This is a genomic window from Paenibacillus nasutitermitis (genome assembly GCF_014641075.1).
GTDB classification, from domain to species: Bacteria; Bacillota; Bacilli; order Paenibacillales; family Paenibacillaceae; genus Paenibacillus_Z; species Paenibacillus_Z nasutitermitis.
Genome location: NZ_BMHP01000003.1, coordinates 461,372 through 519,042, shown reverse-complemented (window position 1 = coordinate 519,042; position 57,671 = coordinate 461,372). Strand labels below are relative to the sequence as shown.

The 57,671-nt window shown below is 46.5% G+C and carries 42 protein-coding genes (1 of these 42 cut by a window edge); 37 read left to right on the top strand and 5 right to left on the bottom strand.

Annotated features, from left to right (window positions below):
• Positions 1-181: 181 nt before the first annotated feature.
• Positions 182-1,183, top strand: coding sequence for an ABC transporter substrate-binding protein (locus IEY46_RS21305; RefSeq protein WP_188994806.1), 1,002 nt, complete (start codon positions 182-184; stop codon positions 1,181-1,183).
• A 127-nt stretch (positions 1,184-1,310) separates the two neighbouring features.
• Positions 1,311-2,912: a helix-turn-helix domain-containing protein gene (locus IEY46_RS21300; protein ID WP_188994804.1), complete on the top strand. Its 1,602-nt coding sequence runs from the start codon at positions 1,311-1,313 to the stop codon at positions 2,910-2,912.
• 41 nt (positions 2,913-2,953) lie between these two features.
• Here the strand turns inward: IEY46_RS21300 and IEY46_RS21295 are convergent, their stop codons facing one another.
• Positions 2,954-3,814, bottom strand: a complete 861-nt coding sequence (locus IEY46_RS21295; RefSeq protein ID WP_229750444.1) for a helix-turn-helix domain-containing protein — start codon at positions 3,812-3,814, stop codon at positions 2,954-2,956.
• Between the two features lie 186 nt (positions 3,815-4,000).
• On the opposite strand from IEY46_RS21295, the gene IEY46_RS21290 reads away from it, so the two are divergent.
• Positions 4,001-4,738: a phytanoyl-CoA dioxygenase family protein gene (locus tag IEY46_RS21290; protein ID WP_188994800.1), complete on the top strand. Its 738-nt coding sequence runs from the start codon at positions 4,001-4,003 to the stop codon at positions 4,736-4,738.
• A gap of 119 nt (positions 4,739-4,857) precedes the next feature.
• Here IEY46_RS21290 and IEY46_RS21285 read toward each other — a convergent pair whose 3' ends face one another.
• Positions 4,858-5,598: a hypothetical protein gene (locus IEY46_RS21285; protein ID WP_188994798.1), complete on the bottom strand. Its 741-nt coding sequence runs from the start codon at positions 5,596-5,598 to the stop codon at positions 4,858-4,860.
• Positions 5,599-5,959: 361 nt separating this feature from the next.
• On the opposite strand from IEY46_RS21285, the gene coxB reads away from it, so the two are divergent.
• The 14 genes from coxB to IEY46_RS21215 all read left to right on the top strand — a co-directional run bounded on the left by coxB (position 5,960) and on the right by IEY46_RS21215 (position 21,708).
• Positions 5,960-7,000 (top strand): cytochrome c oxidase subunit II, encoded by a 1,041-nt coding sequence (gene coxB / locus IEY46_RS21280; RefSeq protein WP_188994796.1) that lies wholly within the window; start codon positions 5,960-5,962, stop codon positions 6,998-7,000.
• A 69-nt stretch (positions 7,001-7,069) separates the two neighbouring features.
• Positions 7,070-8,878, top strand: a complete 1,809-nt coding sequence (ctaD, locus tag IEY46_RS21275) for a cytochrome c oxidase subunit I (protein ID WP_373288876.1) — start codon at positions 7,070-7,072, stop codon at positions 8,876-8,878.
• Entirely contained in the window at positions 8,875-9,495 is a 621-nt protein-coding gene (locus IEY46_RS21270) for a cytochrome (ubi)quinol oxidase subunit III (RefSeq protein ID WP_188994792.1), read from the top strand. The genes ctaD and IEY46_RS21270 overlap by 4 nt, the downstream gene beginning before the upstream one ends.
• Positions 9,496-9,498: 3 nt before the next feature.
• Positions 9,499-9,816 carry a cytochrome C oxidase subunit IV family protein gene (locus tag IEY46_RS21265; RefSeq protein WP_188994790.1) on the top strand — a complete coding sequence of 106 codons (318 nt, stop codon included), beginning with the start codon at positions 9,499-9,501 and terminating at the stop codon, positions 9,814-9,816.
• Between the two features lie 88 nt (positions 9,817-9,904).
• Positions 9,905-10,822 (top strand): cytochrome c oxidase assembly factor CtaG, encoded by a 918-nt coding sequence (gene ctaG, locus IEY46_RS21260; RefSeq protein WP_188994788.1) that lies wholly within the window; start codon positions 9,905-9,907, stop codon positions 10,820-10,822.
• A gap of 56 nt (positions 10,823-10,878) precedes the next feature.
• Positions 10,879-11,334: a DUF420 domain-containing protein gene (locus IEY46_RS21255; RefSeq protein ID WP_373288851.1), complete on the top strand. Its 456-nt coding sequence runs from the start codon at positions 10,879-10,881 to the stop codon at positions 11,332-11,334.
• A gap of 180 nt (positions 11,335-11,514) precedes the next feature.
• Entirely contained in the window at positions 11,515-14,613 is a 3,099-nt protein-coding gene (locus tag IEY46_RS21250; RefSeq protein ID WP_188994784.1) for a PAS domain-containing hybrid sensor histidine kinase/response regulator, read from the top strand.
• Positions 14,614-14,898: 285 nt separating this feature from the next.
• Positions 14,899-15,624 (top strand): hypothetical protein, encoded by a 726-nt coding sequence (locus IEY46_RS21245; protein WP_188994782.1) that lies wholly within the window; start codon positions 14,899-14,901, stop codon positions 15,622-15,624.
• A gap of 44 nt (positions 15,625-15,668) precedes the next feature.
• On the top strand, positions 15,669-16,088 hold the full coding sequence (locus IEY46_RS21240; RefSeq protein ID WP_188996073.1) for a GntR family transcriptional regulator: 420 nt from the start codon (positions 15,669-15,671) through the stop codon (positions 16,086-16,088).
• Positions 16,088-17,002, top strand: coding sequence for an ABC transporter ATP-binding protein (locus IEY46_RS21235; protein WP_188994780.1), 915 nt, complete (start codon positions 16,088-16,090; stop codon positions 17,000-17,002). The genes IEY46_RS21240 and IEY46_RS21235 overlap by 1 nt, the downstream gene beginning before the upstream one ends.
• A 41-nt stretch (positions 17,003-17,043) precedes the next feature.
• Positions 17,044-17,946, top strand: a complete 903-nt coding sequence (locus IEY46_RS21230; protein ID WP_188994778.1) for an ABC transporter ATP-binding protein — start codon at positions 17,044-17,046, stop codon at positions 17,944-17,946.
• Complete coding sequence (locus IEY46_RS21225) at positions 17,939-19,273, top strand: ABC transporter permease (RefSeq protein WP_188994776.1); 1,335 nt, start codon at positions 17,939-17,941, stop codon at positions 19,271-19,273. The genes IEY46_RS21230 and IEY46_RS21225 overlap by 8 nt, the downstream gene beginning before the upstream one ends.
• A gap of 553 nt (positions 19,274-19,826) precedes the next feature.
• Positions 19,827-20,717, top strand: coding sequence for an AraC family transcriptional regulator (locus IEY46_RS21220; protein ID WP_188994774.1), 891 nt, complete (start codon positions 19,827-19,829; stop codon positions 20,715-20,717).
• A gap of 139 nt (positions 20,718-20,856) precedes the next feature.
• Entirely contained in the window at positions 20,857-21,708 is an 852-nt protein-coding gene (locus tag IEY46_RS21215) for a phytanoyl-CoA dioxygenase family protein (protein ID WP_188994772.1), read from the top strand.
• A 464-nt stretch (positions 21,709-22,172) separates the two neighbouring features.
• On the opposite strand, the gene IEY46_RS21210 is transcribed toward IEY46_RS21215, so the two are convergent.
• Positions 22,173-24,491 carry an AraC family transcriptional regulator gene (locus tag IEY46_RS21210; RefSeq protein ID WP_188994770.1) on the bottom strand — a complete coding sequence of 773 codons (2,319 nt, stop codon included), beginning with the start codon at positions 24,489-24,491 and terminating at the stop codon, positions 22,173-22,175.
• A 289-nt stretch (positions 24,492-24,780) separates the two neighbouring features.
• On the opposite strand from IEY46_RS21210, the gene IEY46_RS21205 reads away from it, so the two are divergent.
• The 6 genes from IEY46_RS21205 (at position 24,781) to IEY46_RS21180 (ending at position 33,280) form a co-directional block, all read left to right on the top strand.
• The gene (locus IEY46_RS21205; RefSeq protein ID WP_229750443.1) at positions 24,781-25,683 is read left to right on the top strand and encodes an ABC transporter permease; all 903 of its coding nucleotides are present in this window, start codon (positions 24,781-24,783) and stop codon (positions 25,681-25,683) included.
• Between the two features lie 11 nt (positions 25,684-25,694).
• Complete coding sequence (locus tag IEY46_RS21200) at positions 25,695-26,573, top strand: carbohydrate ABC transporter permease (RefSeq protein WP_188994768.1); 879 nt, start codon at positions 25,695-25,697, stop codon at positions 26,571-26,573.
• 103 nt (positions 26,574-26,676) lie between these two features.
• The gene (locus IEY46_RS21195; protein ID WP_188994767.1) at positions 26,677-28,245 is read left to right on the top strand and encodes a type 2 periplasmic-binding domain-containing protein; all 1,569 of its coding nucleotides are present in this window, start codon (positions 26,677-26,679) and stop codon (positions 28,243-28,245) included.
• Between the two features lie 202 nt (positions 28,246-28,447).
• Positions 28,448-30,232: a hypothetical protein gene (locus tag IEY46_RS21190; RefSeq protein WP_188994765.1), complete on the top strand. Its 1,785-nt coding sequence runs from the start codon at positions 28,448-28,450 to the stop codon at positions 30,230-30,232.
• Positions 30,232-31,305 carry a beta-galactosidase BglB gene (gene bglB, locus IEY46_RS21185; protein WP_188994763.1) on the top strand — a complete coding sequence of 358 codons (1,074 nt, stop codon included), beginning with the start codon at positions 30,232-30,234 and terminating at the stop codon, positions 31,303-31,305. The genes IEY46_RS21190 and bglB overlap by 1 nt, the downstream gene beginning before the upstream one ends.
• Before the next feature lie 97 nt (positions 31,306-31,402).
• Positions 31,403-33,280, top strand: a complete 1,878-nt coding sequence (locus IEY46_RS21180) for a DUF8769 domain-containing protein (protein WP_188994761.1) — start codon at positions 31,403-31,405, stop codon at positions 33,278-33,280.
• A 158-nt stretch (positions 33,281-33,438) separates the two neighbouring features.
• Here IEY46_RS21180 and IEY46_RS21170 read toward each other — a convergent pair whose 3' ends face one another.
• Positions 33,439-34,257: a helix-turn-helix domain-containing protein gene (locus IEY46_RS21170; protein WP_188994759.1), complete on the bottom strand. Its 819-nt coding sequence runs from the start codon at positions 34,255-34,257 to the stop codon at positions 33,439-33,441.
• 154 nt (positions 34,258-34,411) lie between these two features.
• Here IEY46_RS21170 and IEY46_RS21165 point away from each other — a divergent pair, with 154 nt between their 5' ends.
• Positions 34,412-35,155, top strand: a complete 744-nt coding sequence (locus IEY46_RS21165; RefSeq protein ID WP_188994757.1) for a phytanoyl-CoA dioxygenase family protein — start codon at positions 34,412-34,414, stop codon at positions 35,153-35,155.
• 13 nt (positions 35,156-35,168) lie between these two features.
• Positions 35,169-35,306: a hypothetical protein gene (locus IEY46_RS21160; protein WP_188994755.1), complete on the top strand. Its 138-nt coding sequence runs from the start codon at positions 35,169-35,171 to the stop codon at positions 35,304-35,306.
• Positions 35,307-35,572: 266 nt separating this feature from the next.
• Here IEY46_RS21160 and IEY46_RS21155 read toward each other — a convergent pair whose 3' ends face one another.
• Positions 35,573-36,616 carry a LacI family DNA-binding transcriptional regulator gene (locus IEY46_RS21155; protein ID WP_188994753.1) on the bottom strand — a complete coding sequence of 348 codons (1,044 nt, stop codon included), beginning with the start codon at positions 36,614-36,616 and terminating at the stop codon, positions 35,573-35,575.
• Positions 36,617-36,748: 132 nt separating this feature from the next.
• Here IEY46_RS21155 and IEY46_RS21150 point away from each other — a divergent pair, with 132 nt between their 5' ends.
• The 12 genes from IEY46_RS21150 to IEY46_RS21095 all read left to right on the top strand — a co-directional run.
• Positions 36,749-38,308 (top strand): FAD-dependent oxidoreductase, encoded by a 1,560-nt coding sequence (locus IEY46_RS21150; protein WP_188994751.1) that lies wholly within the window; start codon positions 36,749-36,751, stop codon positions 38,306-38,308.
• 379 nt (positions 38,309-38,687) lie between these two features.
• On the top strand, positions 38,688-40,985 hold the full coding sequence (locus tag IEY46_RS21145; RefSeq protein WP_188994749.1) for a helix-turn-helix domain-containing protein: 2,298 nt from the start codon (positions 38,688-38,690) through the stop codon (positions 40,983-40,985).
• 189 nt (positions 40,986-41,174) lie between these two features.
• Complete coding sequence (locus IEY46_RS21140) at positions 41,175-45,953, top strand: stalk domain-containing protein (protein ID WP_188994748.1); 4,779 nt, start codon at positions 41,175-41,177, stop codon at positions 45,951-45,953.
• A 2-nt stretch (positions 45,954-45,955) separates the two neighbouring features.
• Positions 45,956-48,373 (top strand): X2-like carbohydrate binding domain-containing protein, encoded by a 2,418-nt coding sequence (locus tag IEY46_RS21135; protein ID WP_188994745.1) that lies wholly within the window; start codon positions 45,956-45,958, stop codon positions 48,371-48,373.
• 251 nt (positions 48,374-48,624) lie between these two features.
• Complete coding sequence (locus IEY46_RS21130; RefSeq protein ID WP_188994743.1) at positions 48,625-50,244, top strand: type 2 periplasmic-binding domain-containing protein; 1,620 nt, start codon at positions 48,625-48,627, stop codon at positions 50,242-50,244.
• 72 nt (positions 50,245-50,316) lie between these two features.
• On the top strand, positions 50,317-51,282 hold the full coding sequence (locus tag IEY46_RS21125) for an ABC transporter permease (RefSeq protein ID WP_188994742.1): 966 nt from the start codon (positions 50,317-50,319) through the stop codon (positions 51,280-51,282).
• A 15-nt stretch (positions 51,283-51,297) separates the two neighbouring features.
• A complete protein-coding gene (locus IEY46_RS21120; protein WP_188994740.1) occupies positions 51,298-52,188 on the top strand; it encodes a carbohydrate ABC transporter permease in 891 nt (296 codons plus the stop codon).
• 38 nt (positions 52,189-52,226) lie between these two features.
• Positions 52,227-53,216 (top strand): Gfo/Idh/MocA family protein, encoded by a 990-nt coding sequence (locus IEY46_RS21115; protein WP_188994737.1) that lies wholly within the window; start codon positions 52,227-52,229, stop codon positions 53,214-53,216.
• Entirely contained in the window at positions 53,216-54,226 is a 1,011-nt protein-coding gene (locus tag IEY46_RS21110) for a Gfo/Idh/MocA family protein (RefSeq protein ID WP_188994735.1), read from the top strand. Before IEY46_RS21115 ends, IEY46_RS21110 begins: the two co-directional genes overlap by 1 nt.
• Before the next feature lie 57 nt (positions 54,227-54,283).
• Entirely contained in the window at positions 54,284-55,147 is an 864-nt protein-coding gene (locus tag IEY46_RS21105; RefSeq protein WP_188994733.1) for a sugar phosphate isomerase/epimerase family protein, read from the top strand.
• A gap of 214 nt (positions 55,148-55,361) precedes the next feature.
• Entirely contained in the window at positions 55,362-56,468 is a 1,107-nt protein-coding gene (locus tag IEY46_RS21100) for an alanine racemase (RefSeq protein WP_188994731.1), read from the top strand.
• 108 nt (positions 56,469-56,576) lie between these two features.
• A protein-coding gene (locus tag IEY46_RS21095; RefSeq protein ID WP_188994729.1) for a M20 family metallopeptidase crosses the window boundary here: on the top strand, positions 56,577-57,671 show its 5' portion. The gene runs 231 nt beyond the window's last position; the window shows 1,095 of its 1,326 coding nt (coding positions 1-1,095); its start codon is at positions 56,577-56,579; its stop codon lies off the right edge, out of view.

Here is a 57,671-nt window from a genome sequence, read left to right as displayed (position 1 = left end):
TTAGAATGGATGCGTGATCTGCGTTAGATTTTTGATTCTAAAAAATAAAGAACACATCTTTTTGTATAAGAAAACGGGAGAAAATGTGCATTGAACCGGGAATCGGGAATGCGATATTATAGTTATGTTAAAGTTAATTGAGAATGATAATCAATCACAACGAGCATGGGAGTGGAGAAAGATGTTTAGATGGGGCCGATTGACGGTTTGGACGGCTATATTAATGATTGCAATGTTGGGACTCGCGGCATGCGGTACCAATAATAACGTATCCCGGGAGGGAGCGGGACAAAACAACACAGAAACGGTTCAGCCAGACAAAGCTCCGGAAAGCACGCGGGAGGATAAAGCAACCCGTACCGTAACCGATGAGTTTGGAGAGGTTGAAATTCCGGCGCATCCGCAGCGCGTGGCAGGAATATATCTCGAGGATTATCTAAAAGCCCTGGGAGTAATGCCCGTCGTACAATGGTATCATCCCAGCTGGGGCAAGCAAGACTATCTGAATCTGGATGCTCCGCAATTTGACATAAGCGGAAGTCTGGAAGCTTTGCTGGATCACAATCCGGATCTGATCATCGTGGACGGTGCGGCGGATGCCGCCAAGTATGAGCTGTATTCCAAAATCGCTCCAACCTACCGCTTGAAAGAGAGCATCCTGCAGGATTCGAGTGAAATTTTGAAAGCCATTGCCGATGTAATGGGCATTCCCGAGAAAGGGGAAGCCGTGCTGGCCGAATATGAGCAGAAGATAGCGGATGGCAAAGCGATGTTACAGAAGGCAGTTGGCAAGGAAAAGGTAGCGGTCATTCGACTGAATACAGCGGAAAAAACCATTGCCCTGTTTGGGATCAAAAACAGATTTATCGGCCTTCTTTACAATAAGTTCGGTCTTGAACCTGTCCCCATGGTGGCTGAAATGGAGGACTTCCAAGCTATAATATCCCAAGAGGTGGTCCCCGAGCTTGCAGCAGACCATATTATTGTGATTCCTGCGAATGGAACTTGGGATGACCCGGGGAATCAGGAAGCATTCAAAGCGCTTGAAGGACCTCTATGGAAAAATATACCTGCTATCAAAAATGGCAATGTGTATAAAATGGAACGCTCACACTGGCAATCGGGAGCGATTATGGCTAATTCCATGAAGCTTGATGATCTTTTGAAATACATGGTAAATTAAGCGGCAATGATCGCCTTATGCAGGCTTGAAAATGAAGTAAAGGAAGAAGGCTCTTCAACTCCAGTTGATTGGCTTTCTTCTTTGTTTTACAATAATGAAAATCATTCTCAATTAGGAGGGGAGTCAAATGGAGGAAGGTACCGGGGCGGGCAAACGCGAAACGCTATATTATTCCTTAAAACAAATTGAGCTGGTAAACCAGCCTTTTCCCGGCCGGTCAGGCAGGACGGGTTGCCGGGACTATACCTTAATTATCGTAAAGGACGGACAGGGCCGTGTCATGCAGGCGGGAGCTGACGTTCAACTGGAACAAGGGACGGGACTGCTGCTGGAGCCGGACATGCTTAAAGGGATCGAGAGCGGAGAGCGAGGAATCAGCTTCTACCAATTAAGCTTCGAAATCGCCAGCGCAGCAGGGGAACGCTTCAGTCCTGTAAAGGCAGGGTCCAATGGAGGGTTAATCCGCTGCGGATCTTTAATCTGCCAACCCTTTCCCCAATATCTGCTGCTGCTGGACGCTTTATTCAACAACCGCAATGCGAGGGAAGAAATCCAGCGGTTCACCAACCACATCCGGTTTCAAGAGCTGCTGCTGCTTGTTTTTTTGGCCAATCCTGCAGACCCGCAGGAACAGAATCCGAAGAGTATCGTACAGCGGTCTATCGATTATGTGAAAGAGAACTATAATGAAGCGCTGACCGTTGACCAATTGGCAGCTATGGCGGGGACAAGCCGGTCCCGCTATACGCAGCTGTTCAAAGAAATTACAGGACAGAATCCGCTGAGTTATGTGAACGGCATCCGGATCGAGCGGGCCCGGCAACTGCTGGCGGCAACAAATGAGCGCCTGCATGATATCGCCCAAGCCGTAGGCTACAGCAATGAGTATTATTTTAACCGGCGCTTTAAAGGGACGCTTGGCATTACACCCGGGCAATACCGACGTTCGCATCAGGATAATATCCGCGTGTTTGCTCCGTTTCTGGAGGATTACCTGCTAGCGCTGGGGGTTATGCCTGTCGTGCAGTTTTCGCATGCCCTTTGGGGAAAGCAGGATTATTTGGGCCTTCACCATGTTCCCGAGTTCGATATTTCTTCCGGTGATTGGGAGGAACTGTCGGATCACAAGCCGGAACTGATTATGCTGAATCAGGGGTATAAACGGTGGAGTCTGGAGGAATGTCGCGGGATTGCCCCGCTGTTCAGGCTGCCCTTCGGATGCGAGGATTGGCGATCGACGCTCCAGTCTGTTGCATCGGTCTTCGGAAGATCGGACAGAGTCCGGGAAATTATTAGTGATTATGAGCATAAAAGCAGGGAGGCTGCTGGTATCCTGAGCCGCTCCGTCCGCTCGCAAACGGTGGCTGTGCTTCGTATTTCCGCCTGCGCTGTGGTGTTGTATGGCTGCGGAGGGCTTGGCTACACAGGAAATGTATTATACGGAGAATTAGGCTTGCGGCCTCATCCGCTGGCCCAGCAATTAACCCGGGGAGAGCGCCGGGTGCGCCTCACCAGCGAGACATTGGCCCAACTGGACGCGGATCACCTGTTCATCACCTTCGATAAGCTGGAAGGCGAGGGCCGCGAGCTGCTGGATACTCCGCTCTGGAGAAGTCTGCCGGCAGCCCGCAACCGCTGCGTCTACGAAGTGGATTTCATGGCCTGGATGAATTATGGCGTGCTTTCGCACAGACGCAAGATCGACGATGTTCTGCGGGTATTGGCATGAGGGGCCCTGGCCTGACAAAAAGAGGATATCCGGAACCGGTTTTACCCGTTTTCCGTTTTGGAACGAAAGCTTCTGGGCGCATCCCCGAACATTCGTTTGAACATTTTCTCGAAATTCGTTAGTGTATTGAAGCCGGAAATATAGCTGATTTCCGAGATCGGAAGGGTGGAGGACTGGATCAGCGATTTGGCGAAGTTCAGCCGCAAGCTTTGGAGGTACTGCTGAAAAGCCGTTCCGGTTGTTTTGCGGAAGCAGTCGCTGAAATAATTAGGCGAAAGCCTGGCCTGCCGGGCTGCGATCTCCAGGGAAAGCGGTTCGCGGAAATGATGATGGATATACACCAGCGCATCCTGGATGGCGGCCGCATGGGAAAACGCCGTCACAGGCTGCGTTTTGCTTTTCTCCGGCTGCTTTGCCTCGCATGCGCGGTACAATTCAATAAGGATTCGGTCGAGGGCGCTCCTTACCATCATGCTTTTGCCGGGATAATCGTGTTTGGATTCCTTCAATATAAGAGAGAAGCATTGGACAAGCTCCGTGGCAATCTCTTCTTCCATCATAACGGACAGCTCCAAGGGATTATGGAACAGCAGCTCCCGCATCCGGGGCTCCATCCATTCATCGGAGAAGATCAGATTATAAATCTCGAGCGTATGGTCCGGAGCCGGGCCGATGGTGTGAAAATCCGCGGGTGTCAGCAGAAACAGATCGCCTTTAGCGATGGGCTTGGAGACACCGTTGACCATATTAAAGCCTTCGCCGGACACAATGAATGAGATTTCATAAAACTCATGCCAGTGCAAAGTGACCAGTCCGTCAATCTGCTGATGAAAGATACGAAAGCTGGAGGATGAGAAATATTCGTTGTTGGTCAATCTCCTCGGCAGCGGAGGATGGGCCATTAATGTTCAGCTCCTTTACGTTAAAAAAGGTTATAAAAGTCGCAGTTATAAAGTGATTATACCGCATTGTTAATTGAATCTGAAGATATGCGTATTTTGTCTGAATATAAAAGGAGAATCTGCCCCCTGAATCGTCGTAGAATAAGGACATCACTTTAAGTACAAACCATAGGGAGGCCATAAATAATGACTTTGTCCACGCTTACACCCGAACAGGTGAAGGATTATCAGAAGAACGGTTACTTGCTCCATAAGAAGCAGCTTTTCAGTCCGGAAAAAATGCGTACTCTGACTGAAATTTTCGATGACCAGCTCGCCCAAAAGGGAAGCAAGCTCTCCGACGAGCTGGATACGCCTCATTTCCGCGATGAACGTCTGCTTGATTATCTGCTTAGCGATGAAGTGCTGGATTTGGTGGAGCCGATTATCGGACCTAATATCGGTTTGTGGTCCAGCCATTTTATATGTAAGGATCCCGTTGTTGGACGCCCGACGCCATGGCATGAAGACTCTTCCTATTGGCAGGGACGGCTAAGCTCCTTCGATAAAATCATTACCGTATGGCTGGCGATTGACCGCAGCTGGAAAGAGAACGGATGCATGCGTGTAATACCCGGCACTCATGAGAATGGATTCTCCGAATACGAGGATGTGGACGCGGCGAATAACCTGTTTGCCACTCAAATCAAAAACGTCGATGATTCCAAAGCCGTCTACTTTGAGCTGGAGCGCGGCGAATGCTCGCTGCATGATTCCCGGATCATTCATGGTGCGGAGGCAAACAAAAGCCCTTACCGCCGCTGCGGATATACGATGAGATATTTCTCCACGGAAGCCAAGGTGGATCCGGAGAAGAATGCCGGATTTAAGGTGTGGCTGGCACGAGGCAAGAATATTGCAGGAAGCAAATTTGTCAATGAATGATCTTGCATGACCACGGCCAGCATCCGGATTGGATTGGATCAGGCCGGCGCTGTACAAAGTAATAAGAGTAGAGTAGAAATCAGGCTCAAGACAGGAAGAGGCGCACAATGGCGCCTCTTTTAGTCTTGAGTTATTTTATTTTGGGCGCGGCGCATCTGGACATCCAGCGGTTCCGGGACATCATTGCCGCCGTCGAACTGATGCTTGACCAACTTATTGAAGGATTCCGTCCATGGGGAAAGAGTGTGTCCCGACCAGGCTTCCTGGGCATACTGGACAAGGTGGTTCACAAACTGCTGGTTGGCGGATATATGAACCTCCTGGACCGTCGGCGCGAGTTTGCGGATATGAACGGCGATGGTCTGCTTAAGCTCACCGGATATTTCATTGTGGTCATTAATTGAGAGCTGGGAATTATAAGGGCCGACGATTCGCTGGTTGTTCCAATAAGGACTTCCCGTTTCCGTATTGAAAACACCGGAATTGGAGCCGGTATTGTCCTGCTCCCTGGCTCGCATGCCCCCGGTTTTGCGGGTTCCGGTTGCCGTCCAGTCCAGTGTCATGCCCACATAAGCATTCTTGTCCGTCAGAAATACAAGCGCTGCGGCGACGCCGTTAATATTGGACACCTCTGTGGAGAGGATGTTGCTGTACTCAAGCCATTGATTGTCATGCTGTCCCGCAATGCCGCTCATTGTTCCGTACATGCGGCTGCCGATCATTTTAGGATCGTTTTTTTGCTGGGTCCCGTAATCATAGGTGCTGTTCTCTGTATGACGCCTGTAGTTGCACCCGCTTGGGACGGTTAGAATTATCGTAATTACTGCGAATGAAGCAAGAAGCTTGCGAAGCTTTTCCATAATGGATCGCCCCTTCCTTAGGTCTGTTATTAGCATGGGCGACGAAACTTGAAATATGCATCGAAATTACATACATAAAGAACCATGGTTTAAGCAAACAATGAAGGATAGACATGGAGGCTGAAGGGAGTCCGACGGGATCCAAAAGGCAAGCGAAAAAGCGATAAAATCGGGTTATTTTAACCTTTGAGAACAATTTGTGAACTCTCTTGGGAACATTGACAAATAGGACCACCAACTTTATATTTAATAAAGTGATTAGATTGCGGAAGTTTGTCTACACATCAGGAAAAATAACGCAGCAGAGCCGAATTTCCGCCATCCACGGCTGCTGCGAAAAAGTCAAAAGTGGGGTTGATTGATGATGAATCGGTGGCACGTTCTAAAACGGCTTATACCTCTTCTAGCGGGGATGGTACTGCTCCTGTCAGCATGCGGACGAGCTGACCTGTCGGCGCTGAGACCGCAAGGACCGGTAGCCGACGAACAATTCGGACTAATGAAGCTGACTACTATTCTCATGGTAATTGTAGTGGTCGTCGTCTTCGCACTGGCGTTCTATGTTATTATTCGCTATCGCCGCCGTCCAGGCGACAAAATTCCGGTTCAGGTTGAAGGTAACCATAAACTGGAAATTATTTGGACAGTTATTCCGATTATTCTTTTGATTATCATGGGCGTCCCGACTATTCAATCGGTATTTGGACTTGCCAAGGATTATTCCAAAGATCCGGATGCCATTCAGGTTAAAGTTACCGCGCATCAATACTGGTGGGAATTTGAATATCCGACATATGGTTTGAAAACAGCTCAGGAGCTGCTCATTCCAAACGATGCCGTTATTTCTATCGAGGCCAAAACGGCCGATGTGCTTCACTCCTTCTGGGTTCCTTCGCTTGCGGGCAAGATCGATACAAACCCGGGCGGAAACGTAAACAGAATGTTTTTTGAAGCGCCAAAAACAGGCGTGTACTTAGGGAAATGCGCAGAGCTTTGCGGACCTTCCCACTCACTGATGGATTTTAAGGTTAAGGTCGTGGATCGTGCGTCGTTTGAGCGTTGGATCGCCCAGATGAAGGAGCCGGTCGCCCTTCCTGCAGATAAAGAAGTTGCCGATCTGCTTACAAGCCAATGCTTGTCCTGTCATGCAATCGGCGCCAACGGCGGACAGACTTATCCCAATCTGACCGGAGTAGGCAGCCGGGACTCTGTTGCCGGTATTATGATCAACAGAGACAATCCCGAATATAAGAATGAAGCGCCAGTTGAGGATAACCTGAAGAACTGGATTAAGGATCCTCAAGCCGTTAAGCCCGGAACGCTTATGCCTAAAGTAGAGCTCAATGATCAACAGCTTGATGCCATCGCCAAGTACTTGGCTGACTTGAAGCTTAATTATTAATTTACTCGCGGATTGAAGGAGGTACCAACTTTGGCACATGCACATGCGGTCAAGCGGTATAGCGGCCTAATGGATTGGCTCACTACTGTTGACCATAAGAAAATCGGCATTCTGTATTTGATTGCGGGGGGCTTCTTCTTCCTTGTTGGAGGTCTGGAAGCTATTCTCATCCGGATTCAGCTATGGCAGCCGCAGAATGATTTTGTCAGCGCTGAAACCTTTAATCAGCTGTTGACCATGCACGGTACAACAATGATTTTCCTCGCGGCGATGCCGATGCTTTTTGCGCTGATGAATGCTGTGGTTCCACTGCAGATCGGCGCGCGCGACGTTGCTTTTCCCTTTGTTAACGCTCTTGGCTTCTGGACATTCTTCGCAGGCGGCGTGCTGCTGAACGTCAGCTGGTTCGCAGGCGGAGCTCCTGACGCGGGCTGGACGTCGTATGTGCCTCTGGCTACCACGACCTACAGTTCAGGGCATGGAGTCGATTATTATGTCATCGGCTTGCAGATTGCCGGTATCGGAACCTTGATCGGTGGCATTAACTTCTTGGTGACGATTATTAATATGCGTGCGCCAGGCATGAGCTTCATGCGTATGCCGATGTTCACATGGACCGCCTTTATCACTTCGGCGCTGATCCTTTTCGCTTTCCCGGCATTGACAGTCGGATTGGTCGCTTTGATGTTTGACCGGCTGTTCAGCGGTAACTTCTTTGAGGTCAATAATGGCGGTAATGCTGTACTATGGGAGCATATATTCTGGATATTCGGACATCCTGAGGTATATATCCTGATCCTGCCGGCATTCGGGGTTATCTCCGAGGTTATCAGCACTTTCTCGCGTAAACGACTTTTCGGATACAGCTCGATGGTTTTCGCGACCGTGCTGATCGGTTTCCTCGGATTCATGGTTTGGGCGCATCACATGTTCACGACCGGGCTTGGACCGGTAGCGAACGCCTTGTTCTCCATTGCCACGATGCTGATCGCCGTGCCGACCGGTATCAAAATTTTCAACTGGCTGTTTACCATGTGGGGCGGTTCGATCCGCTTTACTGCCGCCAACTTGTTCGCGATCGGCTTCGTACCGACATTCGTAATGGGCGGTGTAACGGGCGTTATGCTTGCTGCAGCTCCTGCGGATTATCAATATCACGATACCTATTTCGTTGTCGCCCACTTTCACTACGTTATCGTTGGCGGCTTGATCTTCGGTATATTCTCAGGTCTTCATTATTGGTGGCCTAAGATGTTCGGGCGCATGCTCAATGAGCCTCTTGGTAAATTAACATTCTGGACCTTCTTTACCGGATTCCACCTGACATTCTTCCTGCAGCATTTCCTCGGTCTGATGGGGATGCCTCGCCGGGTCTGGACGTATCTGGATGGAATGGGCTTCAACAATCTGAATATGATCAGTACAGTCGGAGCCATGCTGATGGGCTTCGGTACCATATTCTTCCTGATTAATGTAGTGGTCACGGCAATGAAACCTCGCAACGCCCTTGGCGACGCTTGGGAAGACGGACGTACGCTGGAGTGGTCGATTCCTTCACCGCCACCTGAGTACAACTTTGCACAGACACCTCTTGTGCGCAGCTATGACCCTTTCTGGAAAGAAAAGATGGAAGGGAAAAAGGGAATGACGCCGGCCGAGCCGCTTGGTTCGATTCATATGCCGTCACCATCCATTCTGCCATTGGTCATGTCAGTTGGATTGTTTATAGCAGGTCTTGGATTTATGTATCATATAACGATTGTAGGTATTGCAGGCCTTGCGATTACGTTTGGCTGCATGTTCCTCCGCTCGGTATTCGATGATCATGGATTCCATATTGAACCGGAAGAACTGCAAGACAAGGGGGTAAAAGCATGAGCGCACACTCGCATGTAGATGGACAGCTGCCGCACGAGCCGGAGAAAGCAACTCTCGAAGGCCGCAATAAAGTGCTTGGTTTCTGGCTCTTTCTGGGCGGGGAAACGGTCTTGTTCGGAACCTTGTTCTCCTCTTATCTGGCGCTTCGCCATCAAGTGGGAGAAGGAAATCCAACATCACAGGAGCTGTTCCAGCTCCCCACGGTTGCTATAGCCACCCTGATCCTGCTGGTGTCCAGCTTGACAAGCGTATTCGCCATTCAAGCGATGCACAGCCAAAAAGTGAAGGCGATGATCAACTGGCTGATTATTACGGTAGTTCTGGGACTTGGTTTTCTTGGACTTGAAATTTATGAGTTTACCGAATATATTCATGAAGGGCATAAGTTCTCGACAAGCGCATTCAGTACATCATTTTATACGTTGGTCGGTTTCCACGGCGCCCACGTCGCATTCGGGGTGCTGTGGATCGGATTGCTTATTGCTCAAGTCTACAAAAAAGGCTTAACGGTTGTAACCGCGCCAAAGATCTATGTCGCCGGGATGTATTGGCATTTCATCGACGTCGTTTGGGTTTTCATCTTCACTGTCGTTTATTTGATGGGAAAGGTGGGCTAATCAATGTCAACTCATGATACAACGGTGAATGAAGCTGGCAAACGCCACAAGCATGAAGGCCCCAAAAAGCATATTATCGCGTTTATTTTCTCGATACTGCTTACCGTTATTGCGTTCTCAATGGTGGCTGCAGGCGAAATGAACAGCACTTTCGTTTATATCATGCTCGTTTTTATGGCGATCCTGCAGGTCATTATTCAAATGTCGTTCTGGATGCATATGAAGGATCGCGGACATATCTTCCCAATTATCGGAATTTTGATGGGCGTGTTCGTTGTCATTACCATTGTTGTTATGGCGGAGTACTGGGCCTGGTGGTAGTCAGCTATTAAATTGAAAAGAGGGCGGTCCCTAGTTGGCCCCCTCTTTTTTTGTAAATATGGGCAATGCTGGAAAGGGGTAAAGACGCATGCTTGGATTGCAGTATTTCACTTTTGAAGAGCTGTGGAGCCCGATGGTATTCTTTTTTATGACTGCTGTTGTCATTCTATATTTCTATCTCATTGGGCCCTGGAAGCAGAAGCACGCGCCTCAGGAGGCTGCCGCGACATGGATTCAGAAGCTGATGTTTGTTGCGGGTGCGTTCTTGTATTATATGGCGCAGGGTGGCCCGATGGAGATGCTTGGGCATATGATGTTTACTTTTCATATGATGAACATGTCCATCTCCTATCTGATCGTACCGCCGCTTATTCTGCTGGCCGTACCTGCTTTTGTCTGGAGAATGATGTTCAGCAAGCCATTTTGGAAAAAGTTGAATTTCCTGATGCATCCTATTCTGTCATTGCTCCTGTTTAATATGCTATTCTCTGTTTATCACATTCCCGATATCCATGACTTTGTCATGACCCATTTTAACGTCCACCGGCTCTATTATGGGGTTATGCTGATCGCATCATTCATGATGTGGTGGCAGATCGCCTGTCCTGTTCCCGAGTGGAACCGTTTGACGGATTTGCGCAAAATGGCCTACGTGTTCGCGAACGGGATGTTATTGACACCCGCTTGTGCGTTGATTATTTTTGCCACAACCCCGGTGTTTGCGACCTATAATGATCCGCAGGTATGGGCAAAAGCTATGGGTTATTGTGTAACCGGCGATCCTATGCGCTTGCTTACGCTGTTTGACGGACCTTCCTTCTTTAATCTGATGAAGCCCGTAGAGGATCAGCAGCTTGGCGGAATCGTGATGAAGCTGGTTCAGGAAATCATGTATGGCAGCATTCTCGCCTATGTCTTCTTTCATTGGTATCAGAGGGAAAAAGGCGATACGGAGGATGAATTGCCAGGACCAGGTGGAATTGGTCCTGCGGGCGCTGGAGTCTAACAAGCAGGCTGTGTAATAAGGTATGAATAGAAGAATTGGTGGGATGACCCTTGTCAATGTATAATGTATTGCCTGCGATCAGTACGTCTTTCATCCTGATAAGTGGAATATTGGTGGCGATTGGTTGGCGTCTGGCAGTTAAGAGAAACCTGGACGCCCATAAAAAAGTGATGATTGCAGGCGCTGTAGCGGCACTGATATTCTTTATCGTATACGTTTCCCGTACGATATTTGTCGGCAACACAGAGTGGGGCGGACCGGAAGATCTGAAGACCTATTATATGATTTTTCTGTTTTTTCATATTACTTTGGCTACAGTCGCGGCGGTCTTCGGAATCACCACGCTGACGCTTGCTTTCCGCAATAGTTTTGAGAAACACCGTAAAATCGGTAGAATCACAGCGGTAATTTGGCTGTGTACCGCATTTACAGGCGCTTTGGTTTATACGCTGCTTTATATTATGTATCCTGGCGGACATACTAAACCGGTACTTGATATATTATTCGGCTGAAGGCCGATCCGCGATTTGGAATCATAATCATAGAATCATGTGGGAAATTGGAGAACCGGAGTATGACCTTCGGTTCTTTTTTTATAATCTTCTGTGCCATGCTGGAAGCGTTCTCTATTGTTTATAAATGCATGAATAATAGTATAATGAATATATACATGAAACGTGGGAGGGACGATAATGACTGAACCTCCGTTAAACCAGGACACTACGTTGGGACAAGCCTATCATCATGCTATGAATGGTATTGCCATTCTGGTTGCTGAGGATTTAACGGTGCTTTATGCGAATCCTGCCTACAGAGATCTGACAGGGTTTACCGAACAGGAATTGATCGGCAAAACATTTCCCGAATTGACTAAACAAATTGATGGAGAATCATCCATTCCGTCTTATGAGCTTGAACGATTGCTTGCATCCGCGGAAGCTGTATATGATACGGATCATGTGATTAAACATAAGCTGGACTACGACATTCGTACGCATCAACGATGGGCGCAGTATCCGGCAACTATCCCAAACGGAGATTCTGCTTTATTGATAGTTGAGCTATCTGCCAAAGGGCCGGATATGGCCTTTGAAGCGATGGTTTCCTCCATGCCTGATTATCAGGATTTATATTCCCTGATGACGAGGAACGCGCAGGATCTCATATCGGTCAGTACGCCAGATGGCGTGCTGATCTATGTCTCGCCTTCCTCGTGGAGCTTGCTGGGCATCAAGCAGGAAGAATTTATCGGCAGGAAACGCAAGGATTTTTACCATCCTGAGGATGCCGCCCAGATGGATCAGCCAGGGAAGCTTTATTCGGAAAAAGACCGGTTTGTACGGAGAATCCGCCATAAGGACGGCCGCTTCTTGTGGTTTGAGATATGGTCTCATGTTGTGCGGGATAAAGAGGGGAAGCCGGAGAAAATATTGTCCGTCGGACGGAATGTAACGGATCGGAAGAAATATGAGGACCGTCTGAAGAAAGCCAAGCGTATTGCTCATATGGGCAGCTGGGAATGGGATTTGGTCAGAGGCGACCTGTCGATTTCGGAGGAAACAGGCCGTATTATTGGTGAAACTTCCACAGAGAAAATCACCTCGTTCGAGGACTTATTGGAGAGAATCCACCCTGATGATCGCGAGCCGGTTAAAGCGGTCGTCGAGCAGTCGCTTCAAGATGGGCTGCCGGCATCGTTGAAGTGCCGGGTGGTGCATCCGGATGGGAAGATCAGAACGATACGCAACCAATGGGAAACCGTCTCGATTAAAGACGGCAGACCTCTTCAAATGATTGGCATGGTCCAGGATATTACGGAGCAGACTCATATGGAAGAGCGACTGCGGGCAAGTGAACGGAATTACCGTATTATTTCGGAGCATTCGCTGGACTTCATATCCCGCCACGCTGTAGATGAGCATCTGACGATTCTATATGCATCTCCGATTTGCTTTCAGATGCTCGGTTATGAGCAGGAGGAGATGATCGGTACAAGCGGATTGAGTTATGTCCATCCGGAAGACAGAGAGCTTTTCAAGAACGCATTGAAGCATAACGAACGAGGCCGTTATTTGGATACGTATGTATACCGGTTCCGCAAGAAGGATCAGACCTACGTTTGGTTTGAGACAAGCAGCCGGTACACGTTTGATAACAAGGATCAAGTCAAGGAGCTAGTCTCTATATCCCGAAATGTGACGGAACGCAAACAATACATGCAGCAGATCGAGAAACTGAGCTACGAGCATGCGCTTATCTTGAATGCGGTATCTGAGGGCATTTTTGGCCTTGATATCGAAGGGAAGACCACGTTTATCAACCCGGCGGGAGCTCAAATGCTGGGCTTCTGTCCGAATGATACGCCGGAAACGCTCGACTTGAGGGTTATTGAGCAGTATGGTCCGGGAGGCTTGTCATCCGTAGGGACGCCGATCCTTCAGGCGATTCACAGCGGTCGTTCGCATCAGCAGAAAGAGGCTGTGCTGTGGAAAAAAGACGGGACCAGCTTTCTGGCGGAATACCAGGTAACTCCGCTATTCGATAACGGGGTACGTAAAGGGGCAGTCGTGGTATTCCGCGATATTACCGGCGAGAAAGAGATCATTAAAGCCAAGGAATCGGCTGAACGCGCAGACCGGGCGAAGTCGGAGTTTCTTTCCGTCATGAGCCATGAGCTTCGTACACCTATGAACGGTATTATCGGCATGACGGATTTGCTGATGCAGACCGCTATGGATGATGAACAGCGCAACTATGCGGGAATCATCAGCCAGAGCAGCGAGGCGCTGCTCATGATCCTGAATGATATTCTTGATTTCAGTAAAATTGAAGCCGGTAAAATGGTACTGAACCGCGAGCCGGTGCCCGTTCGCGAGGCGATGGATAATCTGCTCGATTTGTTTGTCCACAGGGCGGCGGAGAAGAATATCGAGCTGAAATATGAAATTGCCGATAATGTTCCGGAGTTGATTATCGGGGATCCCGTCCGCTTGAGGCAGGTGCTGGTGAATCTGGTGGGCAACGCCATCAAGTTTACCGATACAGGAAGCATCGTGATTACAGTTGGCATGAAGAGCGCTGTGCCTTTTCAATCCGCACTTCTGGAATTCAAAGTGGTGGATACCGGAATTGGCATCCCCCAGAGCAAACAGCATCAGCTCTTTCAGTCCTTCTCTCAGCTCCATCCTGCAATAAACCGGAAATACGGAGGGACGGGACTGGGACTTGCCATTTGCAAAAATCTCGTAGAGCTAATGGGCGGCATCATCGGTGTCGAGAGCGAAGAGTCGCAAGGAGCCACCTTTTATTTTACGGTCGCGGTTGGACTGCCGGATGATGAAGGCGAGTTTGTGGATTCGGATGATTCAGCCTCTGAGAATGACGGCGAAGAAGAATTATCGGACTTTGCATATGAAAAGCTAAGGATTCTGGTAGCGGAGGATAATCCGGTGAATCAGCGCCTCCTGGCTGCGATCCTTCAACATATCGGATGTCAGATGGATCTGGCGTCCAATGGCGAAGAAGCGGTTGAGGCTGTGGCAAAGAAACGCTATGATCTGATATTTATGGATATCCAAATGCCTGTAATGGACGGACTTACGGCATCCCGAAGGATTAGGGAACAGTTCCCCGGTCATTCTCCGGTCATTCTGGCACTGACGGCATTCGCCAGACAGGAAGACAAGGACGCATGCCTGAGCAGTGGCATGCAAGGTTTCCTGAGCAAACCGATCCGTTCCAATGAAGTGAAGAAGATCCTTCAGAAATGGGCAGGTCTGCTGGACAAATAGGCGGATTAGCGCCCTGTCCCCGGGGCCGATTATACGGACTTTTCTTCTACCGCAAACAGACGCCAATAGAATACTGGCGTCTGTTTGTCATTCAAAAACACTGCGCACACCTCCTCCCGCAAGATATGACGCCATCCGTTACAGGTTTTGGTTATGCAAGCCGCTGATTATGCGCGTTTAAAGTTTCCCGAAACAATTTTATAAATTACGGTTGACAACTTCTGCTTCTTGTCATTATACTGTGTATAAAGATATATACAGTATGATGACCGAAGGGAGAAGAGCATGACCAGTTGGCAGGGCACACTTGTTTTAATTCAATATGATATGCGCCGATCCTGGATCGGACTGATTCTATCCTTTGTTTTTTTCTCCTATGTAAGCTTGATAATATTGCCCGTTATGCCAAACTTCCTGGAGGCGGATCCGGCAACAGCCTTGGATAACTGGCTTGTTGACTTTTTTTATCTGAGCCTGATCCCCTGTATGGGTTTTCTGATCACTCAGAATAACATCAAGTTCTGGAAGACAGATCCTGTAAAGGACAGGATCGCTTATCTGCGCACGCTCCCTGTCCCCATGAATACCATCGTTATCTCCAGGATGATTCAGATGTTGATTTTTTTCTTAATCATTGCGATATGCTTTTTCACCTCGCAGTATCTGATCTCCAGCGATCTGCAAGCGATGCTTAGTCCTTATGAATTTATAGCCTTCGCATTGACTTGGATCGGATATGGGCTTGCGGTGAGCTCGACCTATGTTTATTTTGAAATGGGGGTGGGCGGGAAAGCCTATCCGATTGCCTGCATCCTGTATCTGCTGGTCTATGTGCTGGTCACCCTGCTGCTCTGGTTGAACAATATAAGTGTTATGAAATATACGCTGGATGCCGCCAGAGATCATCATTTACTGCTGCCTGTGTGTATGCTCATATTCGGTTTCCTGACGATCCCAGCCATCGGATGGCTGGTCAAGAAGCGGCTTGATGCAAGCAATCTGGTCCAATAATTGGACGGGTGAAGGTTGAAGTCCCAAAAAAGAAGGTGTGCACGGTGTGGATTCCGATTCAAATTAATGAACAAAGCGCTGAGCCGTTGTACTACCAGATCGAGGTGCAGCTGCGGGCGCTGATCGTAAGCGGACAGTTGGCGGAAAATACACTGCTGCCTTCGATCCGTGAGCTTGCCCAGCAGCTCAAATGCAGCGTGATTACGATTCGCCGCGTCTATCAGGATTTGGAGAATGAGGGAATTCTGCGAACCCGGCAAGGCACAGGCACATTCGTAGCCAAAGTTGGCGAGGAGCAGCGCGGCCAGCAGCGGCTCAGCGCCGTGCTTGAGGCGATGGAGACGGCAGTGGAAGCCGGCAAACTTGTCCAATGCTCAGACGAGGAAATGCTGGACATACTGCGGGAAATATTGATACGCAAGCGGCGCGCTGGGCCGCTGGCCATTAAGGGAGATGGGTCGTAATGGAGCAGTCAGTGATACGTCTGCAGGAGATTGTTCAGAAGAGGAAGCATTTTGAGCTGGGACCGGTCAATCTGAATATACCCCAAGGGTATGTTACAGCGATTGTTGGACCCAACGGATCGGGGAAAAGCTCGTTGTTCCGACTGATGCTGGATCTGAGCAAGCCTGATTCAGGCCAAATCGAGATGCTTGGGGAGAGGATCGGAAACGGGCGCGACCATTTGCTCAAGCAGAAAATTGGCTATGTGCCGGAGCAAAGCATCGAGATGGATGACCACCTGACCGCAGACAAAAAAGCGGATTTCATCCGCAAGTGGTACCCGAATTGGGATCTTAACTTGTACCGCGAGCTGCTTCGCCGTTTCGACGTGGAGACGTCGTTGAAGCTTGGCAAGATGTCCAAAGGAATGCGGCGCAAATTCGATCTGGCTGTAGCGATGGCTCACCAGCCGCAGCTGCTCATGCTGGATGAGCCGTCATCGGGGCTCGACCCCATCGCCTGGAAAACGATGATCGATGTTCTCCACCGTTATATGGAAAGGGGAGACAGAACCATACTCATGGCTTCTCATATCGTCGATGAAGTGAGGCGCCTCGCCGATTACATTGTGTTCATGGTTCACGGCCGCATGCTGGGAATGTATGAGAAGGATACGCTTCTGGAATCCTGGTATGTGCTGTATCTGGACACGGGCGGCAGCGATCGGGAAGGAATCGAGCTGAGGTCCCTGCCCGGTTTATGCGGCATGGAGCCTGCTGGAGGAAAGGTCGTGAAGGTGACGACATGCGAAGCCCGTCAGGCCGAGGAATGGTGTGCGTCGCAGCAGTTGCCCATAACCGGAAGGCAAAAGCTTGAACTGGACGATATTCTGGTGCTGCTGACAGAAAGAGAGCGGCTTCGCATGCAAGCCTGAACATTATCTTATTTGTACCACGTGAGAGGAGCTGGACTTGAATGAAGGCATTAAAGGTAAGTCAATTGGTCAAGCAGTATGGGGACAAAACAGCAGTAAACGGAATCAATTTTGAAGTGGAGCAAGGGGAAATTTACGGACTGCTCGGGGCCAACGGCGCCGGCAAAACAACAACAATGCGTATGGTGCTGGGATTAATCTATCCCGATGGGGGGAGCATCACATACAACGATAAATCGTATAGCCTGGAACAGCTGCGCAGCCTGGGATATTTGCCGGAGGAGCGGGGGCTGTATCCCAAGGTGAAGGTCAGTGATCAAATCATGTATCTGGCCCAGCTTCGCGGCATGTCGCGCAAGGATGCCGACCGTAATCTCAAGCGCTGGCTTGACCGCTTCAGCGTGCCGGAGTATTACGGCAAGAAGGTGGAGGAATTGTCCAAGGGGAACCAGCAGAAGATCCAGTTCATTGCTTCCGTCATTCATGAGCCGAAGATCGTTATTATGGATGAGGCCTTCAGCGGTCTTGACCCCGTTAATGTGGAGCTGCTCAAATCTACGGTGAAGGAGCTGCGCGATGCCGGAACGAGCATCCTGTTCTCCACCCACCGGATGGAGCATGTCGAGGAGCTGTGCCGGAATATCTCGATTTTGCATAAAGGCAATCAGGTACTGAAAGGTAATTTGAAGGAGATCAAAAACCAGTTTCCACGCGAACGTATTATCCTGTCCACCGCCGGCGATGTGACCGGGCTCGAGAAGCTGAATGGCGTACTGAAGGTGAACCGTCATGAATACGGGTATGAATTGATGATAGCCGGCGAAGCCGCAGGCCGGCCTGTTCTGGAGCTGGCAATGGGACAAACGGACGTCAAGCGCTTTGAAGTGATGGAGCCAACGCTCAACGAAATCTTTATTAAGACGGTAGGTGATAGCCATGAATAACGGTTTTTGGACAGTTGTCGGATTTACGGTCAAAAATAAATTCAGAGGCAAAGCTTTTCTGATTACGACCATTATTATTGCCATTATCTTGAGTGTAGTGATTAATTTGCCTTATCTGTTCTCCAAATTCAGCGGCGAAGACAAGCCGACGGCGGTTGGATATCTCGACAGCGCGCAGGAACAGCTAAGCTCCCAGATGTTTACGTCAACCGGGATCGCGGCGCTGCTGGACGAGTATTATCAGAAGCAGGAGAAACCTGAAATCAAAATGGTCGCCATTCCCGACGCGGGTTCGGAAGAAGCTAACGAGAAGGCGCTTAAGCAGGCGGTCTCCGATGAGAAGGTTGACGGCTATCTGGAATTCAAGGCGGCAACGGACGGCGGATTCCCAAGCGTCGTGTACAAATCGGAGGCGCTGCTGGATACCGGTTCTACCCGATCACTCCAGGCTGCGCTGTTATCGATCAAAAATGAAGCCGTATTAACCGGCGTAGGCTTAAGCGATGAGCTGAAGCAGGTGCTGCAGGCTCCGGTTGTGATCGATTCCGTCCAGATCTCCACTTCCGATGGAGCGGGTTCGGTAGGGCAAGGCAAAACAGCCTCGCAGCAGGCTATGGATATCGGACTGGTGTACGTGATTCTGTTCATGCTGTTCATGGCCATTATGATTACGGGCCAGATGATTGCCAGTGAAATAACGGCCGAGAAAAGCTCGCGTGTCATGGAAATTCTCATTACAAGCGTGTCGCCCCTTAAAGGCATGTTCGGTAAAATATTCGGCATGTTCCTCGTCGGGCTGACACAGATATCGGTATATATTATCGTGATTATCGTTAATATGACGCTGCCGCACAATCTGGATACGTTGAAGGACATGAATATCTCGCTTAGCGAGGTGGATCCGGTATTGCTGGTATATGCGATTATTTTCTATCTGCTGGGTTACTTCCTGTTCGCCACGATGTTTGCGGCTGTCGGCTCCATTGTCAGCCGTACCGAAGATCTGGGTCAAGCGGTGCTCCCGATCACGATGCTGTCGCTTGCAGGCTTCTACATCTGTATGTTCGGGGGACTAAACAATCCCAATACGATGCTGATCAAAGTAGCGTCATTCATTCCGTTTTTCTCGCCCTATGCCATGGTTACCCGCCTTGGGCTGTCCAACCCGCCGTACTGGCAGGTCTGGCTCTCCATCGCGGCACTGGCTGTCTCGATTGTTATCGTCGGCTGGCTGGCCGCGAAGATCTACCGCGCAGGCGTACTGATGTACGGCAAGCGTCCGAGCATCAGGGAGCTGCGCAAGGCCATGCGTGCTTATAAGGGGTAAGGCAGGCCAAATATAAGATGTTGTGAGTAACGGTTATAGTTGAGACTGATTACGTTAATAAATGAGATAAATAACGCCATATGTTTGAGACACTTTAAAAGCCTTGATAACCATATTCCTTGGTCTATCAAGGTTTTTTATCACCCGAGGGTATAAGTCAGTATAAGATAATATTAAACAAGAGATTGAACGTTATTCATTGGATTATTTAAACAGTTGATCTATTGCGGACCGTATGCTTTTTTTCTAGGGGGGAATCCTATAAAAAGCCCTTAGAAGAGGAGTAAATAGGTATGTTTATAGTTCATAAAAAACCGATGGATGATGAATCCCTTAAAGGACGGATGAAGCTTTTGAAAAGCTGCTTACTCGCGTAAAAGGGCCTGTCTCCCAAGTGAAATTAGTTCGACTGTCCTCACTGCTGTTGAATGGCTAAATAAGATATTTGATTTAGTAGCATAGCAAACTATACTTTGTCGGGTAACTGCGAACTTTTTTAAATTCTTGCACCAGCACCATTTTTAGAATACTCTTGCAGTAGGGAGGTGGCCAGATGGAGAATAAACATTCCCTCAAATACAGCAGACCAAAGGATTCACGTTTGTTTGAATCAGACAAAGAAATTCGTTTCGATATTCCTTGTGAGACAGAATTTGATAATTTATCTTATATCGGCGTGGTTTTACACGAAACATGGCATGTACCCAACCACCATCATGAACATTTCGAACTATGTTATGTGGAGTGTGGGGAAGGTTGGTTTACGATAGACGGATCTTTCTATAAAGTTAGCCAGGGTGATCTTTTTTTAACGAAACCAGGTGAAAGTCATCAGGGAGCAGCTGCGGGAGATTTGCCGTTCCGGTTGTATTACCTTGGCTTTAATCTCGAGCTCATGAGAAGCTTGGAAGCAGAATATTATAAAATCGGGTTCAATCGGGTGGAGAAGGACGAAAAAGGTCTAGTAAAAAGCATATTCGATAACATTTTTGAAGAACTGCGCATGAAAATCCCTTTAAATGATACGATGGTACAAGGTTTGTTTATCCAGCTGCTTGTCTCCATAGTACGAATCTATAACGCCTCTTCGTTGGCAGGAAATCAAGAGTCGAAGAAGTTAACTTCGAACATGATCGATATATTAAATTACTTGCATGCCGATTTTCGTGCCGACCTTACAATCGAAGACCTTGCGAATAAATTCCATATTAGCCGTTCCCATCTGGCCCGGGAATTTAAACAGCATTTGGGGGTACCCATCGGTGAGTATATTCGTTCTCTCTGTTTGGACAAGGCGAAGCACTTGCTGCGTGAAACCGGCGAATCGGTAAGTTCCATTGCCGCGAGGCTGCATTTCACATCGATCCATACGTTTAGCATATTCTTTAAGCGGCACAGCGGAAAATCCCCCCTCGAGTTTCGGAAACAAAATACTTCTCGTTGATCGGACCCATCTGGTGCGAGTTCAAAGATGATACAAATATTTAAATTTATGCTCATGATCGCCAAATAAATAGAAGATTAGGCATGTTATGATCATCTCAGAGTCAAATACATTTAAATTGAGGATGAGGTGTTGGCAGATGGTAGATCATCGTGAAGTGCTTGAGAATTGTGTTCCTTCAGAGCAAGATGTTGCTTTTTTTGACGAGAATGGTTACTGGGTGTCTCCGGTTATTTTTTCGCAGGAAGAACTCGCACAAATTAAGGAGCATCAAGATAAGATGTACAAAGGTGAATACGAGACGACGAGAGAGCCGATATGCAATTGGCTGGAGAGTCAGGATAACCCGAGAGCATTGCGGAAAACGGACAACTCTCATTGGTCTGACAAGACGCTTCGTCAGGTTGCGACAGATCCTACCATCGGAGCTATTGCCGCCAAATTGATGCATGCGGATGCGATTCGGCTGTTTCACGACCAACTGCTATATAAACCAGGCAGAGGCAAAGGCAAAGAAACTGCTAATGTGGGCTGGCACCAAGATTATTCGTATTGGAAATGCTGCAAGGAACCATCGCTCATTACGGCATGGGTGGCGTTTACTGATGTGGACTTGTCCAATGGCTGTATGCAAATGGTACCGCGTAGTCATCAATGGGGGCTTCTGAATGTGGGCGATTTCTTCGAACAAAACATGTCGAAGCAGCAGGAAACGATGGAAATTCCGGAAAATGAAATTTTCACTACGGTTCCGATTGTCATGAAAGCTGGTCAGGTCAGTTTTCACCACGCGTTGACGATTCACGGCAGTGGCCCTAACGCAACTGAAAGCGCTCGCCGCTCGATGGCTGTGCATCTGATGACGGGAGAGACGAGATACACCAGCAATTCAAGAGGAGATGGCCATTTTAATGCGCAAATGATGGTCGGTAAAGATGGAGAGCTATTCGCAGGTGAAGCCTGGCCAGTGCTTTATGAGGCAAGACGCTAGTGATAGTCGCGATATAAATGAATGAAAAGAATCTATCGATAGAAACCATAATTAGACAAACAAAGAACGTTAACAACGTTGCGGAGCAGATTCATAAAGAAAATTATAAATGCAATGATGGGATTCAAATCATTCCTCACAGCCGAGAAAACAATAGCTGGAATTGAAGCTTTTCATATGCTTCAGGAAAGAACAGGTTGAAATATCACCTGTTCTTTCTGATGTTGATTGGATAAATAAATTGTTCGGGTTGACTGCATAAATTTCTTATCGTTCAGGATTAAGACTATCGTTTTTAATTTTTGCAACACAACCCCTCGACGAGCTTATGCTTCTCTGGTACACCTCTGCCTTCGTAATGGCCAAACACTTTTTTAGATCAGCATTCTCCATTTCCAAACGTCTGACATAGCGATCTTGCCTCCAAGCTTATAGCAAATTCAAAGGGCTTATTGCGAATCACTTTATTTCCGAGCACGGAAATCTCCCGGTGTGGTGCCGGTCGCCTTTTTAAATACCCGGATTAGCTGGGGAGCGTTTGAATATCCTACCGCTTCAGATATTTGAGCTAAGTTCAGGTCAGTGTTTTGAAGCAATTGCTTCGTTTTCTCAACTCGGAAATTCGTAACATATTGTATAAATGTTATTCCTACGCGTTTTTTAAACAACTCACTGAGATAAGACGTGCTGACGCCGCATTCGTCTGCAATCATTTGCAAAGATAGGTCATGGGCATATCTGTTCTCAATGATTTGAAACATTTTGCTTTCAAAATCTTCTTTCTGCCTTTTATTCAGCTTCTCGATTACTTGCGGTAAAGAATCAGCAAAAACCTGAAACATCCAATCCGTTATTTCATTTAACTTGTTCAAGCGCATAAATTCGTCATATAATTTCCTGCTATCCATCACATCTCGTTCATTGCCGAATATGCGAATGGAGGAAACAAGAAGCTGCAAGTAAAATGTTTTTATTTGGCTAAAAGGGATGTTTTGCGCTTGCAGTTCCTCATGAAATTGATTCAAAGCTTCACTGGCACCTTGCTTGTCTCCAGAACGTATTTGCCTGAAAAGCCGATCTTCCCAAATAGATGGATAATGGGCAATAGCAGCTTCTTCGCGAATGGTTCCACCTGGCAAAATAACTTCATTGCCATCGCCAAGCCAGTGCCGTTGCAGAGCCAGCCCCGCTAAGTTGTAAGTATCCGACAACTCATGGATGGAATATGCTTTTCGTCCGACTGATATCGTAACAGAGCGCTTTAATATTTTCAAAATGGTTTGTCTTAACGATTCAGCGGCATCTTGCAAATTCCGTTCCGTAAAGCTTTCAGGTAAATTCAGAATCGCAACGGCTTGTCTCGGAATAAGGACGGTTTCGATCGGCATAATTTCGCTTAGCAATTCTTGAGCGATATTAGCTGCTGCAAATAAGAAAAGCGATTCGTCCCATTCTTTAATTGAGTCACCGGATTTAACAATATCCATCTCAATCATGAATACGGAATAATGAGGGTGGATGAAAGAATGCGGAAGCTGTGACCGTGACTCCGCCTCATCATCTGCTTCATTCTCGATTTGCCCTAGTAAGAGCGAGTGCAAGTAGTTGTTGCGCATTACCGCATTATGCTCGAGATGCTTTTGCTTGTAATCCTGGTTTTCCCCCATTAACTTTACAATTCGTTGTTCAATTTGATCGATCTTCAGATTGAAGGACGGACTTGCCGTTGATTCTTCAGAGTCGCTAACATCATTGCTTCGATTTAAAAGCTTCACAATGCGGCGTACGACATTTTGAATTTTTTGAAAGCTAAGATAGGAAGTAATTAACGCGAGCAAAGAAAAAACGATGGTAGTAATTATTATGATGCTTTTCAAAGATTGGACGCTTTTAATTGGAGCATCAGCTGGAATTAGCAAGGCATATGTCCAGTTGTTTTTGTCTGAATGACTATAGGTAACGAAAGAATCTGGATTGCTAATCCGAAAAGTGGATGAAGGTTTTTCGTTGTCCTTCCATACAGCAGTAATGTTGCTTATATCCTCCTTGCTAAGGTCCCTGAAAGTATCTGTTGCTGTAATTAGCTCGTTATTCTCATTGAAGATCATCAGAACCTCATCAGAGTCAAACGGGAAGTTCCCAATAAGCTGGCGCAAATAAGACTCTTTAATATTTATTATTACAACCGCTTTCATTTCATTATTAACGTAAGGCAGAAGACGGGCGTATGAAACGGTCTTTTCGGGCGGACTGTTTGTAAATTTAACAATAGGGCGGGGGGCGATCCAAAAGCTTTTCTTTCCGGTTGCCGCAGCCTTCTCCACATCGTCCAGCCAGTTAGCATCCGGCAATGCAGGGCCGTTGAAGGAAGCTACCCCACTTTGAAAAATAACAGTATCTTGGGCCACATGATATAAGTAAACGGAATCTACCGATTTTAATAAAAATGCAAACATGGACAGATCATTAATTAATGAAACTGTCAAAGGAAGAGAACCAATCGAAGGGCTGGTTCCTATTTTAAGCAGTTCCGTAACGTTCGACTGCAAGGAAAACTGATTTGTGAACTCCTCTATTTGATTGACCAGCAAATCCATTTGATCCTTCATTTGAATAATGGAATGAAGGGAGGAACGCTCCACTTCCTTCTCGACAATTCGGGTGCCTGTCCAATATAGAATGGTTCCAAAAAACAGAATAGGAATTAAGGAGAGCAATAAAACAATAGCAAGCCACTGCCGACCTGCCCATTGTTTCCAATGTGATAGTTGAGATAGCTTCATATAATTCCTCTTTCAGCTTATTAGCGATTGTTCAAATATAAATTAATACTAGTTCCTAGTCTGAGCAGTGTCAACGCTGATAATTAACACTAAGCTCTAAAATGGCTGTTACGAAAAATTGATAATCGAACTAAAATTTGCAAGAGACATTAGTCCTTCTTGGTGCTAAATGAGTGTATTGCTTCACCAAACAAGTGAACCGTATTATTGGCAATTGCAATCTAATTGTATTAAACGGTACATTCAATTCATGTTCAACACCTAACAACAGTCAGAAGGAGGGAGAAAATTGAGTCAACTTTTAAAAACTTACAAATCACACAGGGGATTAATTCTAATGTTCCTTCCGGGCTTCCTGCTATTTTTTCTTTTTCGCTATGTACCCATTTATGGGATTATCATCGCATTCAAGGACTACAAAATATTGGAGGGTGTATGGGCCAGTTCATGGGCTGGCTTAGAACACTTCCAACGATTAGTTAGCGGACCCGGCTTCTTGAAAGCACTGCGAAATACGGCAATTATTGCAATTCTGAAATATGTATTCGTCTTCCCGGCTCCAATAGTTTTAGCAATCCTATTGAATGAAGTACGCAAATCGTGGTTTAAGCGCACCATCCAAACTGTCACTTATTTGCCGCATTTCTTCTCTTGGGTCATTCTGGCCAGTGTGCTATTTACCTTTTTAAGCACAGACGGCGCCTTAAATCAGATAGTGAAAATGTTGGGCTTTGAATCTATCAATTGGTTAATGGATCCGGATAAGTTTTTCGGCTTGATCGTAATAACAGATATTTGGGCAACAGTGGGCTGGAGCTCCATTATTTACTTTGCCGCAATGTCGGGTATTGATCCTACGCTGTATGAAGCTGGAATTGTAGATGGCGCCAGTCGCTGGCAGCAGGTAAGACATATTACAATACCTTCGTTAATGCCAACTATAATAACGATGCTTCTTCTTAACATTGGGAACTTCCTGAATGTTGGTTTTGATCAAATTTATAACCTGACTACGGCAACGACGATGGAAGTAGCAGATATTCTAGATACGTATGTACTTCGAAGATTGCTTTCCATGGACTATGAGCTGGGGACGGCTGCAGGATTGTTCTCTTCCTTAGTAGGATTAATATTAGTCCTAACCGCCAACCGACTAGTGAAGTTTTATGACAAAGATCAAGGGTTATGGTAGGAGGAATAACGATGATTCGCAGAACACTTGGAGAAAAAATATTTGACATATTTAACGTGTGTTTTTTATTATTGCTTGCATTGAGTACGCTTTATCCCTTTATGAATGTATTGACGTATTCCTTAAGTACACCGCATGCGGCTAATTTGCCGGGACTGCACTTTTTTCCCACTGAAATTACATTTGACGCATTTAAAAAAGTGTTAAGCAATACTGAAGTATACAGAGCTTACGGCAATACGGTAATTAGAACGGTTGCAGGTGTAATCTTCCTAATGCTATTGACTGCAACGACAGCATATCCCTTATCCATTAAATCGTTTCCGCATCGTAAGCAAATTACGTTTCTAATGGCATTCAGCTTAATGTTCTACGGCGGATTGATACCGACCTATCTTGTAGTGAAAAGTTTAGGCTTAATCAATACGATATGGGCGTTGGTACTACCGCCTGCGGTTTCGGGGTTTAACGTTATTGTTATGCGAAACTTCATGCAATCCATTCATCCTGAGCTTATTGAATCAGCCAAAATGGATGGCGCCAATGAATTTATAGTGTTCGCCCGAATCGTAATTCCACTATCTGCACCGGTTCTAGCCGTCGTTGGTCTTTGGGCAGCAGTCTTTCATTGGAATGCTTGGTTTGATGCTATGATTTATACTTCAGGCCCGCAGTATGAAGTGTTGCAGATGTTTCTGCGCAGAACGGTATTGGATGAGAGCAACGCTTTTATTCTTGCCATTGACCCTGCCAGAGAGCTTAATTTATACACACCTGTCACTTTAAAATCTGCAACCATTATGATCATTACATTACCGATCCTGCTGGTTTATCCGTTCATTCAGCGCTTCTTCGTTAAAGGTATTATGCTTGGCTCAGTAAAAGGTTAGCTTGAAAATATCAAGTGAAGCCATATCGTGATTATGCAGGTCTCGTATACCTTGAGAGATCTTTCATAATAAATTATTTATACAAATATGAGGAGGTCAACAAATGAAATTGAAAGGGTATCGTAATGTGGTTAAATTGACTCTAATTGCCATGCTTACTGCTTCTGTCGCGGCCGGCTGTTCCCAGTCAAATGAAAAACCAGGGGCAACGGCTGCAAACAACTCACAGTCTACTTCCGACAAGCCAATCGAGATTAGCTGGATGGTTCCGCAATTGACGGAAGAAAACGCCTATGGTCAGAAGTTAATTGAAGAGAAGTTCACTGTAAAAATTAAACCTTACCTCATTGCTTATGCAGATTATCCACAAAAACAGCAAATTACGCTTGGCGGCGGGGAAATTCCTGACGTTATGCTCGTATTGGATCCAGTGAGCTTGCAAAAGTATGCATCTCAAGGATTATTAGCTGAAGTGCCTGTAGATACAATTGCAGAAAACATGCCAAAATACAAAGAAGCGTTGGATAAGGACGCTCCGCAAGGCTGGTACTATTCTTTATCAGATGGTAAAAACTATGGGGTTACAACCTTTTATCCGAGCGGAAGATTTAATGCAAAAGCGGAGTGGAGAACTGATTTGCTAGCGAAAGCAGGCATCGATAAAATTCCTGCCACGATCGATGAGATGACTGCTGCTTTCGAAGCCCTTAAGAAGATTGGCGTATACGGATTATCCTCCGGTGCTCCCGGCAACGCTTGGTTCGCATTGTTTAAGCAAATATTCCCTGCTTACGGGACTGTTCCACCGCAATGGATGCTGAAAGCCGACGTGGTAGTGAATGGCGCTATTCAGCCGGAAGCCAAAGAAGCCTTAACTCAATTGGCTGATTGGTACCAAAAGGGATATATTGATCCAGACTTTATTACAGGCAAGGAATATAGAGAGAAGTTTATTGCCGGTAAGCTTGCTTACTACGATTACGGCGGCGTTCTAGATTTGGATGAAACGAATGAAAGCTCCATGATCAGTTTGGCCAAGAAGACGAACCCGGATGCAAAGATTGAATTTGCGCCACTGCCAACAGGATCGGGAGGTCAAGGGGACTGGGCATGGGGAGCTGCCGGTAACATTATTGCGTTCGGAAAGCAGCTTGATAAAGATCCAGAAAAAATGAAAAAAGTAATGGAAATTCTTGAAGCAACGACCATGAGCGAGGAAGGATTCCTAGAGCTGTCTCTTGGCAAACAAGGCGAACACTGGGATTACAAAGACGCTGGCCAAAAGCAAGCAGGAGGAATCAAGCTGTTGGCTCCGCATGATAACCTGGATAAGCGTTATGGAATGGGACTTGGCGATGGCGCATCCTTTAATCCGTTCACTCGTCAGTTTGCCGCAGAGGTTGCTGATAAATGGAACCCGATCATCGTAGAACAATCTAAACAATATAACATGCCAAAAGTGGATCTATTCGGTAAACCAGACGTGTTGCCGTCGGCAGGAAAATATTGGGCGGATCTTCTTAAGCTGAAGGATGAAACATTTATGTCGATTATTTCCGGTGCGAAGCCTGTTTCTTACTTTGATACATTCGTGAAGCTATGGAATGAACAAGGCGGCGAGCAATTAGCGAAAGAAGCTAATGAACTGTATAAACAAGTGAATAATAAGTAACCTGATTAAATCTTATTAGGTATACAACAAAGGGAATCGTTATTTTATAAGCGATTCCCTTTTAAAAAACTTTTGAACTGCTGAGGATATAGCGATAAATATATACAAAATACGGTATACCGGAGCTTTTGTCGGAATGCGCTGCCAAGATCTGGCGGGTACAGGAAGAACTAAATAACAGGAATGGAGTGAGGACCTAGGCATGAACGTGCAAACGGAACGGGTTTGGCGGGAAATGTGGCAACAGTTCGGCCGCATGCTCAGGGTGGAAGACGGTCTTGTGAATCTAGGCAGGCCGGGACATACGGCTGAAGGCTCCCAAGTTCTAGAAGCGCATGATGGGCGCTCTACCGCTGCGTATTATGCAATTGGTACTGCACTGGGAGTGTTGGAAGAGACGCAAGGCTTGCAAATCCTCCAGTCACTTGCAGATTTACAGATTACGGACAAGACGAGTTCGTATTATGGAGCCTTTCGTTGGTACCGGGAAGAAACACGAGTCAACGACTCGAATGCAGCCTTTTTCATTCTAATGCCATTGGTTGTACTGCGGCTTTACTTGGAAGAGAAAGTGCCCGCGACTCATCGGGAGCTGCTGGATCGAATGCTGGATCAAGGAGCAGACTGGTTCGAGCATGAGTTAGAGGAGGCGATCTTGTATTATTCGAATAAAATCGTGAGTGATGGCGCACTTTTGCTGGCTATTTCAAAAATTCGCAGCTTGCCGCATCACTATCAAGCAGGCGTAGCCTTCTTCGAGCGATGGATGGATTATACATGTTGCCGAGGCTGGGGCTGGGGCGAGAACATTAGCTTGGTCTATATACAGATCATCATGAATGCACTTCAAATTGCAAAAGTTTCCTTGCATGCCGAGGACCAGGGGCTGCTGGAAAGGATTCGAACAGTGATGGACGGACTGGTGGATTATGTCCGATTTCATGAGGGCTATGAGTTTGTGCCAGCTATCCGTTCCTATAATGTTCAAGGCGAGCTGCACCCGAGCAGCTTAATGTGGCGGTTAGCTGGAATGGAAACCCGTCTATCGCTCGAAGCAGAGACTGGGGGCGGTCTATGGAATGGCTTGTCCTATCTGTTATTTGAGGAGAAGCTCTGGCAGGAGAAGACTGCGCTGAAGCTGCCGGTTGGGCGAAGTCGGACTGAACGGATCATGGATTCGAGCTATGCGTATACATGGGTTGGGGTAACGGGAAGGATTGGCAGTGTGAACCGGTTCCCAGTTATCGCAGGCTCCTATCAATGGCCGACTTGGGGCTTAGCATGGCAATCATATCCGGTATCCCTCGCTGTCGAAGGGCATCAGGTTTCCTACCTGCGCTGGTATGCGAATACGGGTGAAAGCGTAAGAACCCATCCGGCGGCCTACCAGAAGGCGTATTTAGGACCGGCACTGTTTCAGGAAACGTGGTATCCGGATACCCAGCTCAGGTCAATTCAGGAGAACAATGCTGTATTGGCTGTGCGCAGTATGAGCCAAATTCATAACCAAGTAAGCGAGCTATCCGATGAGTGGGTCGTGAACCGTTGGACAGGCGAACCGGGAACAGGACTGGGAGCCGACGGCCGAGAATGGACGATCTTGCAGTATCCGCAGTCGGCAGTGCTGATAGCACCGCTGCTCGGCATTGCCTACGGCGAGCTTGCTCGCCAGATGCCTGCACTTCATCTCGTCATGGACGGCGATACGCTTAGATTAAGGCAAGTGCTTTATGCTGGAGAATCAGTGCTCCTTCAGCAACCGAGGCTGGAATCCGGCTGGGCGATTTATTATGCGGATGGCATGAGCAGCCTAAGTGAAGCAACCGCTTTTGCAGCTAGATTGCGTCTTGTAGAGTCTTCCTATAAAGATGGAGAGGTTCCTCGTGAAACCTACATGGAAATTAGATCTGCAACATTGTTCGAAGGAGACAGGAAGTTGGCAGAGCTTATCCTTGACCCCCATAAAATAGAAAGCGGTGAAGAGTAATGAATGAAACGAGGGTTCTTACCAAGACAGAGGCTCACGCCATCATTGAAAGAGTAATCGGACAGCTCAAGCATTTAAAGGGCGGTGCTATGGAAGAAACTTGTCCCATCGGTATTATTTCCATGGAAAACTGGGAGTGGCCGCAGGGTGTCGGTCTGTTTTCACTCTATTTATACTATCGTAAGACAAATAAACAAGAGGTCAAGCAGTATTTAATCGATTGGTTTGACCGAAGCATTGCAGAGGGTCTCCCTTCCAAAAACGTGAATACGATGTGCCCGATGCTAACGCTAAGCTTCCTTGCGGAGGAAACCGGGCGAGAGGATTACATGACATTGTGCCGGGAATGGGCTGAGTATGCGGTGATGGAGATGCCAAGAACGGTGGAGGGCGGCATTCAACACGTTGTTTCAGGACAATTAAATGAAGGCGAGCTGTGGGACGACACGCTGTATATGACGGTGCTGTTCGTTTGTCGGATGGGTCTGCTGCTTGAAAAGGAAAGCTATCTGGATGAAAGCATGTATCAGTTCCTTCTTCATCTCAAATATTTAACTGACCGCCGTACGGGATTATTGTTCCACGGTTGGACCTTTAACGGCAATTACCACTTCGCCGAAGCTCTGTGGGCTCGCGGCAATTCTTGGTACACAGCAGGTCTCGTAGATTACCTGGAAATGATAGAGCTTCCTAAGCCGATTAAGCGGCTGCTTCTATCCGCCTTAGAACAGCAAACCTCCAAGCTTGCTGAATTGCAGGCGGCGGACGGCATGTGGCATACCCTGCTGGATGATCCGAAATCTTACACCGAAACGTCAGCAACGGCTGCTTTCGCTTATGGCATTCTAAAGGCAGTGCGAAAAGGTTATTTACCAGAAATATACAGTGAGGTTGGCATGAAAGCCTATAACGCGGTCGTATCAAAGATTGACCCTGATGGGGTCGTACACGGCGTATCCTATGGTACCGGGATGGGCCGCACACTCCAAGAATATCGCGACATTCCGATTTGTCCGATGCCATACGGTCAATCCATGACACTGCTGATGCTGGTTGAAGGATTGGAGCACTAAAACACTAGAGCGCTAGCGCATACATTGAGGGGAAGTATGAATCATGCAAACGTCTTTTTACGGTTTACAGGAACAGAAACAGAGAAGCGATAATATTATGAAGCTGCTCGCACAATATCATTTGCAGGACTTTGACGAGAATGGTAATTATTGCGGTCTAGATAATATCGCGTCGATAAGGGAACGGTTATGGTTTGCTTATTCGTTCCTGGCCGAGGGATCGGTGGAAGCTTGTCGGACTGGAAACAACATAATTGAAGCAAGCCATTACGACTTTTGCCACTTTGCTCCGAAGATTGCTATACAAATTGTTATGAAATATAACGATCAGCTTACAGACGATGCTAGAAATAAGTTATATAGCTACCTGGAGGATACGATCGAGGAGAGCGCGTCTGAAGAAATGGACTTTGTCGGGGTAAATGATAATTTCCCGTGCATGAGCACATTCATCGCGCTAATTGGTGGAAAGCTGTTATCGCGCCCGCATCTTGTCGAGATTGGAGCAAAACGCCTTCATCAATTGAAGGCGATGCTTACTCGGCGAGGCTTTGTCAGTGAATTCAATAGTCCTACCTATACTGGAATTCAATTAGAAGCTTTGGCTGAATTAGCTAACTATGTAGAGGATGAGGAACTGAGAGAGATTGCCCTGCAATGCGAACAACGCATATGGGCGGATCAATTGAGTCGCTTGCATCTTCCTACTTCTCAGGTGGCAGGACCTTACTCTCGAGCATATACGGCTGATTCCGTTGGACATACTCAGCATTTTGCCATCTATGCGGTCCTTGGCGATCTGCTTCCTGTTAACCTTCTCAATACGCTGTTTAGCACTCGGGATGCAGATCCTGAAATTGTGATTCATATGAACAAGGCTTTTCTGCAAGTAAGTGCAGCTAGCATGATGAATACCATTTATCATTGCCCGGAAGAGCTCGTCAAGCATGCGCTTAATAAGATCTATCCTCATGAAGTGTCAGGTACTGTAGAATTTTCTTCATCCTCAGATGCCCATGCCTGGGAACAGCCGAAGGACCCTGTATTAGCGGAAGATATGGTGGAGTATCCGGCGGGAGTTGGCTCTAATACCACCTATATGACGGAGAACTTCTCGCTTGGCACCTCCACTCATGAGTTTCATAACGGAGTGCAAACTGATTCTTTTCATATTCTGCTGCGTTGCGATCCCCATAAGGAAACGTCGCTGCAAAATTCTCGGTCCATATACACGAAGTATGTGATTAATGATAAGAAGCCGGGGCAGTCGAATGAATATGAACGGATGTCGGTTACTTCGCCGGAACATTCCCTATGGGATGAAGGACGGAAGCTGGCTTTTCAACATCAGAATACGGCCATGGTTCTTTACAAGCCCAAGAGAATTGGCCGATTGCAGGTTACAAGTCTGAAGCTATCTATTCTCATTCCATGCCAACATAGTGAACCGGACAGCATTTGGCTGGGGGATAGGCGACTGGAAGAGTTGACCGGAGAAAGCTTAGAGCCATGTCCAGTATTCGTGAAGGACGGGGCTGTTTATATGGCATTCCATCCACTTATGTTGACGAACCATGGCCGGCGTGCTGCTGTGAAGGTAGAGCGGGTGAACGGTTATCTGGTACTTTCATTTTACAATTACGAAGGAGAAGTAAAAGACTTTGATCCAAAGACGTTCGTACTGACTGGAAACGGATTCGTTGTTCAGGTATCCAGCGAGCAGGAAGCGGGTGAGTTTGAAGCGTTCCGTGTTGCATCAAGTAAAGCACAATTTCATGATAATACCCACTCTAGTGTACATTCTCGGCAAACGGTTCTTCGAAGAACAACTTTTGAAAGCGAAGGAGTTACACTGTCTTGTGAATACAGCCCAATAAGCGAAGGGATCAGGTATATAGAGGTGAACGGGCGGATACCTGCTAATGAAAAGCTTGCCATTACAGGTTATGATGTGTGCCGACTGCCATTCATGTAATCTGAATTTCGCTAAGAAGCGTAAAGAGGGTGTATATAATCCCCTAGCCACAATGGAGTCTAACGGCGGTCTAAGCTGGTTATCCTCGGAAGAAGCGAGCTATGTGAAGGGGGTAACCCTTTTTGTTGATGGAGGTATGACACCTTATCCTATTTTTCTCAAAGGTTAAGAAAACCGCCCCAGGATTGTTCCCGTATCTCAGAAGCTGTGCAGCCTGTTGTCTTTTTCACGAGGCGCGCGAAATGGTGCGATGTCTTGAAACCGCAGCGTTGAGAAATCTCCGATACACTTAGCCCTGTATTTGTCAGCAGACCAATAGCCTTGTCAACACGATAACGCCATACGTACTGAATGGGCGTTGTGTGTTCGTGCTGCTTAAAGAGCCGCACAAGATGCTCAGAGGATACTCCTGCATGACTAGCCATTTGTTTCAAGGTACACTCATCCATATAGTGATTGGCTATCCAGGCGAGCGCTGCATAGACAGCGGGATGCTTCTCCTGTTTTTGCATTTCAAGCTTAGACTCTGTTGGATAAAGCTGCAATGCGGCAAGTCCTAAACTGATGAGCAAAGGATCCGCAGCTTGTGTATGCTGTTGAATACGTAATATCAAGTCTAAGAGCCGATTCATTTCCTCGGAAATCGGAAGGCAGATTGGCAGGGAGCTGAGCTGCTCAAGTACTTCTGATTCCAGCATTGGCGCATGAATCGCAATCCAGCGATGCCAGGAATCCTCCGTACGGGAAAACGTAAACATTTCCTCATGGCCAGGCATTAACATCATGACCTGTCCGGGTGCTGCATGAACGGAACGACCGTCAATGTTTACATTCATCTCGCCGGAATACAGCATAACGATTTGAATGTCCGACTGTATGCGGGGCCCAAAACGGCCTCTTGGCGGATATACGATGGATCCTGCCGATACGGACTTAATGACGTTTATAGGGATCGAAATATAATTCGAATTATTCATAAGGAATATCGCATCCTCTCTATTTCATTATAGGAGAAAACATGCGGTTTATCAATTACAGATACAATTACGCAAATCTTAGCCATTGTTCGTTATTATCCCTCCGTGTAATCTGAAAGAGAAGAAATTACTTCATTGATGAGGAGTGGAACGGATGAATAATTCTATAGCATTACCGCTAGAACCGTTAACTAACGAGCAGATCGAGTTTTTTAGAGAGAATGGATACTTTTTGTATAAAAAGGGAATGAGCTCCGATTTAATCGATGCCTTTAATGGACATATCTATGATATTCGCCATCAGGAACCAGTACCCGATTGGGCTGCCTGTGAGGATAGCAAAAAATTCTCTCGTAGGCTATTTAATCCACATAAACACGACAGCTTTTCACGTCAATTAATGAAACATGCCATTGCTCGTGGTGTACTGACTCAGTTAATGGGGAAGGAAGCCGTCTGCGTGCAGAGTATGTACTTCTATAAGGAGCCTGGATCCCAAGGACAAGCGTCTCATCAGGATTACTATTATATTAAAAATGATCCCATGACCATGATTGCAGCTTGGACGGCGATGGAAGAGCAGATAGATATAGAGAACGGATGTTTGTGGGTGATTCCGGGCACTCATAAGCTAGGCTTGCTTCCGCATGGTGCAGTTAAAAATATCGAAGAGCACGAAGATTGGACCGAAGAAACGGAAGGCATTGATACCAGCAAACAAATTCCGGTTATTATGGAGAAAGGCGACATTCTTTTCTTTAGCGAGTTGCTTATTCACTCGTCGAATAAGAACCGTAGTAAAGACCGTTGGCGCAGATCCTATGTTTGCCACTATATCCGCGAAGACTCCAATGTACTGCATAGGGAGGACCTGCGTCAGAAATACCCGCTTTACTGAGGAGAGGAATCATATGGGAAAGTATCATTTACATGTTCAACAGTCCTGGTGGGCCATGAGCGGGCTTGGTGTTAACGGCAAGGAATGGTCGACAGAGGAGCGATTTGAAAAAATCGCGGAAGCTGGATCAGGATGCCATTCGATTGCTTGAAGGGATTGTTGCTGCGTCTATTATGTTGTAGCGGGCGAAATGATCGGTACATCTGAAGCTGCTGAGGCGTTATTCGATAGGCTGCTCTTGAATACCGCTTGTCCTCACGCAAGAGTATCCGACGGGGAAAAGATTCAGGTTGATGTTGGGATCGATGGGGATCACCCCGTTTGGAATCTTCTTGTCTCATTTATAACCGTTACCCACAGACGATGATCTGTGGGTAACGGTTATAACATACTCTACAAGCCTTCCTACATCCACTACTACTGCAATCGAGGCACTACGGTATCTCCAGCAAAAAAAGTCCCTTGCAGCAGCGTGCTCTCATAAGGCTGAATCGGATTCGCCAAGCGCCACAACATTCGCTCGGCTGCCCGAATTCCCGATTCCTGAACGAGCAGCAATGGCCGTGATAAGTTCGGAATCAGCTCGTTCCTGTGGTCTTGAAGACCGATGAGCGAGCAATCTTCCGGTATTCGTCTTCCTGCTACGCTGCATGCATAATAGATCCACGCCAAATCAAACGGGACCGCAGCCAGAATGGCTGACGGTTTCGTTTTCTTTAATTTGTCGATAACCTCACCCACCCACATCTCTTTGCCAGTCATCCTTCCTATAACATGCTGTCCCGGATCCACTTCCTCACCTGCTTCTGCCATCGCAGCCCGGAACGCTTGCCATCGGATTCTGAAGCCGCGGGAGGTCGTCGTGTCCCCGATATATAAGATCGCTCTGTGATTCATCGAGACTAGATACCGCACAGATTGGTGAATAGCAGTTCCCACGTCCCAAATGACGCTGTCCACCTTCTCGCTTGGCGGGGGAAAATTGATCATAATACGGGGGACGCGGAGGGCCAGCAGTCGACGCTCAAGTCTCTCACCTATAGAGGGCGGAATGAACACCCCATCCGAATATTCCACATTGTTCTCTTCCAGCCAATCTCCGAACGTCCGAGGCTCGATGCTGTTGGGCACAACCAAGTTTTTTACACTGTGTCCGAACTCGCTCATCTTCTCCTGCAGCCCTTTGAGTATCAATTGATGCATGATGGAATAACGCATTCTTTCAATCACAATGAAAAGGAATGTCCGCGGCTTCGAAGTGAATTGTGGAATGTGCTCAACGGCCAGTCCCCGTTCCTGCTCTTTGGTCCGGTAGCCTGAGCGCCTGGCCAGCTCAACAACCACCTTACGAGTATCCTCTGACATCCCAGGCAAACCCCTCAAAGATTTGGATACTGTGTGAACAGACAAATTTAATTGCGAAGCCAGATCCTGAAGCGTTACTTTTTTCTTAATAGGCATTTATGTATCTCCCTTGCTTTGTTGAGGCACTCCCATTCTATAAATGAAACAAAAACGCAACTAAAATTAAAGTTCAATTTTAACTATACTTAACCTGATTGATGAACACAACTCGAAATAGAGGTGAAGCGAATGATTGATTTCAGCAAAATCAAGTATTATGAGAAATCTGCTCCAACAGAAGCCATTTCCCCTGCCAGCCGCACTGATTTGTGCATATACGGCGCAAGCTCGGCTGGATTGGCTGCAGCCGTTCAGGCCACACGAATGGGGCTCAAGGTGGTCGTCGCCGAGTTCGGACAACGCGCGGGTGGGCTTTCTTCAGGAGGACTTGGGGCCACTGATATCGGCAACAAGGCGGCGATCGGCGGGATTTCGCGCGAGTTTTATCAGGCGATCGGCCAGCATTACGGCATAACCGAGGGCGATAAAACCCAGTGGACGTTCGAACCGCATATTGCGGAAGCTGTTTACCTGGACTGGATTCAGCATTTCGGCATTGAGGTTCATTTCGGACAACAGCTGGCGAGTGTACAAAAGGAAAATGGAAAAATTGTGCGCATCGTCATGGAGAAGGGGGAATCGTACGAGGCGGATATGTTTATCGACGCAACGTATGAGGGCGATTTGCTAGCCGCCGCTGGAGTTTCCTATCATGTCGGCAGAGAAGCGAATTCTGTCTACCGTGAAACATTGAACGGGATTCAATTCGGAAGTCCCAATCACCGGTTCAATGCGGATGTCAGTCCTTACGTCATTCCAGGTAAACCGGACAGCGGCTTGATCTACGGGGTTTCCGATGCTGCTCCTGGTGTCCAGGGTCAAGGTGATCGTTCCGTACAGGCTTACAACTTCAGAATCTGTCTGACCGATGTACCGGACAATCGTATTCCATTCCCGGCACCGCCGAACTATGACCCTGACAAATTCACTCTTCTTGCGCGTTATATCCAAGCTGGCGTTTGGGATGCCCTGCGGCTGCACAAACATATGCCCAATGGCAAAACTGATCTCAACAACTACGGGGGCGTATCGACCGACCATATCGGCATGAACTTCGATTGGCCTGAAGGCAGCTATACACGACGTGAGGAATTGTTCCAGGATCATCTGCACTACAATTTGGGCATGCTTTATTTTCTAAGCAATGACGAGCGTGTGCCTCAATCGATTCGAGAAGAGGTGCGTAAGTGGGGACTGCCTGCTGACGAATACGGTACTTCGGGGCATTGGACGCCGCAGCTCTACATCCGTGAAGCTCGAAGAATGGTATCTGATTACATCATGACCGAGAATGAATGCCGTGGATACCGGACCATCTCCGACCCGGTCGGGCTCGCTGCCTACCAGATGGATTCTCATAATAGTCGGAGAATCGTTCTGGAAGGGCAATGTGTGAATGAAGGGAACGTAGAAATCGCCCCTACTCTGCCCTATCCAATCTCTTACCGTTCCATAGTTCCAAAAGAAGAGGAGTGCATCAATCTCCTTGTACCGGTCTGCCTCTCCTCCTCCCATATTGCATATGGATCAATCCGGATGGAGCCTGTGTTCATGATACTTGGTCAATCCGCAGCAACCGCTGCTGCCCTGGCACTCGAAGCCGGTGTCGCCGTGCAAAATATAGATTACAACGCGCTCCGTAAACGGCTACTCGAGGACAACCAGGTTCTGGAATGGACCATTGCATAACGACATTCATGAATCGATGAATGTTTTACTGCAAGCCTGTTCAAGCATGAATTTATGCTTGAGTAGGTTTGTTTTTTTGCAAATATATCAACACCGCCACCTGCGCAAAACGGCACCTCTTCTGGCTTGACCCTTCAAGCCTTTGAAGGATTCGTTATGTGCCAATGCATCGCTGTGGGTCTCCTGCAACTGATCGCTTTGCGCTCCTCCGGTCGTGTTTCTACTCTGTTCTTTCGCTATTGGCGAACGCCATCCCGGACCGTTGTTTCCGTGGCAACCGTTGCTGCTTATGTACGCACGTCTATTTTTCGCCTACATGTTGTCTTTATTTGTCTACTAACTTATGCTTATTCTATCATTATAGATGCGAGGGATGGGAATGAGTGGATGGCTGCCTTTTGGAAAGAGACTAACATTTAAAAGAAAGCTATTGATTTATTCAGTTCTATTAAGTCTTGTTCCCGTATTTATTATGGGGATGGTGTCTTCCTATGTGACTACTTCAAGTATTCTTAAAGAAGTGGAACAGAATCATCGGATTATTTTAAATCAGCTAGAAATGCAGGTCGATTCTTTCATGAAGGGATTGGACGAATCCTCATTGCAGCTGTCGAATGAGAAGGCCGTATTGAATTCATTGGAAACAGGCGCCTCTCTAGATAAATTGCAGACTACGCTGAGCATGATGGATGCCGTTCATAAATCAATTAGTAGTTCCGAAGTAAACTTTCATGTTAGTTTGTATTATACTTCTGTTGATGAATTGTACACTTCCCGTTACGGAATTATTCGAGGATTATCGTATCCTTATAATGAAATTTTACAGTTGCTCAATAAACACTACAACGGTTCTATGGTCATTCCACCGAACACCTATGAGAACGTACCGGAATTAATTCTAGTTAGAGCCATTCCATTAAATGTCGTTAAACCGCAAGGCTATTTAATGCTGCATTTGGATATGTACAATTTAAAGCGCTTTATTGATCGACTTGATCTAGGTGGTATGCAGAAGGTACTGATTATCGACGATGAGCAAAGAGTGGTGACCAGTAAAGACTACAAAGATATTGGCACGGTTTTGGATTCGACCTCCGAGCTGTATCCCTTCTGGGAGAACCCGGAGAAACGTGGCGAAATTAAGCTCGAAAACGAAAAGATCAACGTGTCTACGCTAAAGTCTACTTATAACAATTGGACTTACATTGCGATGACCCCCGTTAAAGAGCTAACCTATAGATCAGATAAAATTCGCAATATTATGTGGATGATTATGCTATGTTTAGGTGTGCTATGGTTTTTCATTGCCATTATCGGCACGCGGCAGCTATATAATCCGATTCAATTTTTAATCGGGAGATTTTCGCCTGAAGGCAAGAATGGGAAGGACGATGGACTTCAGGTACTCGATACGTTTATGAGCCGAATGCAGGATTTAAACAAGGATTTGGAATCTCAACTGCAGGAACATAGGCCTTATGTAAAGGAGAGTCGGTTGTTACAACTATTGTCTGGCGAAGCTTCAAATGGAGATATTCGTAAATTTGCTGAAGAAAATGAATTTTTGCTGAATGGGGATCGGTTTTGCGTGTGCATTATCGATATCGACCAGTATGCTGCTTTTCAGCAAATCTACAAAAATAAAGATCGCTCTTTAATGATGTATGCGCTGCGCAATATGATTGAAGAGTTGAGTGAACCGCTTTCACATGTATCCGTCATGCCGAAGCCGGGACAAATTGTGATCATTGCTTGTTTTATGGATAGTACAAAGAACATCGAACAAATGATGACCCAAATCAGTATGGGCATATTAGAGAATGTTCGCAACTATTTTGACTTCACAGTCTCGGTTGTGATCAGCAATGTCCGCAACGAATATACCAGTATACATGAATCTTATCGAGAAGCGCTCGATTTGTTAGAATATCGCTGGGTGATTGGCCCTAATCAAAATATAATGGCGAATAAGATGGAGCCGTCTTTAAAGCAATCGAGCAGGGAACTGGTAAAGTGGAGAGCAGCTGTAGTTAGGAGTATTGCGCAGGGGGATTTTGAAGGTGCGAGCGAACAGTTGGTAGAGATGGTCGAAGCGGTTCCGCGCTCATTGCAAAATTCAGAGACGATTCTCGGCTTGTTTGCCAACCTGATCGGCGAAATCGACAGCTATTTAAATGAGTTAGGCTATGAATTAAACGATATGTTCGAATATGACATGTTAGCTTACTTATATCAGCTGTCTTCGCTTGATGAAGTTCATCAGTGGATGAGTGATACTGTATTCCCCAAAGTTCAAAACCATTTGAACAATCATAGCTTATCTAAGCAAAAAAAGCTTATTCCGCAAGTGTTGCTCTATATCCAGAAGCATTACGAAAGTGATCTATCGTTGCAGATGCTTGCCGATCATTTCGACGTATCGCCGAGCATGTTAAGCAAGATGTTTAAGGAAGAAACGAATGGAAATTACTTGGACTATATTATCCAATTCCGGATGGACAAGGCAAAAGATTGGCTTATTCACACCGAACTTCCGATTAAAGAAATTACGGATCGCTTGCGTTACACATCCGTACAGAATTTCACACGAATATTCAAGCAAACCATTGGGTTCCCTCCAGGCAATTTTCGCAAAATGCACCGCGACAAAACCAGTGATAAAGAAGAAATGGATTAAGTAATATATAATCAAAGAATTCGGGTACAACAAAACCAGCTTATGCCGCTAAGGAGGGCATAAGCTAGTTTGCGTTTTCGGCAGTAATCTGCATCGTCAAAAAATGATAAAAGCCATTAAATCGTGAATGTGTATACAATGGACGCGTAAGAACATCAATCATGTTGTATAAAGGAGGAACTGAATCAGATGCTAATTGAAAGCGCTTTACGAAAAAAGAAATATCGATTTGAAATGAGGGTAATGAGTTTATTTCTCGCAATGATCATGATGACCGCCTCTATGTTTCCTTCCCCACCCATTCATGCCAATGATGCGGAGGAGACGATCAACGTTTATGTGAATGGCGAATTAGTGTCGTTCGCCGATGATGAGCAGCAGCCGGTATGGAGCGGCGGTGATGCTGTGCTTGTACCTCTAACAACAATTGCTGTCAAAGCAGGATGGATGATTGAGCCGATACAGGGTCCCAATCAGACAGAACAAGTCAACGTGTTTAACAACAGTGGGACATTCATTGAGGTTAAGGCAGACGAAGGCAGCATTGTCTTGAACGGGCAAGTTGTAGACGCAGAAATAAATCCGGTCGTTATGAATGGCGTCGTGATGGTTCCATTAAAGACAGTTGGTGAGCTATTGAACAGCCAATTCGTATGGGATGAGATTGATCGAGCCGCCTATCTATTAACGCCGCTTTTCCCAACCTATTTGAATCGATGGGCAATTGTGCCTGAATCGACGACTCAAGCACTGACTATCGATGGCAGGTTGGATGAGCCGCTATGGGGGAATTCAGCGAGTCTCGACAAGTTTACGATGATGAATTCGCACGCTCCTGCATGGCCACAGCCCGAGGTGAAGATTACCTATGATCAAGACAACATGTATATTGGGGTACGAACGTTGCATCCGCAGGATGAAGACCTAACATCGCAGCGTGGGATACATATTATGTTGTCTCCAGCCAATTCGAGTGAAACCTACTTTAATATTCCAATCGTTACGCAGAACGGCAATATTAACGTTGCTCCTAATTGGGGGCCGGGGCTGATCGAATTGACTGATTTTACAACGGAGACTTATAAAATGAGTGCTGCCGGTCCGTCGGATCCGGTTGAGTGGACGACTGAAATTGCAGTTCCGCTTGATACGCTTCAAGCAGACGGTCACGTGTCGGATGAAGAATGGAAGCTTAACGTTGTAACCTATAAGGTGATTGACAATCATCCGATTTTTCATACATGGTATCCTGTGTTTCGGTCCTTTTATATGGATCAAGGAACGAGTGCGGATCGGCCGGTTCCGAACTACTCCATTCGTGCAGACATCGTTCATGAAGGTCGAATGGGACGATTGTTTTTTGACAGCCTGCCCCAATCACTTATAGCAAACACAACGATAGAGAATATAACGCCTTGGGAGCCGGAGCAGTTGACTATGGAATACAAAAGCGTGACGGAGAAAGGTTTTTCGCTGCTAGCGCCAGAGATTAATCCGGAAACAAGCGAGCTGCAATTAACATGGAAATCCCCTTCAGGCATACGTACAATTCTGGAAAATGTATCTTTTTCCAAGGTGGGTGAACGTGTAGTTGTCACATTCCAGCATCCGATTGCTGATGAGCCAGGTGCGTACGAATTAGAGCTTGCACTTATGCAGCCTGGAAGCACGACAGCTGAGTGGACGGTCTTAGCCATTGACGGGCAAGAGATGATTGCAGCGGGAGTGCGTTCATTTGCCCATCAAGTTGTGACACCAGAGGTAACGAAAGCTCATGTTGAGCTTAGTCCAGCATCTGCGGCTGAACCATTGGTGAGTCTTATACCGGAGAAGGTTGGGTTTATTTGGCTAGGCGATCCTTCTAGGCCGGAGATGGATCCTAATAATTTATTCTCATGGAATGTAAATAATCCGGATGTTCTTGTGTCGCTGGTGAGCGGCCTTACGTTTCCGAATGCTGCTTATCCGGAGACTGAGGTTTTATCTGTGAAAAACCGTAAAGGAGAAACCGTTGACTACCCATACTTTGAACAAGAGGGTAAACGGTACTTTATTAGTGCCCATCTATGGTATAAGCAACGGTTACATGCGATCACGCAAACGAAAGCCAAAGCAAGCTCCGATCCGAGTACGGCAGCGCGGATGCTTTATCGATTTGCTCAAGTGTATGAAGGATATGTGCCTTCGAATGACTACCTCTGGCGGCAATATCCAATCGATCCGAATAGCGGAGCGCCAAATGCTTATTGGGGCGGAGTGTGGTCCAGATGGTTTTATAACGATTTACCATCGATTCAAAGTTTGCTTGAAGCTTTTGAAATGTTGAAGAAGACGGATGTTTTCGAGCAACTAAGCGCCGAGGCCGGTGAAAATGTGGAGCGTAGAATTGTGGAAAATATGTTTAAAGCATCCGCAGACTTTATTCGTTCCTATGCCATTTTCAATGGGAATATGGATCCTCAGATATGGTCTGGATACCTTGCGATAGCAAAGGCTATCGACGAGCCGGATTATGTGCATGAAGCCGTATCTCTGATGAAGGAATATTTAAGCCGGACGTACTTGTCCGATGGCTTTTTTATGGAAGTAACGACCTCCTACCATGATCAAAGCACGAATGGGCTTATTCAATCTTCGACGAAGTTGCAAGACTGGGTAGATCCTGAAGGGTATATATCACCACGGACTGGAACTAGGCTCGATGGCTTGGATCTTGCCGAGGGATATCCTATGTTACAAAAAGCAAAGGACATATCACAAATGCTCGTTTACCCTAATGGATCAGTATTCCCTCTGAATGACACATGGGCATTCGAGAAAAAAAATCGCCTCGAAACAGGCTCCTTGCTGCTGCCCGCATCAGGAATTTCCAGAATTTCACGTAATAGTGGAGATAGAGAAGCACAACTATACATGACCTTCTCACCCAAGTACGGACATAATCATCTTGATCCGCTTAATCTAGGTTTATTCGCGAATGGTCTGGAGTTGTTGCCGGATATTGGCTACACCAGTACGCTATATCGCTATCCATCGGTATCGACCCTCGGTCATAATACGGTTGTTGTAGACAGTTCAGATATGGATGTGCAAACCAGTCGCGATGGCGGCAGTCTCGAATTGTTCGCGCCGATCGGTCCCACGATGCAGGTGATGAGAGCGCGTCAAGAAAATGCTTATCCCGGTGTGGAGCAATACAGTCGTGAGCCATGGTATATCGGCTTTCCACTTGGTGATGGCAGTGACGGTTATGTCGTAGACGTATTCCGAATTGCAGGTGGAAGCCGTCATGAATATACACTGCAAGGAGACGCTAACTACGATACTACCTTGGAAACCGATCTTCCTTTAACGGACTATGGTCCGAATTTGTTAGCTCCCGGATCAACCTGGGTGGAAGCGACAAGACAAGCAGAGAAAGGTTCGGCAAGTGAGGATCAATATCCTGGCTATATTTATATGAAGGATATACAGAGTGCCCCTGTAGTGGACGGCCAGTATGAGCTGGATTTCGTGACAAGAGACAATAATCAATTAAAAGGAAAGCTGAAGGTTCGAGGTTTTGCGGGTGAAGGAGATAATGAACTGCTTATCGGTAACTATCCATCACTTAAGATGACCAGGTTAAATAGCAAAGCGCTGGACACGAATGAGGAAGCTATTCAATACACGATGCCGAAATTTGTTGTACGCAGAGAAGGCGCGAATTTGAAAAGCACATTTACAACCGTATTGGAACCTTATTCGGGACAATCGGGAACGATTATTGAGCAAGCGAAAGTATTGAACGCAGATGCTTCGGAAACGGGCAATGTGGCGCTTGAAGTCACTTATGGCAATATAACGGATCTTATTTTTAGTTCCAACAATCCCGATGAGCCTTTCGTGGTTGGAGACGTTAAGCTTCAAGGGAAGATGGGCTTTATCCGCATGGAAGACGGCATCGTACAGTCGATGACGCTTGTTGGCGGAACATTGCTCAAGAAAGGGTATTATGAGGTGACGGATACCGGCGCGGCTACGGGCAAAATTACAGATGTACTCCGGGTTGCAGATGGGCATGTCGACAACGCATTTGTTACCGATACTGTAGTTTCACAAGAAAATATCGGGAAATACATGATTGTTACGCACCCGGATGAAACGTCGCATGGCTATAAAATTAAGGATATTGCAACTACAGCAGGCAGCTCAATCCTTATTCTCGACGATATGGATCCAGGTTTCCGCATCGGGGCGGATGGAAGTTCGCGGATGACATCCTATCCGATGAAGCAATGGATGGGGGACCATCGGTTTGTCATTGATAACATTGCTACAGACATCCAGGCTGGCAAGCTGTCTGTCGTACCGGAACGCTCGAATATCGCTGTTGGTGAACGTGCATCATTATCCGTGTCTGTTCTTCAGGGTGATGGCACACCGATCGATTTAGCTCAAGTAGAAAGTGTTGAGTATGAAAGTAGTGATTCTAGCATCGCGACGGTTGAAGTTGAAGTCGATGGTACGATTCGTGTCGCTGCACTTTCACCAGGTATGGCGATGATCACGGTTACTGCGATTTTGAATGGAATTGAAATGAAACAGACAGTAGCCATTTCTGTCATGGGAACGACGCAGCCGATACGAATAGGGACGATAGAATTTACAGATTTGGTTGACAATGCCGTTACCGATTTGAACGGCATGTCTCAAATTCGCATTAAGGCTCAAGTAGATAATAGTTCGGCAAGTGATCAGTCAATTCTATTGATCGTTGCTTTAAGTGATGTGAACGGAAATGTATTACGGGTGGCAGAGGTGAATAAGGTGATTGCGACAGGAATGTCGGAAACGATTAGGGCAGATTTGGATGTTAGTGATCAAACAGCAGGATCATTTCTGAAAATATTGTTTTGGAACAGCAAAGAGGGGATGCAGCCTTATTCCTCAGAGATGCAATTTCCGAACGGAACGGGAGGTAATTAAATATGCAATGGAAATTCCGGCCTATTGGTACGGCTGCCGTATTGGCAATTCTATGTGTCATACTTAGTCTCACTCATCTAGATCGTACAGAGGCGGCTTCAACGCCATTGGAATATGATTTTTCGAAGATCGGTCTGATGTACTCTAATGGAGTAGATCAACAACCGACAAGTCACTCCCATCATCTAAGACTGATTGGTGATCAGAAGACGGTCAGTCCTGTGGTATACGGGACTGCCTTCATATCACGAATATACAGCACGTTAAACGCACCTGTCCGTTCCTTTCAATTTGATGTCCCAGAGAACGGCTTGTATACGATTTCCCTGAAAGGGGCGCTGTCGATAGACGGCGGTTATGCTGATATTTTTTTGGATACGGATGAGCAGCAGGATGGCGGAATTAAAATTATATCAGACTTTGACTTCCACAAACATCCCGAGGATTCTAGTTATCGCACGATTGAATCGGCGGATAAGCATATTTTGTCAGAAGGCTCCCATACGATTACATTCAAAGTAAAAGGGAAATCGGTTGGCGACGGAGCGATACACATGCTGCCTAATATGCTGATCCTGACTCCGGTCGAGGAATCTCCCGAGACGCTCGAATTGAATTTCAAGGATTTATCATTGACCGATCCGACCACGGGCTGGTATTTGACGAAGTTAAACCCAGGCGACTATCCTCGTGTTGCGATTAAGTCTTATGGAATTGAGCTAGGTTCTTCGACACGTGTACCGCTTCGTTCCTTTAGCTTCGTCATCGAGCAAGCGGGACTATACGAAATTGATTTTACAGGTAATTTAATTTCTGGATCTGCCGGTATGGCTGACATTTATTTGGATACCGACATCAATGAAGCCGGCGGAACGAAGGTGGTGGATAGTTTCGATTTTGCTGAAGTGGATTACGGGCCGCTGAAAACGGTCGCCTCCCCAAAGGCTGTCTATTTATCCGAGGGGCTTCATAAGTTCACGTTCAAGCTGCTTCGTGATGGAGCTGGAACTACGGTAGGCTACATTTATCCTCATTCGTTCTTGCTGACCAAGCTGGAAAATTCAGTTTCACCGGCAGTTGTTGCTTTTGATACTGCTCAGCCACAAGATGTTGTTTTTGCTTTAGATACGCATGCAGATGCGATTCTGCTTGGAATTAGGAATGGCTCGGAATTGCTGCAAGGCGATATCGACTATTCGATCGATAACGGCATCGTAACGGTGAAAAAAGAGTATTTGCTAAACCAAGCACAAGGAGAACTGCTGCTTACCTTTGATTTTACTAATAAAAATGATCCGTTCGCTCAGATTGATATTATCGATTCGACACCGACTGCTGAGCCGAACATCGTTTATTTCAACAAAAATGAGACGGTTCAATCGGATATTGCTATTCAAATAAAGTCGAATGGATATACCTTTCAGCGCATTCGCCAAGGAACGAAGTCGCTCATTAGGGATAGGGATTATACCGTCTCATCCCATGAGATCGTGTTGAATAAAGATTATTTGCGGACGTTAGACGTAGGTACTGTACAATTGAATCTTGATTTTATTGGCATCAATGGACCTGTGATTGAAGTCATCATTACAGATACCAGCTCCAAAATTAGTCCGGAACGAGTCGGTTTTGCGAAAGGGAGTTTTATGCAGTCGGATATTTCCATTACGCTCCACCCTAATGGGGCTGCGGAACTAACCGACATCGTTAACGGAAACCAAGCATTAGTGCGAGACGTTGATTATTCCCAATCCGGCAATAACATCTTGCTGAAAAAGCAATATGTATCAGCTCTTGCTGCAGGTACCGCGAGGTTGACCTTTGTAATGAGCGATGGCAGCAGACCTGCACTGCTCGTATACATTGTAGATGCTGAACCGGCCGTTGCAGAGATAACCGCATTATCAGCAGAGGCGGTTGCGGATACCGTTACAGTCGAGGGGACGATCGATTCGGGGGCAAATCAGCAAATTACAATGACTGTTCACGATCCGAACGGGCAGATGGATTTTATCGGTCAAACCGTTAGTGGAGAGAACGGGCAGTTTCTTTTCTCCTATACGAAAAGCAGACATATCCAAGGGACATACATTGTCGTCGTCGGAGGAGAGCAGGTGGCATATCCTAGTGAAACGACTTTCACTTACTCGTACGAGATTCCGATGACCACAACGATGATGCTCGACTTGCTCGATGAGTATCGGGGAGAAATTTATTCGGAGGCGACTTATTATCTATTAAAGCTTCATTTAGTAGTAATAGGGCATTATGAGCAACAGGGAGAAGCAGGCAAAGTGGTTAAGCATATGGAAGCCTTTAAGCTGCTGCTTGGTCAACTGAACACTCACCAAATCATTTCCGAGCAGGCGTATAACGCCATGACGACAGCAACGGATACTTTAATTGGACAATGGCGGTAAGCAGGCAGAGATTAGCTGGCTGCTAGATAGGTAACTGACTATACGGCGGAAGAAGCAGTTGCTCAGCTGATTGTTCTTTTCTTGAATAGACTAATCTTTGTTTGATACGATGCGATCTTCCGCTGAAATTGCTGTAAAAAGTCGAAATTCAAAAAAGATAATTGTGTGATAAAAAGCGATATGGGAGTATGGAACTATCGACAGCATGTGTTGGCAGCGGAGAGGATAATCCAAATATGGAGGGGATATTTTTGAACGCAGTTAAAAAGGGATGGATCATCCTACTCGCATTAACGTTCGTATTGGCCGCATGTTCATCTAACGGTACGGATACGCCGAAAGCGACGAACAGCAGTACCGAAAGTCCGAGTGATAGCGGTTCCAAAGCGAGTGCTGAGCCAACGGAGCCAGCTAAAAAAGAAAAAATCAAATTAAATTGGTTCGTGCAGTCACAGCCGAATACAAACCTGCCTGATGGTGATTTAGATTTCGTTAAGAAAGTAATTGAAGAGAAATTCAATGTTGAATTGAAGCTGGACTATATGATTGCCGGTCAAGATTACATTAACAAAATAAATTTACTGCTCGCATCGACGCCGCCGGATATGTGGCGTGATGGAACGCCAGACGGTGGTAACCAATATGCAGTAGACGGACTACTGGCTGATCTGACTCCGTTTATTTCGCCGGAAACGATGCCGAATTACTTTAAATACTGGATAACCGAGAAGGAGCTTGCGTCGTATCAGGTTCAAAATCAATTTGCGAGAGCAGCAGTTCCCTTTGGCCGCAATATATACCGGGCTTATTATGTCCGAGAAGATTGGTTGAAAAATCTAGGATTAGATCTCCCGACCAATTATGACGAATATTTAAATGTATTGCGTAAATTTCGCAACGAGGATCCGGATCGTAATGGAACGAAGGATACGTACGGCTTCACGTCGGCGGGCGGTGGCACTAGTGTAGGATTGGAATGGCCTGAATATATAAAGCACGGGCTGACCTTCCCTCGAAAGATCGAAGATAATCGCTACGTCGATATGCAGACCGATGAGAAAATAGAGCTTGTATTCGATGATATTTCGAAAGTGATTGCGGAAGATTTGATTGATCCTGACTGGTTCTTGAATAAAAATCCGCAGCATATCGAAAAGGCGATCCAAGGTAAAGTGGGAATCGTTCTAGGGTCTAGAGCAGACTTTGCTTTTGATAGCAATCCACAAAGTATTCAAGTACGTACACAACAATTATTCCCGGAAGCTAACTGGGTGCCGATGAATATATTCCCGGATACGTCAGTGGCAGTGAAACCAGGGCCGGGTCAGCCGTTTCTATTCGCTAAGCAGGTAGCCGATAAGGATCCGGAAAAAGTGAAGCGTTCGGTGGAAATTTTAGATTGGCTTGCTGGTGAAGAAGGATACTTACTAACTCATTACGGTATCGAAGGTAAGCATTATATGAAAGAAGGCAACACGATTAAGCTGGATATGGACGCATTCACGAATGATGTAGTGAAACAAGGAGATTTCTTAAGAATATGGCAATTCTTTGTTAACTTTGAAGCGCCGCAAGTGTTTGATTTAACTGTTATTGATCCGCGTCAGACAGATCGTGACCGGGAGATTTTACAATTTTTCGATACGGTTAAGCTAGAAGAAAATGAAGGCGTATACTATGTACCGCCAGCAGAATTTGATTTGGCTGGCTTCCGCAAACGTCAAGGAGAGCTTCAAACGAAAGCGATTCTTGAAGATAAATCGGGCAAAAACTGGCCGGCATATCGTGAAGAATTAATGACGAAGTATAAAGGAAATGAGCTATTCGAAGCATACAACGAAACGCTGCGTGCCGCAGGGATAATTAAATAGTTTGCATTACCCAAGGAAAGGAGTGAACCCATTCCTTCCTTGGGTTCCGATTGAATGAAGGAGTGGAAAGCTATGAGTAACGCAATATCGGGAGAGCTAGCAAACATTCCAAACGGCCCCGTTAAGCCGAAAAGACGGCTTGCTTTGCGCAGCTTTTATCGCAATCGCTGGTTTTATATTATGATGACTCCTGGCCTCATTTACTATCTTATATTCAACTATTTGCCTATGGGCGGCTTGCTCATTGCGTTTCAAGACTACAATCTAATGAAAGGAATTTGGGGGAGCCCTTGGGTAGGGTTTGATAATTTCCGAGTTATCTTTAATTCTCCGGATTTCTACATTATTTTGAAAAACACATTAATTATTAGTGTATACCGTGTTGTGTTCGGAATGCTTACCGATGTTGGATTAGCATTAATACTGAATGAAATTCGTTCGCAATGGTTCAAAAGAACGGTACAAACGATCACATACGGCCCTTATTTCCTGTCATGGGTCATTGTTTATGGATTAGTCTTTTCCTTTCTAGCTCCTGAAGCTGGCCTAATCAGCACTTGGTTCAAGGATATGGGATGGGGCGCACTGAACTTGTTGACAGATAAGGAATTTTTCAGACCGCTTCTCATTGCCACTGATATTTGGAAAAGTACGGGCTACGGCGCCATTATATATTTGGCGGCACTGGCGACGATCAATCAAGAGCTATACGAGGCAGCTGTTGTGGATGGCGCCGGCCGTTGGAAGCAGCTTTACCACATCACGTTACCGGGTATTCGAGACGTATTTATTTTACTCATGATTTTGCGAATGGGTCATATATTAGATGCTGGTTTTGATCAAGTCTATATTTTCTTGAATGCGCGTGTTTTTGAAACGGGGGATATTATCGACACCTGGGTATTCCGCCGCGGCTTGGAACAGCTTGATTTCAGTGTAGCTGCAGCGACGGGTTTATTTAAGTCTCTTATTGGCTTGATTCTTATTCTTACAGTGAATCGGATAGCTAAACGAATGAATGGATCAGGTATATGGTAGAAAGGAGTGCGGGCGATGTCAATTGTGCTGCATACTTCAAAATCGGATAAAGTGGTGGACGGTGTTTTATATGTATTTTTAACACTGTTCTCGATAGCGACTCTATTTCCACTCTATTATGTGTTTATTGTGTCGATCACACCGTTTTCCGAAGTGTTGCGAAATGGCGGTTTTATTATATGGCCAAGTGAGTTTACATTTACAGCTTATAAGGAAATATTTTCGAGTAGAACGATTCCGGATGCATTAAAGATTACGGTGTTCATCACCGTCATTGGCACGTTTCTAAATCTCGCGGTCACCTCCCTGTTAGCTTATCCGATGTCAAAAAGTCATATCCCCGGCCGCAATTTCATTTTATTGGCTCTGGTGTTCACGATGTTATTCAGCGGAGGATTAATTCCTACTTATTTAGTCATTCGTGGAATCGGTTTGTACAATACAGTGTGGGCTATGATTATTCCAGGTATGGTTTCCACCTTCAATTTATTAATAATGAAAACGTACTTTCAAAATCTGCCCAGCGAATTGGAGGATGCAGCCAAAGTAGATGGCTGTGGAGATCTCGCGACGTTGTTTCGCATCATTCTTCCGCTGTCGATGCCTATTATGGCTACGTTAGGTTTATTCTATGGCGTTACCCATTGGAATGAATATTTCAAAGGCATTATGTATATTACGGATCGATCATTGGTTCCGATTCAAGTGGTTCTGCGGAATATGATTCAATCGGCGAATGTGAGTCAGGAATTAGCGACCACGAATACGCTGGAGCTTGCTCAATTGCCTCCAGAAACGGTGAAAATGGCTACGGTTGTGGTGGCTACGCTGCCGATCCTAATCGTATATCCATTCTTGCAAAAGTATTTCATTAAAGGAATGATGATTGGCGCAATTAAAGGATAGAAAAAAATGCGATTATAACTATTTTAGGAGGAAAAAAAATGAACAAAGTTCGCACAGCTGTCGTTGGATTGAATATGGGGCTTCTCCACGCCCATGCATACAAATTATCCGAAAAGTCGGATCTTCGCTGGGTCGTTGATTTAGATGAAACAAAAGCAAGTCAGGTAGCCGCAGAGCTTGGATGCAAGCATACGTCAGATTGGAAGGCGATACTTGACGATGTTGATGCGATCAGCTTTGCGACGCCGCATCACATGCACGCTCCAATGGCGCTTGAGGCGATTGCTGCTGGAAAACATGTGCTTTTGGAAAAACCGCTTGCCAATAGCGAGGAAGATTGTCTGAAGATCATCCAGGCAGCTGAGGAGAAAAACGTTACACTTATGCTTGCTTATATTGTCCGGTTTCGGGCATCGGTGCAACGATTGAAAAAAGCGCTGGATGAAGAGGAATACGGTAAGCCATTCAATGCACAATGTTGGATTCAAGGCTATATGGCTCCGAATCCCGGCAGTTGGTTCTCACAAAAGGATAAGCTTGGCGGCGGGGTTCTGTTCAGCCATGGCTGTCACTATATCGACCTATTAATATGGCTGCTGGGAGATCCAGTTTCGGTGGCGGGGCTTGGTACGCGGCTCGGAACCGAGTGGATGGAAGGCGAAGGAACGCATCACGGTATTCTCCAATTCAAAAGCGGGGCACTAGCTCATCTTTTCACAAGCTGGGCTACAAAATACAAAAGCCCGCCAGCACTTCTCCACGTACATACAACGGGGGGCTGCTTTATTCTAGGCGACGATAAGCTAGAGGTCGTTACCCCAGAAGGGCGTATAACGTTGTATGAACCGCCACAATCGAAAGTGGCAAATAGCAGCGCTCTGGGCGAGGTCGAGCATTTTCTCGATAGTATCCAAACGGGCCAGCGTCCGATGACAGATGGATATGAAGGAATGAAGTCTCACCGCGCTATCTGGGCCATGTATGAACATCAAGGAACTCCTATTTCTTGGGAAGGGAGACAAGATTAATGTTGAAGGTCGGACTTATCGGTTGTGGGTTGATGGGGGCGCTTCATGCGCGCACATTAAAAACATTTCCCGACGTTACAGTTGCTGCGCTTTATAATCGTTCGCGGGATAAGGCAGAGAAATTAGCGGAAGAAGTAGGGGGGGCGGTATACGATTCATACGAAGAGCTACTGGCACAAGATCTCGATGCCGTCTATATATCTACGCCTGATCATTTGCACGTGGAATACGCAGAAGCTGTACTCGATTCCGGCAAACATTTGTTTCTGGAGAAAGCAATCGCAACCTCATTAGCAGATGGCGCCAAAATCGTGGCGGCTGGTCAGCGGCATCCCGAGCTGAAGGCAATGGTCGGTTACCCGATTCGATTCGATCCGGCTAATCGCAAGCTGAAAGCGATTTTATCACAACCGAATGCGGGGAAGCCTTTGCAAGCTTGGTCGCTCAGGACTCATTTTCTCGATCCACAGCAGACGATTTATGATAAATATCGGGATGAGCATTATGAAATCCCATCCTGGTATTTCGAAGGGGAGCATGCTGTCGGCCCGATCTATTCGCATGGTTCGCATGATTATGATCTGCTTACCTGGCTGTGTGGGGAAGTGGAAAGCGTATTTGCTTATGGAGGTACGTATTTGTTCCCGCAAGATTCGATTGCGGATGGATTTACAGTTTCGCTTCGTTTCCGCAATGGAGGCATTGCGCAAGTGTCTACGCCATGGATTACACGGGTGGAGTACGACATGATTGGAGTAGCCACTGAAAAGCTCACTGTTGTCAACAATAATGGTGAAGTCAGGTATAAGGACGACAGCGGGCCGGAAGAACGGACAACGATCCAACATAACGACATGTGGGAACGTATGCATCGTCACTTTATTGATTGTGTGAAGAATGATACAGCACCGCTAGTTTCGCTGAAGGATGGTTTGCGCGCGATCGCTGTCTCAGAAGCAGCTTACCGTTCGCTCAAGGAACGTCGCGAAGTGTATGTAGAGCAAGTGTGAATTCGACTGAGGAGCATGGGGGATTCGTATCCCTCAGTACTAGGAAGAGGGGTTCAAATGATGAATTCTACTATTAAATTAGGCTGTATGACATTGCCATATGCGAAATATTCATTCGAAAGAGCGCTTGAAGGAATTGCTGCTGCGGGATTCCGTTATGTTTCGATCGGTTTACCTCATGAGGGAAAGCCGGTCTTTAGCGATGGGGTAGCTGGAGAAGCTGCAAAAATTATGCGTTTGCTTGAGAGATATGAATTGAAGCCTGTTACGCTCGTCAGCAGCGACGCTTTTGCTCCATCTCAGCCGATCGAGCGAACGCTGCAAAGATTGGATTTTGCCCAAGAGCTTGGCGTAAAGGAGCTGTTGTCGCTCGGAACGACCAGCTACCGTAAATTTCCCACTGAGCCTATTTCTGCAGAAGAAATGGAAGTGTTAAATGCTGCTTTTGCGGAGAAGTATCGATTGGTCGGAGAGGAAGCCGGCAAACGGGGCTTGGTCGTGACGATTAAGCCTCACACTGGCAATACAGCTACGGCTGCCGTTATAACGGAAACGCTGCAACGAATCGGCTCCCCGCATATATGTGCTTCCTACGATCCGGGTAATGTAAGGTTTTATGAAGGAATTGATCCTGCAGATGATCTTCCTCTCATCGCACCGGAGCTCGTCTCTTTCGTAGCTAAAGATCACCGCGGTGCTCGCGCCGAGCCTAATTTCCCAGTTCCTGGTGAAGGTGACGTTAATTTTAGCTCGATGTTTGCTGCGATGAAGGCTACCGGATTTACTGGAAGCGTCGTTGTCGAGCGACTCGACGATAGAGGCGAACCGATTACTATCGAAGAACTGGATCAAAAGGTTGTGAGGGCAAGAGAGAATTTACAGCGTCTACTAGTTTCCGCCGGTTTTGACTTGGAACACTAATAGTTGAATCAAATGAGAGGCCAGTTTTTGGGTGAATCCGATTGCTGGTCTTTTCATCCTTTTTATTTAAATGAAACAATTTACAATTTATGGATTTTGAGCTATCATTCATTTTATAAAGCATTAGTTTTAATAGATGAAACATTGGATTCGCGAGTCTTGTTCAATAAATAGGTAGAACATTCTTGGGTAGCCGTAATAAGGAGGGTTGGGAATGGCTGGAAATCGAGAAAAATGGTTGGAATTAGATACACCCGCTGTATTGATCGATCTAGATATACTGGATCGTAATTTACGGTATACGGCTGAATTGGCGCACAAGGCAGGTGTGAAACTGCGGCCGCATTTCAAAACACATAAGAACATTTGGATTGCTCAGGAGCAGATCCGTTATGGCGCTTGCGGGATAACGGTCGCCAAGCTTGGCGAGGCTGAAGTGCTGGTTGATGCAGGGATACATGATATCCTTATTGCTTTTCCCATTATTGGCCAAACCAAACTGGTTCGATTAGCTAAGCTTATGAAACAAGCGAACATAATCGTAAGCCTTGACAGCGTGCAGGCTGCCAAGGGGCTTTCTGAATTAAGTATCTCTATAGGACAGAAAGTCAAGCTGTATATCGATGTCAATACAGGATTAAACCGTTGTGGGAGAGAACCTGGCGAAGAAACAGCTGCACTCGTTAAGGAGATCGCTCAGCTTCCCGGCGTGCAGATCATGGGATTGATGACGCATGGCGGCTTTGCCTACGGAAAGAACTCACCAGAGGATCTTCTAGCCGCCGCACAAACGGAAGCAGATGGGCTTATTGAGACCAAACGACTGCTCGAGCAAGCCGGGATTGCAATCCCGGAAGTCAGCGTTGGCTCTACACCCACTTCCAAGTTTATTGAAAACATTAAAGGTGTAACCGAGATTCGCCCAGGTGCCTATGTATACGGGGATGGCTCCCAGCTTTCCATTGGAATTATTACCACGGATGAGTGCGCTATGCACATTATGGCTACGGTCGTTAGCGTACCTCGCATGGGAGCAGCCATTATTGATGCGGGTTCAAAAACATTTAGCAGTGACACCAATTCGTTCCGTATTGGATATGGAACCTTGCGTGATCACCCTGAGGTTTACGTGGAACGTTTAAGTGAAGAGCATGGCATTCTCCATTTACCAGAAGGCATTTCCTATGAAATTGGCGATAAATTGACTTTTCTGCCCAACCACTGTTGCACGGTTTCTAATCTGCACAATGGGCTTCAAGGCATTCGCGGAGATTCATTGGAACGTACTTTAAAAGTCGATGCCCGCGGGAAAATTCGCTAGAAAACTACATATTGAAGGGATGGATCTATTTGGTCGAAATCGACGTTATCGCATATGCTCCCGTCAAGCGAGGCGAAAGCCAGACCACTATAAGGAGAGTCCTGAGACATGAATCGTGAACAAATAACAATAGCGATCCAGCAATGGGTCAAAACACATAGAACCGAAGCGATTGAGCTTGCCAGAAGCCTGGTGCAAATAAATAGCGTTAATCACCCCCCTACAGGCAATGAAGCGGAATACCAGCGTTTTTTTGCAGATTGGATGGTTTCGGAAGCTGCCGAGGTAGACATCTATGAACTTTCTGAGGTGCCAGGCTTACAGGAGCATCCAGCTTATATGGCTTCTCGCCAATATGATAACAGACCCAATGTCGTCGGACGTTTTTTCGGCGCAAATACAGGACCATCGTTACTATTTTCGGGCCATGCTGATACCGTCTATGAAGGTAATGAGCCATGGACATACCCGCCGTTCTCAGGACAGACTGCAGATGGTAAAATGTATGGCCGCGGTGCTTACGACATGAAAGGCGGGATGGCTGCCGCATTAATGGCTGTCAAATGTCTGAAAAATCTTAGCATTCCCATTGCAGGCAATGTATATATTGAGAGTGTTGTGGACGAGGAGCATGGCGGAGCAAATGGCACGCTTGCCGGTCGACTGCGAGGGCCAAATCCAGACATGGCCATTATTCCAGAACCGTCAAATATGAAGCTTTACCCCGCTCATCTTGGTGGTGGGATTTGGAAAGCAACCTTTATAGGCAAGAGCGGAATTGGGTTCGCAGGGGAGGAGCTCATAAGCGCACTTGAGGCTACTGTCGAATTTGCCAACCTGTTGAAAACTTACGATAGACATCGGAAGGAACATCTTGCGGTCCCTGCCTGGTGGCAGGACAGTCGGAAGGCAGAGGTCACCCTGCTCACTATTTTTTCAGGAGATGTGACTCGCGAGCTGCAGGAGAAACTGCCTGCCAGCGGTGAACTGAATTTTTGGATCGAAGGCTATCCCGGCATGACTGGTGAAGAAATTATCAACGATCTATGGAATTTTTATGATGCTCAATTATCCAAATACCCTCATCTGCAAAAATGTAAACCGCTGATTCGCCCATTAATTCGTTATTTGTCTGCTAGCGAAATGAAGCTGGATGCGAAAGGTACTACATTCATACGAACAGTGGCTGAAAGCTGTGAAAAG

Bases quoted from the DNA above. Each gene is read 5' to 3' on its own strand.
- IEY46_RS21305 (WP_188994806.1), top strand. From the start codon at position 182: ATGTTTAGATGGGGCCGATTGACGGTTTGGACGGCTATATTAATGATT.
- IEY46_RS21300 (WP_188994804.1), top strand. From the start codon at position 1,311: ATGGAGGAAGGTACCGGGGCGGGCAAACGCGAAACGCTATATTATTCC.
- IEY46_RS21295 (WP_229750444.1), bottom strand. From the start codon at position 3,814: ATGGCCCATCCTCCGCTGCCGAGGAGATTGACCAACAACGAATATTTC.
- IEY46_RS21290 (WP_188994800.1), top strand. From the start codon at position 4,001: ATGACTTTGTCCACGCTTACACCCGAACAGGTGAAGGATTATCAGAAG.
- IEY46_RS21285 (WP_188994798.1), bottom strand. From the start codon at position 5,598: ATGGAAAAGCTTCGCAAGCTTCTTGCTTCATTCGCAGTAATTACGATA.
- coxB (WP_188994796.1), top strand. From the start codon at position 5,960: ATGATGAATCGGTGGCACGTTCTAAAACGGCTTATACCTCTTCTAGCG.
- ctaD (WP_373288876.1), top strand. From the start codon at position 7,070: ATGGATTGGCTCACTACTGTTGACCATAAGAAAATCGGCATTCTGTAT.
- IEY46_RS21270 (WP_188994792.1), top strand. From the start codon at position 8,875: ATGAGCGCACACTCGCATGTAGATGGACAGCTGCCGCACGAGCCGGAG.
- IEY46_RS21265 (WP_188994790.1), top strand. From the start codon at position 9,499: ATGTCAACTCATGATACAACGGTGAATGAAGCTGGCAAACGCCACAAG.
- ctaG (WP_188994788.1), top strand. From the start codon at position 9,905: ATGCTTGGATTGCAGTATTTCACTTTTGAAGAGCTGTGGAGCCCGATG.
- IEY46_RS21255 (WP_373288851.1), top strand. From the start codon at position 10,879: ATGTATAATGTATTGCCTGCGATCAGTACGTCTTTCATCCTGATAAGT.
- IEY46_RS21250 (WP_188994784.1), top strand. From the start codon at position 11,515: ATGACTGAACCTCCGTTAAACCAGGACACTACGTTGGGACAAGCCTAT.
- IEY46_RS21245 (WP_188994782.1), top strand. From the start codon at position 14,899: ATGACCAGTTGGCAGGGCACACTTGTTTTAATTCAATATGATATGCGC.
- IEY46_RS21235 (WP_188994780.1), top strand. From the start codon at position 16,088: ATGGAGCAGTCAGTGATACGTCTGCAGGAGATTGTTCAGAAGAGGAAG.
- IEY46_RS21230 (WP_188994778.1), top strand. From the start codon at position 17,044: ATGAAGGCATTAAAGGTAAGTCAATTGGTCAAGCAGTATGGGGACAAA.
- IEY46_RS21225 (WP_188994776.1), top strand. From the start codon at position 17,939: ATGAATAACGGTTTTTGGACAGTTGTCGGATTTACGGTCAAAAATAAA.
- IEY46_RS21220 (WP_188994774.1), top strand. From the start codon at position 19,827: ATGGAGAATAAACATTCCCTCAAATACAGCAGACCAAAGGATTCACGT.
- IEY46_RS21215 (WP_188994772.1), top strand. From the start codon at position 20,857: ATGGTAGATCATCGTGAAGTGCTTGAGAATTGTGTTCCTTCAGAGCAA.
- IEY46_RS21210 (WP_188994770.1), bottom strand. From the start codon at position 24,491: ATGAAGCTATCTCAACTATCACATTGGAAACAATGGGCAGGTCGGCAG.
- IEY46_RS21200 (WP_188994768.1), top strand. From the start codon at position 25,695: ATGATTCGCAGAACACTTGGAGAAAAAATATTTGACATATTTAACGTG.
- IEY46_RS21195 (WP_188994767.1), top strand. From the start codon at position 26,677: ATGAAATTGAAAGGGTATCGTAATGTGGTTAAATTGACTCTAATTGCC.
- IEY46_RS21190 (WP_188994765.1), top strand. From the start codon at position 28,448: ATGAACGTGCAAACGGAACGGGTTTGGCGGGAAATGTGGCAACAGTTC.
- bglB (WP_188994763.1), top strand. From the start codon at position 30,232: ATGAATGAAACGAGGGTTCTTACCAAGACAGAGGCTCACGCCATCATT.
- IEY46_RS21180 (WP_188994761.1), top strand. From the start codon at position 31,403: ATGAAGCTGCTCGCACAATATCATTTGCAGGACTTTGACGAGAATGGT.
- IEY46_RS21170 (WP_188994759.1), bottom strand. From the start codon at position 34,257: ATGAATAATTCGAATTATATTTCGATCCCTATAAACGTCATTAAGTCC.
- IEY46_RS21165 (WP_188994757.1), top strand. From the start codon at position 34,412: ATGAATAATTCTATAGCATTACCGCTAGAACCGTTAACTAACGAGCAG.
- IEY46_RS21160 (WP_188994755.1), top strand. From the start codon at position 35,169: ATGGGAAAGTATCATTTACATGTTCAACAGTCCTGGTGGGCCATGAGC.
- IEY46_RS21155 (WP_188994753.1), bottom strand. From the start codon at position 36,616: ATGCCTATTAAGAAAAAAGTAACGCTTCAGGATCTGGCTTCGCAATTA.
- IEY46_RS21150 (WP_188994751.1), top strand. From the start codon at position 36,749: ATGATTGATTTCAGCAAAATCAAGTATTATGAGAAATCTGCTCCAACA.
- IEY46_RS21145 (WP_188994749.1), top strand. From the start codon at position 38,688: ATGAGTGGATGGCTGCCTTTTGGAAAGAGACTAACATTTAAAAGAAAG.
- IEY46_RS21140 (WP_188994748.1), top strand. From the start codon at position 41,175: ATGCTAATTGAAAGCGCTTTACGAAAAAAGAAATATCGATTTGAAATG.
- IEY46_RS21135 (WP_188994745.1), top strand. From the start codon at position 45,956: ATGCAATGGAAATTCCGGCCTATTGGTACGGCTGCCGTATTGGCAATT.
- IEY46_RS21125 (WP_188994742.1), top strand. From the start codon at position 50,317: ATGAGTAACGCAATATCGGGAGAGCTAGCAAACATTCCAAACGGCCCC.
- IEY46_RS21120 (WP_188994740.1), top strand. From the start codon at position 51,298: ATGTCAATTGTGCTGCATACTTCAAAATCGGATAAAGTGGTGGACGGT.
- IEY46_RS21115 (WP_188994737.1), top strand. From the start codon at position 52,227: ATGAACAAAGTTCGCACAGCTGTCGTTGGATTGAATATGGGGCTTCTC.
- IEY46_RS21110 (WP_188994735.1), top strand. From the start codon at position 53,216: ATGTTGAAGGTCGGACTTATCGGTTGTGGGTTGATGGGGGCGCTTCAT.
- IEY46_RS21105 (WP_188994733.1), top strand. From the start codon at position 54,284: ATGATGAATTCTACTATTAAATTAGGCTGTATGACATTGCCATATGCG.
- IEY46_RS21100 (WP_188994731.1), top strand. From the start codon at position 55,362: ATGGCTGGAAATCGAGAAAAATGGTTGGAATTAGATACACCCGCTGTA.